This is a genomic window from Candidatus Dorea massiliensis AP6 (assembly GCF_964245105.1).
Classification (GTDB): domain Bacteria; phylum Bacillota; class Clostridia; order Lachnospirales; family Lachnospiraceae; genus Laedolimicola; species Laedolimicola intestinihominis.
The window spans coordinates 173,014-230,684 of the sequence record NZ_CAXTKW010000004.1; the positions used below are offsets into that span (position 1 = coordinate 173,014).

Below are 57,671 nucleotides of genomic sequence, written 5' to 3' on the forward strand. Positions count from 1 at the left end.
CCTGCTCTTTGCGGGAAATGGACAGGCTTCCGTGGAAAGCGGTTCCGGATATAGTTGGCGGCGGATGGGATGAAATCCGCTGCTGATCATAAGGAGAGATCTGTCATAAAATACAGATCTCTTTTTGTTTTGCAAGCGTATGAGGAGAAAATTATGTTAAATCAGTTTTCAAGAACAGAACTTTTACTGGGAAAAGAAGCCATGGAGATTCTGGAGCATTCCAGGGTGGCAGTCTTCGGTATCGGCGGCGTGGGCGGCTATGTGGTGGAGGCCCTGGCGAGAAGCGGCGTGGGAGCCTTTGATCTCATCGACGACGATAAGGTGTGCCTGACGAACCTGAACCGCCAGATTATTGCCACCCGGAAGACGGTGGGTAAGTACAAGGCCGAGGTCATGAAGGAGCGTATCCTGGAGATCAATCCGAAGGCGGAGGTCAATACACATCTCTGTTTCTTCCTGCCGGAAAATAAGGATGAATTTGATTTCAGCCGGTACACCTATGTGGTGGACGCCATCGATACAGTCACCGCGAAGATTTCTCTGGTGGAGGAATGTGAGAAGGCAGGCGTGCCCCTGATCAGCAGCATGGGAGCGGGCAATAAGCTGAATCCCTTCCTGTTCGAGGTGGCGGATATCTATAAGACCAGCGTATGTCCGCTGGCGAGAGTCATGCGGCGCGAATTGAAAAAACGCGGCATCAAAAAGCTGAAGGTGGTCTACTCCAAGGAGAAGGCGGTGCGTCCCATCGAGGACATGTCCATCAGCTGCAGAACCAACTGTATCTGCCCGCCGGGAGCCAAGCATAAATGTACTGAACGCCGTGACATTCCGGGTTCGACCGCATTTGTACCGTCCGTAGCGGGACTTCTGATCGCAAGTGAAATCGTAAAGGATCTGACCGAGGACGCCATGAACCGCGCCCGGGCAGCCCAGGAGCAGGAGGAGAATAAATAGATGAAGGGTAAATTATACGGCATCGGCGTGGGTCCGGGTGATCCGGAGCTGTTGACGCTGAAAGCAAAACGGATTCTCGATGAAGCGGATATCATCGCCGTTCCGGTAAAAGAAGCCGGAGAAGAGAGTACGGCGCTGGAAATCATCCGCCCGGTGGTGGAACTGGAGCATAAGCACCTCCTGGAAGTCATTTTCCGGATGGCAAAGGATAAGGAGGAGCGGAAGAAGTGCAGAGCAGCGGCCTGCGAGCAGCTGACCGCAGAGCTTTCCCGGGGAAAGAATATCGCTATGATTACCCTGGGCGACGTCTCGGTATACAGCACTTACATGTATGTGAACCAGTATGTGGCAGAGCATGGCTTTGAAACGGAGATTATCCCGGGTATCCCATCCTTCTGCAGCGGAGCGGCTGCGGCCCGGTTACCGCTGATGGAGGGAAATGAGTCCCTGGTGATCGTGCCCTCCGTCCGTGCGGAGCAGCAGGTGGAGGAGGCCATCGCCCACTATGACAACGTGGTCATCATGAAGGCAGGAGGCAGCATTGGCCGCATCCTGGAGCTGATGAAAAAGTATGACCGCGCGGAAGGCTGCGCTACGGTCATCAGCTGCGTGGGTATGAAGGACGAATATATCGGATCCCTGGATCCGGAGAGAACATACAGTTACTTTACAACCGTCATCATCAAGAGAGAGAAGAGGTAAAACAATGGTATCATTTATCGGAGCAGGCCCGGGAGATCCGGAGCTTCTGACAATTAAGGGAAAGAAACTGATCGACAGCGCGGATATTATCATTTACGCAGGTTCTCTGGTAAACCCCAAGGTGCTGGCGGACGCCAAGGAGGGCGCGCAGATCTATAACAGCGCCACCATGACCCTGGAAGAGGTTCTGGCTGTCATGAAGGACGGCGAAGCCAAGGGCCTGAAGGTGGTCCGTGTACATACCGGCGACCCGGCTATCTTCGGCGCGCACCGGGAGCAGATGGACGCTCTCGATCGCATGGGTATCGAGTATGAGGTCATTCCGGGGGTCAGCTCTTTCCTGGCGACTGCGGCAGCCCTGAAGAAGGAATACACGCTGCCGGGTGTGAGCCAGACGGTGATCCTGACCCGCATGGAGGGCAGAACGCCCATGCCGGAGGGGGAAAAGCTTCAGGATCTGGCCAGACATCACGCCACCATGATCATTTTCCTGAGCATCGGTATGATGGACGAGCTGTCCGCAACCCTTCGGAAGGAGTATCGTCCGGATACACCTGTGGCAGTTGTATACAAGGCAAGCTGGCCGGAGCAGAAGATTGTGCGGGGAACCCTGATGGACATTGCAGAGAAGGTAAAGGCAGCAGGCATCACCAAGACTGCGCTGACTGTAGTAGGAGATTTCCTGGGAGATGATTATGAGCTGTCCAGGCTTTATGACAAGACCTTTACCCATGAGTTCCGGAAGGGAGTCGAAGCGTAATGAGCATCCGGCTTATCAGCATCAGCCATAAGACGGCGCCGCTGGAGGTTCGGGAGCTTTTCGCCTTTACCAAAGAGAAGCAGGCGGAGCTTGAGAAAATCCTCATAGACGAGGGCGGCGCGGCAGAGAGCGTCATTATCGCTACCTGCAACCGGACAGAGATTTATACCTATTTTGATAAAAAACAGGATAAGAAGAAAAACGTATTTACCAGGCTGCAGGAGCTGATTCTCCGGGAATCCGGAGCGGCAGCCGTGAAAGAGGACGTATCCGATTATCTGCGCTTCTATCAGGACAGAAAAGCGGTCAATCACCTGTTTTCCGTGACAGCGGGACTGGATTCCATGGTGGTGGGCGAGGATCAGATTCTCGGCCAGGTAAAGCATGCGCATGCGCTGGCACAGGAGGCGGGCAACAGCGGCAAATACCTGAATACCCTGTTCCGCTATGCCGTGACCTGTTCCAAGAAGATTAAGACGGATACGGATTTGTCAAAGACCTCGGTATCTACGGCGACCCTGGCGGTCAAGGCAGCGGAAGAAGCCTTTGGCGGAAGCCTGGCGGGTAAAAATGTTATGGTTATCGGCGGTACCGGTCAGATCGGCGGTATCGTACTGAAGAATCTGTACAGCCTGAAGGGCTTAAATATCTACAGCACCATCCGCAATGTAACAATGACCCACGACGCCCATATCAAGAGCGAATCCAATACCCTGATTGATTATAAGGAGCGCTACGATTACATCAACGCCATGGATGTGATTATCAGCGCTACGGCCAGCCCCCATTATACGCTGACCGGCACGAAGGTGAAGGAGCACATGACGACGGATAAGCCCCGTGTTTTCGTGGATCTGGCGGTTCCGGTGGACATCGAGGAGACCATCGCCGAGTTCCCCCACACCTTCTTTTATAATATGGACGACCTTGAAGAGTTAGCAGAGACTAACAACCGGGCCAAGAAGGAAGCAGTCTGTCAGGCGGGTGAGATTCTGGAAGAGTTTGAAGAGGATTTCATGCGCTGGATGATTTTCCAGCAGGCGGTACCCCGGATGCAGGAGGTCAAGCACTGGATGGAAGAGGAAGCGGAGAAAAAGGGCTTCGGCAAGGCCATTGACAAGCTGTTTTACCGAATCCGGGAGAATGCGAGCCCGGAGGAGCTGGAGGCATTTGTGGAGAATCTGCGGGAGCCGGAGAAATAAGCAGATATCAGCGGGATTCCGGAAAAGGAGCCCGACAGAGTTTCAGATAGAAAATGGAGAATACAATGGGAAAATTATACGTGGTGGGCTTCGGCCCCGGCGGTTATGAGCATATGACCGCCAAATGTATCGACGTTATCAACAATGCGGATATTATTACCGGTTATACCACCTATGTGGAGATGTTAAAGGAGTTCTTCCCGGATAAGAATTATCTGGCGACTCCCATGATGCAGGAAGTGAAGCGCTGCCGGATGGCAGTGGAGGAAGCAATGAAGGATCAGACCGTGGCCATGGTCAGCTCCGGAGACAGCGGCATCTACGGCATGGCAGGTATCATTTACCAGGTGGCAGAGGAAATGAATGCGGATATCGAGATCGAGACCGTACCGGGTGTGACGGCAGCCAGCGCGGCGGCTTCTGTGCTGGGTGCGCCGCTGATGCATGATTTCGCAGTGATCAGCTTAAGCGATCTGATGACGCCGCTGGATCTGATTATGAAGCGGGTGGACTGCGCCGGTCAGGGCGACCTGATCGTCTGCCTGTATAATCCCAAGAGCAAAAAGCGTACCGGCTATGTGGAGCAGGCAGCGGAAATCCTGATGCGCTACCGGCAGCCGGAAACTCCTGTGGGTATCGTGCGTCACGCGGGACGCAAAGAGGAGAGCAAGCAGATTACAACCTTAGCGGAGCTTAAAAACGCGGAGATTGATATGTTCAGCGTAGTCATCATTGGAAACTCGCAGACCTATGTAAGCAGTGGTAGAATGATCACCCCCAGAGGCTACGCGTTAAAGTAAGGCCCGCAACCGAGATAGAACGAAGTGAAATCGAGGTCAGCGCTCATGGAAATACAGGAGTAAATTATGAAGATTCGAATCGGTACAAGAAAAAGCAAACTGGCTCTGGTACAGACCGATCTGGTGCGGCGGCGCATTGAAGCGGCTTTCCCGGAGGCGGAGATAGAAATCGTGGAAATGTCTACGAAGGGCGACGAGATTCTGGATAAATCGTTGACCTCTTTTGGAGGCAAGGGCGTTTTTACCCGGGAACTGGAGGAGGCTCTGCTAAAGGAAGAGGTAGATCTGGCCGTCCACAGCGCCAAGGATATGCCCATGGAATTCCCGGAAGGGCTTTACATTGGTGCGGTGCTGGAGCGTGCTGACGTCCATGACGTGCTGGTGACCACCACAGGCGTGAAAGCGCGGGAGCTGGCGCCGGGCAGTATCGTGGGAACCAGCTCTCTCCGGCGGGAATTGCAGATCAAAGAGCTGAATCCCACGGTACGGATCCGGATGCTGCGCGGCAATGTGCAGACCCGGATTCGGAAGCTGAAAGAGGGTCAGTATGACGCGATTCTTCTGGCGGCGGCAGGTCTGGAACGGCTGGGGCTGGACAAAGAAGAAGGGATCCGGTTGGAATATCTGGACACGGACAGCTTTCTTCCGGCGGCCGGGCAGGGCATTCTGGCCGTTGAGGCGAAAAAGGGACGCTTTACGGAAGTATTAAAGTCCATTCACTTTGAGGAGGCGGCGCTGGAGCTTGAGGCGGAGCGCAGCTTCCTGGCGGCTATCGGCGGAAGCTGTAATGCCCCGGCGGCGGGACTGTGCGTCCCGGCAGCGCAATCCCTGAAAATGAAGGTATTGTACGCACCGGAGGGAACAACCGAGCTTCGGAAAGCCGAGGCTATCGTGGATTTGACTGAAGCAGGCAGCCAGGAAGAGAAGCTTTCCAAAGCGCGCATGTTAGGCGAAAACCTGGCAGGCGAAGTGAAGCGGGGCAAGGTCTGGCTTTTGGGCGCAGGCCCCGGCGATATGGGACTGCTGACACAGAAAGCCCTCTGGTGCATTCGTCACGCGGACGTTCTGGTCTATGATAATCTGGCAAGCGGCGCCATTTTAAATGAGGCAAGAGAGGACGCGGAGCTTATCTACGCGGGCAAGCGCGCAGACAAGCATCATTTACGCCAGTGGGAGACCAATGCTCTTCTGGTGGAAAAGGCCCTGGAGGGCAAAAATGTGGCCCGGGTCAAGGGCGGCGATCCCTTTATCTTTGGCCGCGGTGGCGAGGAAGCTCAGGAGCTTTTAAAGGCTGGCGTGGAGTTTGAGATCATTCCGGGCGTGTCTTCTTCCTACGCGGCTCCGGCTTACGCGGGCATTCCGGTGACGCACCGGGACTTTGCGTCCTCCTTCCATGTGATTACGGGACATGAGAGCGCGGACAAGACCGGTCTGGCGCTGGATTACGCGACCCTGGCGAAAGAGGAAGGTACGCTGGTATTTTTGATGGGCCTGAAAAATCTGCCCCATATCACGGAAGAACTGATTACCCATGGAAAGGATCCGAAGACACCGGCGGCTGTAGTGCAGGCGGGAACGACGGCCAGACAGCAGGTGGTAACAGGCGTGTTGGAATCCATCGCGGAGACGGCGAAGACAGCGGGTATTCAGACCCCGGCCATTACGGTGGTGGGCGATGTGGTGACCTTGCAGAGACAGCTTTCCTGGCTGGGCGGCAAGCCCCTTTTTGGAAAACGGGTACTGCTGACCGGTACGAAGCCCATGTGTGAAAAGCAGCGGGAGGTTCTTGCGGCAGACGGCGCGGAGGCGATTCCATTCAGTCTGATTTACACGAAGAAGCTGAGCACTCCGGCGACGGAGCAGGCATTTACAGAGATAAAGAATTACAGCTGGGTGGTGCTGACCAGCAGCAACGGCGTGCAGTTCTTCCTGGATGAGCTGAAAGAGCGTCGGATGGATATTCGAAGTCTCGCAGGTCTTAAATTTGCGGTCATTGGTGCAGGCACGAAGGCAGCCCTGGAGGCGGCAGGTATTTATGCGGACTTTGTGCCCGGCCGGTATTCCAGCAGGGATCTGGCCGCGGAGTGGATTCCGGGGCTGACAGCGGCGGATAAAGTGCTGCTTTTACGCGCGGAGGAGGCTTCTTCAGAGCTTACAGAGACGTTGGAGGCGGCAGGCGTTCCTTATACGGACACAGCCCTCTATCACACTGCCCGGGACGGACGCAAGGCCGAAGAACTGAACCGTATCCTGCCGGAAATGGATTATATTACCTTCGCCAGCGCATCGGCGGTCAAGGCCTTTGCGGCTATGGCAGAGAACCCGGGGGACATGACGGCAAAGGCTGTCTGCATCGGTCCGGTGACAGAAAAAGCGGCAGTGCAGGCGGGCATTCCGGTGTATGCAAGCGCAGTGGTTTACACAGCGGAGGGGATACGGGATGTGCTCAGAAAAGATAATTTGAAAGGGAAAGCGAATTGATTCAGATACAGAGCGGTGTGGCTTCGATAGTGGAAGGAAAACTGCATAGGGGAAATGAGCCGAAGCAATTCGTTTATCTGCACGGCGGCGATATCCGCGGCGCAGCGGAAAAAAGTGGACGAAACGAAGCGGAATTTCTGGATTTTTCCGCCAATATCAATCCCTTAGGCATGCCGCCCGGCGTCCGTGAGGCTATCATCGAAAGCCTGGACAGATCCCTGAACTATCCGGATCCCTTTTGCCGGGGCCTTAAGGCAGCGCTGTCCGAAAAGCTCGGCCAGCCGGAAGACTACATTCTCTGCGGCAATGGTGGTGCAGACCTTATATACCGACTGGTATACGCCACCCGGCCAAAGCGGGCGCTGGTAACCGCCCCGGCCTTTGCGGAGTATGAGGAAGCCCTGAACCAGGCCGGGACGGGGATAGATTTCTTTCCGCTGGGGAAAACTCTGGAAATCACAGAAGCTTATGTGGATAGCTTATCCGCGGAGCATGATATGGTATTCCTCTGCAATCCGAACAATCCCACTGGTATCCTGACGCCGCGCAGTGTCGTAAAAAAGCTGCTGGATAAGGCGAAAGCCCTGGACGTGCGGGTGTGTCTGGATGAGTGTTTTCTGGACTTTATTAAAAATGAGGAGGGCTATTCAGCGGCGGGCTGGCTTGCGGAATATCCGAATCTGATCATTTTAAAATCCTTTACAAAAATGTACGCTATCCCTGGTCTGCGGCTGGGCTATGTGCTGTCGGCGGATGCGGATCTGCTGAATCGGATGCGTCTGGCGGGCCAGCCCTGGTCCGTATCGGAACCGGCCCAGGCCGCCGGAATCGCGGCTCTGAGGACGGAAGGCTTTCGGGAACAGACGATCGATCTGGTGGATCGGGAGCGGGCGTTTTTAAAGAAAAAACTGGAAGAACTGGGGCTGTGTGTGTGCGACGGTCATGCCAATTACCTGTGTTTTCAGGCGGCAGGCGATGAGAAGCTGGCGGATCGAATGCAGGCGGAAGGAATTCTGATCCGGCGCTGCGCCAACTATCACGGGCTGGGCGCGGATTTTTACCGGACGGCGGTGCGGGGACACAGAGAGAATGAAAGGCTGCTTGAAGCTCTGGAGAAAGTTTTGCAAAAAGGAACCTGATTCATAAAATTTACGATCAAGAAACGGAATAAGTTTGGTGATAACATGAGCGAAAAGAAAAAAGCAAAAGTAATCATGGTACAGGGAACCATGTCCAACGCGGGCAAAAGCTTCCTGGTGGCCGGACTCTGCCGGGTATTTAAGCAGGACGGCTATAAGGTGGCTCCCTTCAAATCCCAGAACATGGCCCTGAATTCCTACATCACAAAGGACGGCCTGGAGATTGGCCGGGCCCAGGCCATGCAGGCGGAGGCCGCGGATATTGAGCCGACCGTGGAAATGAACCCGATTCTCTTAAAGCCCACCAGCAACGTGGGCAGCCAGGTCATTGTGAACGGCGAGGTTCTGGGCAATATGAAGGCTATGGATTATTATGCCAACAAGCGGAAGCTGATTCCGGAGATTCAGAAGGCCTTTGATAAGCTGTCCGACGAGTACGATATTATCGTGATCGAGGGTGCGGGCAGTCCGGCGGAAATCAATCTGAAGGAGAATGACATTGTAAATATGGGTATGGCGAAGATCGCCAAGGCTCCCGTCCTGCTGGCAGGCGACATTGACCGGGGCGGCGTGTTTGCGTCTCTTTATGGTACGGTGAAGCTGCTGGACGAGGACGAGCAGCAGATGATCAAGGGGCTGATTATTAACAAATTCCGCGGCGACGTGGAAATTCTGCGTCCCGGTCTCTCTATGATTGAGGAACGCACCGGGATTCCGGTGGTGGGCGTGGTGCCCTTGAAGCCTCTGGATATCGACGACGAGGACAGCCTGTCCGAGCGTCTGAATCATAAGGAGAAAAAGGGCGGCATCGATCTGGCAGTCATAAAACTTCCACATATTTCCAATTTCACAGACTTCAATGTATTTGAGGGCATGGACGGCGTGTCGCTGCGCTACGTGCGGGATGTGAGCGAGCTTGGGAAACCGGATCTCATTTTCCTGCCGGGAACGAAGAACACCATGGACGATTTGGTTTGGATGCGGGAGTCCGGCATGGAGACGGCGGTGCTTCGCTGCTCCGGGGATGGTATTCCGGTTGTGGGCATCTGCGGCGGCTATCAGATGCTGGGCGACGCGCTGGAGGATCCGGACAATGTGGAGCACGGCGGAACTATGCGGGGCATGGGCCTCTTACACACAAAGACCGTATTTTCCCGGGCGAAGACCCGGACCCAGATTCAGGGCCGTATCAAAAACGAGGCGCAGCTTTTGGAATTTGCCGGAAAAGAAGTGCAGGGCTATGAGATTCACATGGGACGCACGGAAGCCCTGGGCGGCTGCCGGGAGACCATTTATCTGGCGGACGGTCGTGTGGACGGTCTGGCAAATCCGGAGGGAACCGTGTATGGCACGTACCTGCACGGGATCTTCGACTACGGCGATCTGGCGGCTATGCTGGTGAGCCGGCTGATGGTGAAGAAGGGTCTCGATCCGAAAAACTGGCATTTTGACGCCCGGGCCCATAAGAAGCAGGAGTACGACAAGCTGGCGGATCTGGTCCGCAGCTCTCTGGATATGAAGAAGATTTACGAGATATTGGAGGAAGGAATCTCATGTTAAATGAAATCGAAATTGTAAAGCCCATGGATATCGAGAAGCGCAGTATGGCGATTATCACGGAAGAACTGGGAGGCCGCACCTGGCCGGAGCCGGAGTTTTCCATTGTGAAGCGCTGTATCCATACCTCCGCGGATTTTGACTATGCGGACAATCTGTGCTTTTCCGAAAATGCGGCGCAGATTGGCGTGGGCGCTTTGAATAAGGGCGCGTCCATCGTCACCGATACCCAGATGGCGGCCTCCGGTATCAATAAAAAACGTATGAAGGAATGTGGCGGCGAAGTCTACTGCTTTATGAGCGATCCGGACGTGGCTGCGGCGGCCAAAGAACGGGAATGCACCCGCGCGTCCATTTGCATGGAGAAAGCGGCCGAGCTTGGCAAGCCCCTGATTATTGCGGTAGGAAACGCGCCCACAGCCCTGATTCGCCTCTATGAGCTGATTCAGGAGGGAAAAATCAGGCCGGAGCTTATCATCGGCGCGCCGGTGGGCTTTGTAAATGTGGTGGAAGCCAAAGAGCTGATTATGACTGCAGGCATTCCCTATATCGTGCCGAGAGGACGAAAAGGCGGCAGCAATATTGCGGCGACCATCTGCAATGCCATGTTATATCAGGGCGGCAGATAGAGTTTTTGGGTAGAGAATAAGAAACAGAGAATATAGAAGAAACGAAAGTGTGAAATTATGGAATTGGATCAGTACACGCAACAAATAAGACCGTTAAATGAGGATGCGGTGACCGCAGCCTGGACCCACTGGGATTCCCTCTGCAAGCCCTTACGGGGCATGGGACGCCTGGAAGAAATGGCAGTGCAGCTGGCGGGCATCTACGGAACCGCAAAGCTTGGTGAAATTGCGGATCTGAAGCCGGTGGTGGCCATCATGGGCGCGGACAACGGCGTGGTGGAAGAGGGCGTCAGCCAGACCGGAAGCGAGGTTACGGCCCAGGTGCTGGAAAATATGGGCGACCGCAAATCCTCTGTCTGCATTATGTCCAAGCAGATGGGCATTGAGGTGATCCCGGTAAATATCGGCATGTTCGTGGACGGAAAACATCCCCGGATCTGGAACCGGGTAGTCCGCTACGGCACCGCCAATATGGCAAAGGAACCGGCCATGACCCGGGAGGAAGCCGTGAAAGCCATTGAAACGGGAATTCAGGTGGTAAAAGACCTGTACGAGGCGGGGTGTCGCATGATTATCACAGGTGAAATGGGAATCGGCAACACGACCCCCAGTTCAGCCATGGCGGCGGTGCTGCTGGACAAGGATGTAGCAGAGGTAACCGGTCGGGGTGCGGGACTTTCCAGCGCCGGACTGGAGCATAAAATCGAAGTGATCCGTCGTGCTATCGAGGTCAATCAGCCGGATAAAAATGATATCCTGGATGTACTTTCCAAGGTGGGCAGTCTGGATATTGCAGGCATGATTGGCTGCTATCTGGGCGGAGCGATGCTGCGTGTGCCGGTGCTGATCGACGGCTTTATTTCCTCTGTTTCCGCATACTGTGCGGCGCAGCTTGCGCCGGAGAGTAAGGCCTATATGGTGCCGACCCATTGTTCCTCGGAGCCTGCGGGCCGGATGATGCTGGACGCCCTTGGCATGACGGCGCCCATTCAGGCGGGCATGCACCTGGGCGAGGGCACCGGAGCCGTGACGGCTTACAGCCTGTATCAGTACGCACTGGCGCTGTATAACGGACTTCCCAGCTTTGCAGAGGGAAACGTGGAAGAATATACGCATCAGAAATAAAAAGTGTGGAAAATTAAGAGTTTCTTAATGGGAAAACTGGCAGGATATTTGATAGAATAAAGCTGATACAATAAATACTTGAAAGTATTTACATGGAGGTGCGGGTATGAAAAATAAGTGTGCAAGGCTTCTGACAGCGGCTGTGGTGCTGCTGATGGTGGTTATGGTGCTTTCTCTGAGCGGCTGCGGGAAAAAGAACGATGTGGAAAATGGAACAGGGCAGACGGATACGACGACAGACACAGACGCGGCAGAAAATACGGCAGATACGCCGGACGATGCAGACAAAGCCGCATCTAAGAACTCTGACAGCAGTGCTTCGGCAGAGTTCAGCTTCGCGGATCTTCAGTATGTAGATTTCACCTTCTCCAGCGGCGCGGGAGCCTGGGCAACCCAGCTGAATATCCGGCCGGACGGCAGCTTTTCCGGGGAATACTGGGATATGGATATGGGCAGTACCGGAGACGGTTACCCGAACGGAACCCAGTACGGCAATACCTTCACCGGAACCTTTACGGATTTAAAGAAGGTCAATGATTATACCTGGTCCATGAAGCTGGATAAAATCAATTATACCTACGAAATCGGAAAGGAAGAGATCCTCGATCAGATTCTCTATTCTTATACGGAGGCTTACGGTCTGGACGGTGCGGACGAGGTGGATATCTATCTGCCCGGGGCTCCGGTTGACCAGCTGCCGGAGGAGTTTTTACAGTGGGCGTGCAGCAATTATGATCGTCTTGAGGCCGAAGAGAACGGTCTTCCCTGCTACGGCCTTTACAATGTGGAGGGCGCAGAGGGATTTTCCGGCTATGACTTTGTGGACTGGGCGAAAACCTATGTGGAAAATACAGAAAAAGCGGCGAAAGAGCTGGAGGATTCCCTTCAGAACGATTCCTCTTTAAGCCAGGGGGATATGAATGAGAAGAGTCAGGAGCTTTATGAGGACTGGGATGCAGCACTGAACCAGATCTGGTATCATTTGAAGGACAAGGGAGTTCTCGGTGAGGATGCCATGGCGAAGCTTCTGGAGGAACAGCGGGCCTGGATCAAGGATAAGGAAGCAGCGGTACAGGAGGCCGGAAAAGAGGCTGAGGGCGGAAGCCTGCAGCCCCTGCTGGAAAATACAGAGGCGGCCAAGTGGACCAGGGAGCGGACCTATGTTCTTCTGAATATCCTGCTGGAGGCAGCAGGCCGGGAAACTGTGACGATGGAGTAAAATATCGATGCTGGATCAATACGTCTATAAAAATAATAAAAAAATGCGGATGGGCTACACCACCGGCTCCTGCGCCGCGGCGGCCTCCAAGGCGGCGGCCTGGATGCTGCTGCACGGCCAGATCCTGCCGGAGGTAGAGCTGATGACGCCAAAGGGCATCGGTCTCCATCTGGAGGTGCTGGAACCGAAATTCTCAGCCACCAGCGCCTCCTGCGCCATCCGAAAGGACGCAGGCGACGACCCGGATGTGACCGACGGCCTGCTGATCTATGCCACAGTCAGTCGGACAGCGCAGCCGGGCGTCACGCTGGACGGCGGCGAGGGCGTGGGCCGGGTGACCCGGACAGGTCTCGAACAGGCCGTGGGCGACGCAGCCATCAATAAGGTACCCCGTCAGATGATTCGCGAGGGCGTGGAGGACGTGTGCAGGGCGGCCGGATATACCGGCGGCCTTTCGGTGATCATTTCCATTCCGGGCGGCGCGGAGCTGGCGCAGAAGACGTTTAACCCCCGCCTTGGTATAGTGGGCGGTATCTCCGTTCTGGGAACCAGCGGCATCGTGGAACCCATGAGCGAGGAGGCCCTGATTCAGACCATCCGGGTGGACATCAAAATGCAGCTGTCCGGAGGGCGGAGCTATCTGGTGCTGGTGCCGGGTAATTACGGCCTGGATTTTCTGGAGGATTATGAGCCGGAGGTGCTGAAGCGTTCCGTCAAATACAGTAATTTCCTGGGAGAAGCCATCGACGCGGCTGTGGAATTCGGCGCGAAGGGAATTCTGCTGGTGGGACATATCGGGAAGCTGGTGAAGCTGGCCGCAGGAATTATGAACACCCACTCCCGCAACGCCGACGCCCGGATGGATATCCTGACGGCCCACGCGGCGGTGCTGGGCGCGGATCAGGAGACGGCGGCCAGGCTGATGGACTGCATTACCACGGACGAGGCGCTGGAGATTCTAAAGGAAAAAGGGCTTCTGGAACCGGTGATGAAACGGCTCATGGAGCGGATGGAATTCTATGTGGATCACCGCAGCGGCAAGAGCCTGGAGCGGGGCATCCTGACCTTTTCCCTGGAGCAGGGCGTGCTGGGCGAGTCCACAGATGTGCGGCGGCTGATAGCCTGTGTGAAAGCGGAAATCGAGCAGACAGAGTCTGAAGGAACAGAAAAACTGGCAGAGTAAGATAGAATAGATTTGGACAGGAAAGGACATGACAGCATGAAGCTTGCAATCATTGCATTTACCAGAGCAGGGTGTATGTTTGCAAAACGGATACGAGACGCGTATGAACAAAAAGGTAACATCTGTGTATGCCTCTGCAAAGGCAGGGATGCAGCTGAATGGGGCATTCCGATGCTGGAGGGTTCCCTGAAGGAATGGACCGGGAACATGTTCCGGGAATGCGACAGCCTGCTGTTCATCGGGGCCGCCGGAATCGCGGTGCGTGCAATCGCTCCCTTCGTAGCCAGCAAGGCTTCCGATCCGGCGGTCCTGGTCATGGACGAGCAGGGGCATTTCGTCATTTCTCTGTTGTCCGGGCACCTGGGCGGAGCCAATGCGCTGACCAGGGAGATAGCGGCCCTGGTGGGAGCCGTGTCGGTCATCACAACCGCTACAGACGCGGGAGGGCGATTCTCTGTGGATGATTTCGCACGCCGGGAAAACATGCATCTGGACAGTCTGTCTCTGGCCAAGGAGGTGGCGGCGGATATTCTGGAGCAGCGGACCATCGGTCTCTACAGCGATTTTGAAGTGGTTGGGCAGATTCCACCGGAGCTGTCCATCCAGAAAAAGGATGGGCTTGGCATCAGTATCTCCGTGGATGAGACCTATGATCCGTTTCCCCGGACTCTGCATCTGGTTCCGCGCATTGCGGTGCTGGGCATCGGCTGTAAAAGGGGTACGCCTGTGGAGCGCATCGAAGCGCTGGTGGAACAGGTGCTCTTGCAGAATCAGCTTTCGAAACAGGCCATTGCCAGGGTGGCTTCCATCGATTTAAAAAAAGAAGAGCCGGGGCTTCTGGCTTTCTGTGCTGCCTGGAAGCTGCCGTTTCAGACCTATACGGCAAAGGAGCTTGAAGCTGTGGAATGTGAGGGTGGCTTTTCCGAATCCGCCTTCGTGCGGCAGATTACCGGCGTAGGAAATGTGTGCGAGCGCAGCGCCCTGCTGGCCGCAGGCAGAAAGAAGCTTTTTCAGCCAAAGACGGCCGGGGACGGCGTGACGGTGGCTATTGCGCTGGAGGAGTACACGGTAAACTTCGGATAATTCCGTCGGAGGAGTCGGTTTGAAAGGAATATTGGATGGAACTGTGAAGAAGAAACGGTTCCAGGTATGGATAAGGTAAGAGGAACAGGTACATGAGACAGGTAATTGTATTTGCAGGAACGACAGAGGGAAGGCAGATTAGTGAATGGCTGGCGGCAGCAGGGGTGGAGACTCTGTGCAGCGTGGCCACCGAATATGGAGAACTGCTGGTGGAAAAACAGCCTCATCTGAGCGTACGCCAGGGACGGCTGCTGCCGGAGGAGATGGAGCAGCTTTTGGAAGCGGAGGGAAAACCGCTGGTGCTGGATGTGACGCATCCTTACGCCGTGGCTGTGTCGGCGAACATTAAGACGGCCTGCGCACAGGCCGGGTGTGAGTATCTGCGTCTGATTCGTCCCTCGTTGATGAAAAAAAATAGGAAAAACGAAGTAAGTAAAGAGATGACAAATACAGTCACAGATAAAAATGCAGGTAAGACTGCGGAAGAAATTGTAGTAGTCGAGAGTGTGGAGGCCGCAGTAAACTTTTTGAAAACGACCGAAGGTTCCATCTTCGTCACCACAGGAAGCAAGGAATTAGCCAAATTTACTGCTCTGCCTGACTACCGGAACCGCGTCTACGCCCGCGTCCTGGCGACTCCGGAGGTCGTAATCCAGTGTACCGAGGCAGGCTTCACCGGCCCGCACCTGATCTGTATGCAGGGTCCCTTCTCCAAAGAGCTGAACCTGGCCATGCTCCGCAGCACCGGCGCAGCCTGGATGGTTACCAAAGAAGCAGGCCGCGCAGGCGGCTTTGAGGAGAAAATGACCGCCGCCAAAGAGGCTGGAGTCAAAGTTGTGCTGATAGGCCGCCCGCAGGAGCAGGAGGGGCTGTCCATTGAGGATGGAGTGAAGCTGCTGGCGGAACGATTCCATATTGTTCCTTTATCAGAAAGTAAAAATATATTAGAACAAAAAAACAATATAAAGAATATAGTTAGTCCTAACTGTGAAAAGAAAGAGGAAAATAATAAACTAAATTCCACTTATTTTTGTAACAAAGAACAAGAACGAATTGCATATTTAATCGGCATCGGCATGGGCACCCCCGACCACCTGACCGGCGAGGCCCGCGCGGCCTTCGAAAAGGCCGACTGTATCTTAGGCTCCGGCCGCATGCTGGATTCTTTCAAGGCCACCGGCAAGCCCCTGTTCGACGCCTACGATCCGGCCAAAATGCTGGCTTACGTTCAGGATCACCCGGAGCATCACACTATCGCAGTGGCCCTGTCCGGCGACGTGGGCTTCTACAGCGGCGCGAAGCGCCTGATCACCGCCTTTGAGGGCGGAGGTATCCACACAGAACTGATTACAGGAATCTCTTCCGTAACCTACTTCTGCAGCCGCCTGCAAATTCCCTGGGAGGACGTGAAGCTCATGAGCATCCATGGGCGCCGGGAGAATCTGATTGCGGCGGTACGCACCCATTTCCGCACCTTCACGCTGCTGGGCGGCAAGGACAATGTAGCATCCTTATGTGAAAAACTGGAAAAATATGGATTCGAAAACGTGAAGCTCTACATCGGCGAACGCCTCCACTACCCGGAGGAGCGTATCACCGAGGGCACTCCCGCGGAGCTGAAGGAGAAAGCCTTTGACAGCCTCTGCGTGGCTATCATCGAAAACCCGTCCTACACAAGTGGACTTCGAAGCTGCATCCCCGACGAAGAGTTTCAGCGGGGCGACGCGCCTATGACGAAGAGCGAGGTGCGCAGTCTCTCCGTGGCCAAGCTGAATCTGAACCGGGATTCTATTGCCTGGGACATCGGCGCGGGAACCGGCTCCGTCACCATCGAGATGGCGCTGGCAGCCGCGGACGGCGAAGTGTATGCCATCGAGAAAAAGTCCGCGGCGGCAGCCCTCATCGAGGAGAACGCGAAGAAGTTTGGCACCCCCAATGTGGAGGTGCATGTGGGAACGGCCCCAGAGGCCCTGACTGACCTGCCCGCCCCGACCCACGCCTTCATCGGCGGTTCCTCGGGCAACATGAAAGAGATTCTGAAGCTTTTGCTTGACCGGAATTCCCGCGTCCGCGTGGTAGTAAACGCCATTACCCTGGAGACCGTGGCGGAGGCCAACAGCTGCTTCAAGGAGCTTGGTTTTACGGACGTGGATATTACCCAGATTCAGGCGGCCAAGGCCAAAAAGGTGGGGCCCTACGAGATGATGATGGGGCAGAATCCGGTCTACATCTTCGCCGGAACCGGAAAGGGGGAAGCGTAAATGAGACTGCCGAGAATTATGCTGGCCGCTCCGTCCAGCGGCAGCGGCAAAACCCTGATTACCTGCGGCATCCTGCAGGCTCTGGTAAACCGCGGTTTCCGTGTGGCCTCCTTTAAATGTGGCCCTGACTATATCGACCCCATGTTTCATAGCAGGGTCATCGGCGTGAAATCCGGCAACCTGGACACTTTTTTCACGGATAAAGCGACCACCCGTTACCTGTTTGGCCGAAGCGCTGCGGAGGCGGAGATTTCCGTGGCCGAGGGCGTCATGGGTTATTATGATGGACTTGGCGGCATCTCTGAGGAGGCCAGCTCTTCGGACGTGGCGGCGGCTCTTAATATGCCCGTGGTGCTGGTGATAAACTGCAGGGGTATGAGCATTTCTGTGGTACCGCTGATCAAGGGCTTCCTGGAATATCAGACTCCCAGCCGCATCAAGGGCGTCATTTTAAATCAGATGCCGAAGTCCCTGTACGCCGACATGAAGGCGCAAATCGAGCGCTGGCTGCCGGTGAAGGTGCTGGGCTATGTGCCGAAGGTGGAGGATCTGGTGCTGGAAAGCCGTCATCTGGGCCTGGTGCTTCCGGGTGAAATCGAGAGCCTGAAAGAGAAGCTGAACCGCCTGGCTGCCGTATTGGAGGAAAGCATCGATCTGGACGCTTTTCTGGCTTTGGCCTATGAAGCGCCGGATTTCACCTACGAGACGCCGGAACTTCCGAAGCTTTCAGGCGGAAAAAAAGTCCGCATCGGCGTGGCGGAGGACGACGCTTTCTGCTTCACCTATCGGGATAATTTTCAGATGCTTAAGGATATGGGCGCGGAGCTGGTACCATTTTCCCCCATAAAGGACGAGGCGCTGCCGGAAGGGATCGACGGCCTCATCTTGAGCGGCGGTTATCCAGAGCTGCACGCGAAGGCACTGAGCGAAAATGAAGACATGCGGGGAGCCATTCACGACGCGGTGAAAGCAGGCCTCCCCTGTATCGCCGAGTGTGGCGGCTTTCTTTACCTGCACCGGACTCTGGAGGGATCCGATGGCGTGGATTACCCCATGGCAGGCGTCATTGGGGCCAAAGCCTACCGGACGGATAAACTGTCCCGCTTCGGGTATATCGAAATGGAAGCAAAACAGGATCAGTTGATTCTGGCAGAGGGCGAAAAGGCCCGGGGACATGAATTTCATTACTGGGAGAGCGAGGACTGCGGCAACGCCATCCACGCGAAGAAGCCCTTACGGAAGCGGAACTGGGACTGCGTACACGGCACACCGACCCTGTATGCGGGCTTCCCCCATCTCTTTTTCTATTCCAATCCGGCCATGGCCTGGAATTTTTTACAGAAATGTAGTAACGATTCCATACAGCCCGAAGCACCTGTTGCCGAGGGCGTATAAAAATGATTCAATGTGAGGAATATAGATGCTTGCAGTGATTACAGGAGGCAGCGGAAGCGGCAAATCCGAATACGCGGAGAGCGTAGCCACTTCCCTGGCAAAACGGGACGGACTTCCCTTATATTATATCGCCACTATGCGGCCCTTCGGCGCGGAGGGCATGTGGAGAGTGGAGCGCCACCGGAAGCTCCGGGCCGGAAAAGGCTTTGAAACGATAGAGTGTTATGTAAACCTGAAAAAACAGACCCTGCCGGAGAAGGGCGTGGTGCTGCTGGAGTGCATGTCGAACCTGACGGCCAACGAAATGTTTGAGCCGGAGGGCGCGGGTGATGACGCCGTGGAGGCGGTGCTGGCAGGCGTGGAGGCATTGAGAGGCCGCTGCATCCACCTGGTCATTGTGACCAACGATATCTTTTCCGACGGAATTACATATGATGAAGTAACAGCGCTGTATCAGGAACGGCTGGGCGAGATCAACCGGCGCATCGCGGCAGAGGCCGACCAGGCGGCGGAGGTGGTCTGCGGCATTCCTCTGCAGCTCAAAAATAAAGGACAGAGCCTATGAAAACGATGAAACGGATATGGAACAGTTTTAAAATCGCATTTGCCATGTATTCCAAGATTCCCATGCCCCGGGCGGACTGGGAGAAGGAAAATATGCGCTATATGATGTGCTTCTTTCCTTTTGTGGGCATCGTCATCGGCGCGCTGATGGTGGGCTGGAGCTTCTTAAGCGGAAAGCTCGGCGCGGGCGACAGCCTCCGGAGCGTCATTTACGTGCTGATTCCGGTGCTGGTGACCGGCGGCATCCACCTGGACGGCCTGCTGGATACGGCGGACGCCCTGTCCTCCTGGCAGCCGAAGGAAAAGAAGCTGGAGATCTTGAAGGATTCCAATGCGGGAGCCTTCGCGGTCATCGTGGCCTGCTGTTATTTCCTGGCCTGCTTCGGCTTCTGGACGGAGCTGTCGGGCCGTCAGGTGCTGGTGCTCTCCGGCGGCTATATGCTGTCCCGTTCCATGAGCGGCCTGTCCGTGGCGTCCTTTCCCTGCGCCCGCAAGACCGGAACGGTAGCAACCTTTTCCGACGCGGTGCAGGAGCGCACGGTCATGACCTGCCTCTACATTCTGCTTTTTCTGTCCGCGGGCTTCATGTGCCTGCTGGACGCGAAGCTTGGCACGGCGGCTGTGGTGGGAGCCTGGTGTACGTTTTTCTGGTATTATTGTATGTCCATGAAACAGTTCGGCGGTATCACCGGCGACCTGGCGGGCTGCTTCGTGCAGACCTGCGAGCTGGTCATGGCCATCTGCGTGTGGTCGGCGGGAAAATTCTGATTTCCGCTGTCTGGAAAAAACGATCTCTGCGCAAGCAGCAGGAGAATATAGGAGGAAATCAGACATGATACTGATTACAGGCGGAGCCTTTCAGGGAAAAAAGGCCTACGCGATGGAGCATTTTCACTTGAGAGAGCAGGATATGGTAAATGGGGCCGACTGCGGGGAAACGGATTTGCTTCAGGCAAAGGCAGTCACGGATTTTCAGGAATATGTACGCCGGGTACTGAAGGAGGGCGGCGACGCGTCCACGCTGGCAGAAACATTGTATACAGAGAATCCGGATATCCTTGTGATTACGAACGAGCTGGGAAGCGGCGTGATTCCCGCGGATCCCTTTGACCGCCAGTGGCGGGAGGCCTCCGGACGGGCAGCCTGCGATCTGGCGAAATACGCAGCAGAGGTTCATCGCGTGGTCTGCGGGATCGGGACGGTGATCAAGGAATGAAGGAGCTGTATCTGATCCGCCATGGAAAGACCTATGGCAACACCCTGGGGCGCTATATCGGAACCACCGACGAGCCCCTGTGCGAGGAGGGAAGAGAAGCCCTGCAGGCTATTTTCGAAGCGGGGCTCTACCCCATGCCGGACGTCCTGTACGGAAGTCCCCTGAAGCGTTGCCGGGAGACGGGGGCGATTTTATTTCCGGGCAAGAAAATGATTCCGGTTTCCCGGCTCCGGGAATGTGATTTCGGCGAATTCGAAAATAAGAATTATAAAGAGCTGTCCGGGAATGCGGCCTATCAGGCCTGGATTGACAGCAACGGCACGCTGCCCTTTCCGGGAGGCGAAAGCCGGGAGGCCTTTGAAGAGCGGTGCGTCACGGGCTTTCAGGAAGTCCTTGCGGATTTAAAAGGGAAGGCGGTTCACCGGGCGGCCCTTGTGGTTCACGGCGGCACGATTATGAGTATTCTGGCAGCTTACGCGGCGGAGAAAGAGGAGTTTTATCACTGGCAGGTTCAGAACGGAGAAGGCTTCCGTATGCTTTGGGATGAGACAGAAAAAGGAGGCATCATTTTACATGAAATATCACATCTATGCCCTGATACTGGGCTTTGTGCTGGATCTGATCTTCGGTGATCCGCGGATTCTCTATCATCCTATCTGCGCCATCGGCAATCTGATTGCCTGGGCTGAAAAGCCCTTCCGGGCGGCGTTCCCGAAGACGGAGAAGGGCGAGCTGGCAGCAGGCGTATTCTTCTGCATCTTCGTGGTGGCCGTATCTACGGCAGTGCCCTTCGGACTTTTATATCTGGCCCGGAAAATCCATTTCTGGCTTTATTTTGCGCTGATGACGCTCTGGAGCTTCCAGATTCTGGCAACGAAATCTCTGAAAACCGAGAGCATGAAGGTCTATGACGCTTTAAAAGAGGGCGATCTGGAAAAGGCCCGCTATGCGGTGTCCATGATTGTGGGACGCGATACCCAGGCCTTAAATGAGGAGGGCGTAGCCAAGGCGGCAGTGGAGACGGTGGCGGAAAATTCCTCCGACGGCGTGGTGGCTCCCCTGCTTTTTCTGGCCATCGGCGGCCCGGTTCTGGGCTTTTTCTATAAGGCGGTAAATACTCTGGATTCCATGGTGGGCTATAAGAACGATAAATATCTGTATTTCGGCCGCTTCTCCGCGAAGCTGGACGATGTGTTGAATTATATCCCCGCCCGGATAAGCGGCCTTCTGCTGGTTGCGGCGAGCCCGCTGGCGGGCTTAAGCATATCCGGCGCCTGGAGGATCTGGCTGCGGGATCGCCGCAACCATGCCAGCCCCAACTCCGCCCAGACTGAGGCGGCAGCGGCGGGCGCGCTTGAAGTTCAGCTGGCCGGAGACGCTTATTATTTCGGAAAGCTTTATAAAAAGCCGACCATCGGCGATCCCATCCGGCCGGTGGAGTATGAGGATATCCGCCGCATGAATCGGCTGATGTACGCGGGCGTGATTCTGGCGCTGGCGCTTGTGGCGGGAATTGCGGCGCTGGCCGGAGTGCTGGTGTAAGAGAAGGAAACAACGATGATTTACGCACAAATTCAGGAGGTGCTGTCCTATGAAACAATCATGTATTCACATCTACTGCGGCGACGGTAAGGGAAAATCCACCGCAGTTACAGGGCTTGCTGTCCGGGCGGCAGGAAGCGGCAGAAGGGTCATTTTCATCCAGTTTATGAAGGATGGAAAGTCCTCGGAGCTAAAGGTGTTGCGGGAGCTGCCCGGGGTTACAGTGCTGACCTGCGAAAGACAGTTCGGCTTCTTCTGGAATATGACAGACGAGCAGAAAAAGGAGGCAGCTGCCGCCTATCAGGCGCTTTTCGACCGGGCCACAGAGTTGGCAGTTCGGGAAGACGCGTTTCTGCTGGTTATGGACGAGTTCATGTCCTGCTACAATCACGGCATGTTGAACCGGGAAAAAGCCCTGGATTTTCTGAAGAACCGTCCGGAAGGTCTGGAGGTGGCCCTGACAGGCCGGGATCCGGCCCCGGAGCTTCTTAAACTGGCCGATTATGTCTCCGAGGTGCGGAAAATCAAGCATCCCTTTGATCAGGGTGTACATGCCCGGAAGGGAATCGAGCTGTAGGAGAAGAACAGGGGCTTGACAGGCCGGGGGAAAGAGTGGTAATGTGGAAATGCCCAGGGTCAAAAGAAGTCTGACCCGAATTTCCATTTAAAAACAGAATGATGAGGTGCAAGGATATGCAGGAAATGAAACCGATCAAAGAAGGTAAGGTACGTGAGATTTACGACAACGGCGACAGCCTGATTATGGTAGCGACAGACCGTATCAGCTGCTTCGATGTGATTCTTCATAATGAAGTGACAAAGAAGGGCGCAGTGCTGACCCAGATGTCCAAATTCTGGTTCGATATGACAGAGGATATTCTGCCGAACCACATGATTTCCGTTGACACAAAGGATATGCCGGAGTACTTCCAGCAGGAGAAGTTCCGGGGCAAATCCATGATGTGCAGAAAGCTTCAGATGCTTCCCATCGAGTGCATCGTCCGCGGCTATATCACAGGCAGCGGCTGGGCCAGCTACAAGGAGAACGGAACCGTCTGCGGTATTAAGCTGCCGGAAGGCCTGAAGGAATCTGACAAGCTGCCGGAGCCGATTTACACACCGTCTACCAAGGCAGAGATCGGCGATCATGACGAAAATATTTCCTACGAGCAGAGTATCGCTCATCTTGAAAAATATTTCCCGGGCAAGGGAGAAGAGTACGCAAAGGCTCTTCGTGACAATACCATTGCCCTCTATAAGAAATGCGCGGAGTACGCCCTGAGTAAGGGAATCATCATCGCGGACACCAAGTTCGAGTTTGGTCTGGATGAGAACGGCAATCTGGTCATCGGCGACGAGATGCTGACGCCGGACAGCTCCCGCTTCTGGCCCGCAGACGTGTACGAGCCAGGTCACGGACAGCCCTCCTTTGACAAGCAGTTTGCCCGCGACTGGCTGAAGGCCAACCCGGACAACAACTGGACCCTGCCCCAGGAGATCGTGGACAAGACCATCGAGAAATACCTGCAGGCATACGAAATGCTGACCGGCAAAGCGCTGGAGGTATAAGTTAAAGGTATAGAAATTGAGGCACAGATATTTTCTGTTTTATGGGAAAATGTCCGTGCCTTATTTTATAGAAAATCTGGTAATGTTCAAGAAAAAATTCGTACTATCCATTTTCTATAGTTCAAAATAAACATAGAAATCCGTCATTTTCCATCATTTAATATAAAAATCACCGATATGTTTTGAAAAACAGGTGAAACTTCCTCCCCGCTGTGATACACTGTATACAGAGTCATTTCCGCACGGGTAACAGCGGAAAGCGAGACAGATTTGGTTTTGGGAGGAATTTGGGGTATGAAATGTATCAACACAACGGACGCGGTGGGCCATGTGCTCTGCCACGACATTACGCGGATTGTCAAGGATGTGGTTAAGGACACCGCATTCCGCAAGGGACATATTGTGACCGAGGAGGATATTCCGGTGCTGCTGTCCCTGGGAAAGGATCACCTGTATGTCTGGGAGAAGGACGAGAACACCCTTCATGAAAATGAGGCGGCAGAGATTCTGTGCGCCGTCTGCAGGAACGAAAATATGCATCCCACCGATGTGAAGGAGGGGAAAATCGAGCTGGTGGCCGACTGCGACGGTCTGTTCCGGGTAGATGTTCCGCGGCTTGACGCCATCAACGAAATAGACGAGATCATGATCGCCACCCGCCATAACAACACGCCGGTGAAAAAGGGCGACCGTCTGCTGGGAACCCGGGTGATTCCGCTTGTCATTGCAAAGGAGAAGCTGGAGCGGGTAAAGGAGGCTGCGGGAAGCGAGCCTTTGGTATCCCTGACGCCCTATAAGCCTATGAAAGCGGGCATTGTTACCACCGGAAATGAAGTGTACTACGGACGCATTAAGGATACCTTTACCCCGGTCATCATTGACAAGCTGGCTTCTTACGGTATCAAAGTCAGCGGTCATATTCTCTGTGACGATAACATGGAAAAAATCACCAATGCAATTTTGCAATTAAAAGAAGAAGGAGCCGACCTGATTCTCTGTACCGGCGGTATGAGTGTGGATCCGGATGACCAGACGCCGGGCGCGATTAAGCAGACGGGAGCGCGTATTGTATCCTACGGCGCGCCGGTACTGCCGGGAGCCATGTTCCTGCTTGCCTATCTGGAAGACGGTACGCCTATCATGGGACTTCCGGGCTGCGTCATGTATGCCAAAGCCACAGTCTTTGACCTGGTGCTGCCCCGCATCGCGGCAGGCGTGGAGGTGACGAAAAAGGATTTGGCCCATATGGGAAATGGCGGCTTCTGTCTGGGCTGCAAGACCTGCCATTACCCCAACTGCGGCTTTGGAAAAGGCGTATAAGGGGGCGTGATGTATGGGAGGAATTACAACAGAGGAAGCGCTTTGTCTGGTTTTACAGCACACGCCGGTGATACAGGAGAAGGAACAGATTCAAATCGCGAATATTTCAGGCCGGGTATTGGCGGAAGACGTGAAAACCGTCTTTGATAATCCGCCCTTTCACCGTTCGCCTATCGACGGCTATGCCTGCCGGGCTGCGGATTTAACCGGCGCCTCAAAGGAACAGCCGGTCTGTCTGAAGGTTCTGCGGGAGATTGACGCGGGGGATTATTCCGAGGAAGAGGTGCAGCCGGGCCAGGCTGTACGTATTATGACCGGGGCGGCCATTCCGCCGGGCTGTGACTGCTGCGTCCGTCAGGAGGATACGGATTACGGCGAGGAGAGGGTGCAGATCTATAAAGCGGAGCGGCCGTGGGGCAATTATTGCTTCCGGGGCGAGGACTTCAAGGCCGGACAGGTACTGCTGAAAGCGGACCGGGAGCTTGGTTTTGTGGAAGCCGGCGTGCTGGCCGGAATGGGAATCCCGGAGGTGGCTGTCTACCGTCGTCCCCGGATCGCGGTGCTGACCACCGGAAATGAGGTAGTTCAGCCGGGAGAGCCTTTAGCTCCCGGTAAAATCTACGATATCAATCAGAAGCTTCTGGCGGCCCGCCTGCTGGAGTTGGGCGTGGAGCTTTGCGAGGCCCGCTCTGTCCCGGACGAACCGGAGCAGATGGCGGAGGCATTGAAGAAGGCCGCGAAGGAAGCGGATCTGATCGTCACCACAGGCGCTGTGTCTGTGGGAAAAAAGGATATTATGCACGAATCGCTGGCGCTCATTGGCGCAGAGCGTATCTTCTGGGGTATCCAGGTGAAGCCCGGTATGCCTACCTTATTTTCCGATTACCAGAGAATCCCGGTCATGAGCCTTTCAGGCAATCCCTTCAGTGCTCTGGTCATCACCGAGCTTTTGCTTCGCCCTATGCTGGCGAAAATGATGAGAAAGCCGTCTCTTGATCTGGTGCGGGTGCAGGGAATCCTGGCGGACGCTTTTGGAAAGCCCAGCCCAGGAAGGAGATTTGTGCGGGCTTACTGGGAAAACGGCGTATTCCATCTGCCGGAAGGCCTGAATTCCAACGGCGTGCTGGCCTCCATGGTGGGCTGCAACTGTCTGTTGGACGTGCCAGCAGGATCCGACGCGCTGAAGCCCGGGGATTCGGCGGAGGCGATTCTGTTATAAAGAGAGATTTGTATTACTTTTTGCAGCAGTTATTTTGAAAATATGGACTATGATTTATGAATAACATTTTAGAAAAAAAGCAGTTGTTTTATGCCGTCAGCGGTGTGAAAAATTCGGGAAAAACCACCTTGATTACGAAGCTCCTGCCGGTTCTGACCGGCCGGGGGCTGAAGGTGGCGACCATTAAGCATGACGGCCACGATTTCCGGACAGATGTGCCGGGTACGGATACCTTTGCCCATTTTCAGGCGGGAGCCTATGGCACTGTCGTCTTTTCCGACCACAAATACATGGTTGTAAAACAGCAGCCCGACGAGGTTGCAGCTGTAAAACTGACGCCGGAGCAGATGGCCGCTGCCTGGTTCCCGGAGGCGGATCTGATTCTGTTGGAGGGCTTTAAGGACAGCGACTATCCGAAGCTGGAAATTATTCGCAGAGGAAATTCATCGGACTGTGTCTGTAAAGAGCATAATTTACGTGCCGTCGCGACCGATCTGGATCGCGGAGAGATAACGGGGCTGCCGGAAGAAGTGCCTGTATTTGGGTTAGAAGATACAGAGCAGATTGCGCGATTTATTGTAAAAGAGTTGCAGTAATACTTTATGGAAAAATGACGGATTTAAAGTTGAATTTATTGGATTTTTAAGGACAAATATAATTGGAACAATTTTACATATGGTACAGGTGAAATACATTTTGATGAATAGATATTAAAAGAATATATTATTTATCAGGGAAATATAAAGGAGATCATATGAAAACAGGAGCATTGATCATAGCCTCCGGCGACTATGGAGAGGAGTATCGGGATAACGAGGGCATCCCTCTGTTCCTGCCCATGTACCCGCTGGACGGTACCACCGTCATCAAGGGAGAGATTGCCAAGCTTCGCAAAGCGGGAGTCTCTCCCATTGTAGTGCTGGCAGGCTGCCACAGCGAGACCCTGAAGCTGCATTTAAGCCACAATAATGTCATCTTCCTGGAGGATGAGGCCTACCGGGAACACAGCTTTGAGGAGACGCTTGCGATCGGCCTGACCGGGTGCGCGCCTCTGATGGAGCGCGTGCTGGTGCTGCCGGTGGAATACCCGGCCTGCGCGGACAGCACTATCAAAGCCCTGCTGGCTGCGGAGAAGCCGGCCGTTCCGACTTACGATGGGCAGGAGGGCTGGCCGAGGAGCATAATTTTATCGGGAACGGAAATGGATCCTACAGAGAAAATTAATTTTAATTTTGAGACCGGGAGCCGGTTCCTTCCCACGGAAGATCCCGGCGTCACCTACTCCCTGCAGGAAGAGGGCGGCGTCGAGCGCGTCACCCGTTATCTGAAGGCCCGGTGGAATGCCGCCACCCTCCATTTCAAAACCAAGCTGGTCATTTCCAAAGAAGAAGACTTCTTCGGTCCCGGCGTCTACCACCTGCTGCAGTACATCGATGAGACCGGTTCCATTCAGGCTGCGGCGGCCAAAATGAATATGTCCTATTCCAAGGGCTGGAAAATGATCAACAAGGTGGAGAAGGAGCTGGGCTTCCGCTTCCTGAACCGCTGCAACGGAGGAAAGAACGGAGGCAGCTCTACCATCACCCCCGAAGGCCGCCTCTTCATGGAGCGGTATCATGCCATGCTGGAGGATATGAAGCGGATCACGCGAGGATTCTTTGAGGTGTATTTTGGGGAGTTTCAGTAGAGTTAGTGAAAAATAATTCATAAATTGGTTCGATTCCCTTGCGCCTGCTTTCCGTTTCCTGTATAATATACCTATCGTTATTCTCCTGAAAAAATAACGCATAGGAGAACCGCACGAAATGAAAAGGAAAGAGGGATTATATTATGAAGAAGCTTATGGCAGGCCTGCTGGTAAGTGCTCTGGCAGTTTCTATACTGGGTTGCGGAAGCAAACAGGCGGAAGAGACTCCGGCAGCAGAGGAGACCACAGAGGCTGAAGAAACAGCAGCTGAGACAGAGGCGGAGCCGGAGCCGGTGACTCTGAACATCTTTGCGGCAGCATCCATGACAGAGACTCTGACAGAGATTCAGGAGATGTACAAAGAGACAGCTCCGAACGTAACCCTGGTATTCAACTTTGACTCCTCCGGAACATTGAAGACACAGATTCAGGAAGGCGCTGACTGCGATATTTTTATTTCCGCAGCCCAGAAGCAGATGAACCAGCTGGACAAGGATGCGAATCCGGAGGTGAATACCGAGGGCCTGGACTTCGTACTGGAGGGAACCCGCGTGAACCTGCTGGAGAACAAGGTTGTTCTGGCTGTTCCGGATGGAAATCCGAAGGATATCCAGAATTTCGAGGATCTGGGAACAGACAAGCTTTCCCTGCTGGCTCTGGGCAATGAGGATGTTCCGGTAGGACAGTACTCCACCGAGATTCTGACTAACCTTGGTATCCTGGATAAGCTTGAAGCAGACGGCAAGATTACATACGGCTCTAACGTGAAAGAGGTTACCACACAGGTATCTGAGGCGGCTGCAGACGCAGGTATCATCTACGCTACCGACGCGTACTCCGCCGGACTGACCGTTGTGGATCAGGCAGGAAGCGATCTGTGCAAGCAGGTTATCTACCCTGCGGCAGTTCTGAACATCTCCGAGAATCAGGAAGCAGCAAAGGAATTCCTTGCCTATCTGCAGACAGACGACTGCATGAAGGTATTCGAGGCAGTAGGCTTCACGGCAGCAGAATAAAAAAGGGGCGCTTATGGACTGGTTTCCATTGTATAATTCCTTGCGTATCGCGCTGATCGCCAGCGTGATCGTATTTTTTACAGGTATTTTCGCAGCCTATTATATTGCGAAGCTCCATCCGGTGGTAAAGGGCGTGCTGGACGTGGTTCTGACCCTGCCGCTGGTATTGCCGCCGACGGTCGTGGGATACTTTATCCTGCTGCTGATGGGTCCCAGACGACCCTTCGGAGCCTGGGTGTTGGAGAACTTCGGCACGAAGCTGGTGATGACCTGGTATTCGGGCATCTTCGCGGCGGCTGTGGTGGCCTTTCCGCTGATGTACCGGACAGCCCGGGGGGCTTTTGAGAGCTTCGACGAGACCCTGGCCTATTCCGGACAGACCCTGGGGCTGTCCAACAGCTTTATCTTCTGGCGGATCCGGATGCCGGCCTGCAGGCAGGGAATTCTGGCGGGAGCCGTCCTGGCCTTTGCCAGGGCCCTGGGCGAATACGGAGCCACCAGCATGGTGACAGGCTATACGCCGGGCCGGACCGCGACTATCTCTACCACCGTCTATCAGCTGTGGCGGACGGACAATGACGCCCTGGCCTTCAAATGGGTGCTGGTGAACGTGGTCATTTCCGCAGTGGTTCTGCTGGCGGTGAACCTGCTGGAAAAGGGCGAGCGGGCGTCCCGCACAGGCAAAAAACGAAAGGGCGGGAGGTAGAGAAGATGTCATTGTATGTGGATATCAGAAAAAAGCTGGGTGGCTTTACGCTGGAGACGCAGTTTGAGGCAGCGGACGGCGTGACGGGCATCCTGGGCGCCTCCGGCTGTGGCAAGAGTATGACCCTCCGTTGTATCGCGGGCATCGTGAAGCCCGACGAGGGACATATCGAGCTGGACGGTAAGGTGCTCTTTGATTCCCGGGAAAAAATCAATCTGCGTCCCCAGGAACGCCATGTGGGACTGTTGTTTCAGAATTACGCCCTGTTCCCGAATATGACGGTTCGCCAAAACCTGATGACAGGACTTAAGGCAGAAAAGACCGGAAAAAAAGAAGCGGAGATAAGAATTCAGGAAATGCTGGAAAAGTTCGAGCTGAAGGATCTGGAGAAGCATAAGCCTGCGGAGCTTTCCGGAGGCCAGCAGCAGAGGGTGGCTCTGGCGCGGATCTTCCTCTCCAGTCCTCGTGTGCTGATGCTGGACGAGCCTTTTTCTGCGCTGGACGGATATCTTCGCTGGAACCTGGAGCAGGAGCTTCTGGAGACACTGAAGGAGTTTGGCGGGCCCACCCTGTTTGTGTCCCACAGCCGGGACGAGGTGTACCGGATCTGCGACCGGGTATGTGTGATGGATCAGGGAGCTTCAAGCCCGGTGATTCCTGTGAAGCAGCTGTTTGAAGCGCCGGAGTCCAGGGCGGCCGCGCTGCTGTCGGGATGCAAGAATTTTGCCCGGGCAGAGGTGAAGGAAGCAGCTTCGGCGGATAAGCTGGGCCGCGTCTATGTGCAGGACTGGGGCGAAACCCTGACCTTCACTGGCGAACACGGACCGGATACAGAGGACGTCCGCTATGTGGGCGTGCGCAGCCATTATATCGGGCTGATGGGAGCAAAAGAGGCGGCGGCACAGCCGGAGAATACCTTCCGGTGCCGGATTAACCGGGTTATTGACGACGTGTTTTCCACGGTGATCATGGTAAGACCGGAGCGTGCGGATACATCCGAGGAGAGCCGGAAGAATCATTTCAACAGGATTCGTGTGGAGACTACCAAGGAAGTCTGGAGGGATTTCTGTAAGAAGGAATATGAAGGCAGAGAAAATCCGCAGGAGGATATCTGGGTGCATATCAATCCGGCGGATGTGATGGTATTGAGATAGGTCGGAAAACTGTTTATCCGCCGATCTTCGACATTTCTTTCAGTTCCGTTACCGTTTGTATATTTTCAAAGCAATGAGCCGCAGGCTTCTGTTCGATGGCCTGCCGGATCAGCTCTTTCACGTCCTCGGGACTTCCGGTCCGGAGGGCGTTTTTTATGGAAATACGGTCGCTGTAGCAGAGACAGGGCTTGAGATCGCCAGTGGCTGTCAGGCGGATGCGGTTACAATTCTGACAGAATTTTCCATGAATGGCGCTGATAAAGCCAATGCTGCCCTGAAAGCCGTCGATGTGGTAATAGCGGGCCGGGCCGTTGCCATGGGTGAGGAAATCTGGCGTTACGCGATCTGCTCCGTAATGGCTTCTCAGCTGCTCCATCACCTCCGGGTTGGAGACAGGCTTCATCTCCTTGCCGTGCCCGATGGGCATGAGCTCGATAAAACGGACGTCCACCGGGTGAGCCTCGGCTAACTCGGTCAGGGCGATGCATTCCATGTCGTTGACGCCCCGCTGCAGCACCGCGTTGATTTTCACCGGAACGCCATGAGTCTCCATGGCGCGAATGCCGTCCAGAACCTTCGGAAGCTGGTCAAAACCGGTGATAGCAGTGTATTTCACGGGATCCAGAGTATCCAGACTGATATTGACAGCGTGGAGTCCCTGGCGGCAGAGCTCGTCTGCGTATTCCGGGAGCAGTACGCCGTTGGTAGTCAGCGTCACCTGCTCGATACCGGGCAATGCGTTTAGCATCCCGATGAGCTCCATGCAGCCCTTCCGGACCAGCGGCTCGCCGCCGGTGACCTTGATTTTGCGGATGCCTAAGGCAGCAGCCTGCCGACAGGCCTCAGTGATCTCCTCCAGCGTCAGAATCTGCTCCATGGGAAGCCATTCGATGCCTTCCGGCATACAGTAGCGGCAGCGTAAGTTACAGCGGTCGGTGATGGAAACGCGCATATAGTTGATGTCCCGTCCGTATTGGTCCTTCATGGGTTAATCCGCCTTTCTCACAAAATCGCCGCTCTTTCCGCCGCTCTTCCGGCAGAGATGGATGTCGGTCATTTCCATGCTTTTATCCACGGCCTTGCACATGTCGTAGATGGTCAGAAGTGCCACCTGAACGCCGGTCAGGGCCTCCATCTCCACGCCGGTCCTGCCGGTGGTGCGGACGGTGCAGGCCGCCCGGACGGAGGAGGTCTCTTCCTCCAGTTCAAAGCTTATCTCCACCTTGGTCAGATGCAGCAGGTGGCAGAGAGGAATCAGCTCGGAGGTCTTCTTGGCCCCCATGATTCCGGCCACCCGGGCCACGCCCAGCACGTCGCCCTTTCCCATTTCCCCTTCCTTTACCTTTTCAAAGCATTCCCGGCTCATGGAGATACGGCCCTCAGCCACAGCCTCCCTTGCGGTCTCGGCCTTGGCGCTTACGTCCACCATGACGGCCTCGCCCTGGCGGTTAAAATGTGTAAATTCACTCATGCTCTATCACAATAAACCCAATCATCTAAGGTCAGATTTGCTTTTCCTTTCTTTCTTATTATTTGCCCGTGTTCCCAGGGCATTCGGGGATCCCCTCAGACAGCCCAGAACGAAACATTCACATGTTTCCCCGCTTTCCGCAGGTGCTCCATCAACTCTTCCACGGTCTTTGTTTTGGTCTCTGCCGTAATCTCCGAGCCTGCATAGGCCTCGTTATAAGCATTTCCAAAGAAAATGTTGATATCCGTGGCCCAGGTGAAAAGGAGTGTTCCAAGCTGTGCGGCTCCGTCCTTCTTCTGAAGCATCTCATGGAAGCTCACTCGATCCTCCCGGAAATCTTCGCAGTATTCCAACAGCCGCTCCAAAGTCAGTAACCCTTCGGTTACCAGATCTGCGCCGGGCAGACGCATCAGGGAAGGCACATCGTCCACGGCGGATCCATCGATGGTGGTCAGAGGCTGCCGAAGATATCGCGCTGCGATTTTTGCGGTGGTGCCGCCACAGATCACATGCTTCCCTTCCTTTTTCCAGAAATTGTCCATATAGGCTGTGTCTTCCTCGGTGGTATGGGGCGGACCAATCATCAGGTTGACCGTCTGCTTTTTGCAGAAGCGTAAGGCCAGAACCGTCAGGTCGTCGTCGGTCTCCTCCAGATTCAGGGCCAGTCCCGCATAGGCGATAGCCACAGCCATTTCCTGGGCGCTCATACCCGGGCGGTACTTCTTCTGACAGAAGCGTAGGACCTCATTGCGGCCCCAGCCGCCGTCGGTGGTCTTGCCCATACCGGCGTTGGTGACGCCGTCGGACATGAGAATCAGCATGTCGTCCTCCCGAAGGTCGAAGGTACTCTCATGGATGACCTTTTCCTTCAGGGTAAAGGTAGAATAAGGGTAGGCCGTTACCTTACCGTTCCGAATCAGAATGGCGTCCGGATTGTCAAACTGATAGAGCAGCGCCTGGCGTCCCCTGATATCCAGCACCGTAAAGGTGGAATAGGCCAGATGCCGGACACTGCACACGGGCAGCGTATCGGCTACGGCGGCCACCGCGTCATAGATGGGCAGCTTTTTGATGATCATATGGCTGAGCATCCGGGCAGTCAGCGTGGAGAGAATGTTGGCCTTGACGCCGCTTCCCAGTCCGTCTGACAGCACCAGCACATGATCGGAATCATTTTCCATAATATCAAAATAATCGCCGCAGATGGTTTCCCGTTTTTTATTGAGGCTTACCCAGCCGAAATCCGTCACCAGTCCGTCGAAGGACACGTTCAGCCTATAGTTTCCGTCTTTATTCATCGCGATCCTCGTCCTCTCTGAGAATGGTACGCTTCAGCTGCTCCACGGCCACCTTGGTGTCCGCGGCGGTCTCCCCCAGGAGGCTTGCGATCTGGTGCACCAGCTTCAGCTGCTCCGAGGCCAGCTTGTCAGCCATGGCGGCCGCGTTGTTCTGGGCCTTCCGGATACGCTGCTTTTCTTCTATCTCCCGGGTGATATCCTTCATGACGCAGAGAATCAGCTGATTCTTCCGGTCATTGGCCAGGGTGCGCTCCAGATAGATATCCCGATCCTCCAGATAAATCTGATCGTGGGACATATTTTTATCGAAGGAAATCATATTGATCAGGGTGTAATCATCCATCAGATCAGACACGGTCTCGCCGATCAGCGTACGCTTATGGAGCGGGTCGAACAGATCCTTCGCGGCCTGGTTCATATGAATGACCTTCAGCTGATAATCCACGGTCACCAGGATACCGGGCATCACGTTGATGATTTTGTTGGAGTAGCTCTCCTGGCGCTCCCGCATAAAGGGCACGCACATGGAGATCTCGGCCTTGCCGGCCAGTACGGCCCTGGCCTTTTCACGGCAGGTATTGTAGCCGCAGGCCCCGCAGTTCAGCTCGTCCTCCGGCGTAAATTTTCCCATCTGGGCCAGTACCTTTTTAATATCTTCTTCGGAGGCTTCCGCCTCCTGCTGCCGCAGTACGAAAGTATCATAGTGACGACTGACGTCGGTCAGGGACTGCGCCGAAAAATCGTCCCGTTTATAATTGGAAATGCCTTTGTACAGGGACGCGTTCTGCAGACGGATCAGGCCGTGGAGCAGTCCGGTCTTCGTCCGTCGGAAAGAAGGACCGCCGATGCAGCCGTTGGGACAGGCGTTCAGTTCCAGAAAACAGTTGGAATAACTGTCCGGATCCGCCATAAATTCATTCAGAATCTGCTTGCAGCTGTCGATCCCGCAGGCGGGAAGATAGCGCTGGTGAACGGATGGATGCATGGCCATGGTAAAGCCGCCGGACATGGCCATAATGCGGGAAAGCCGGATATCCCGGTCCGCGTCCGGGGGTGCGCTTGACGGGGCGGCCACCTGCACCTGAACAGCAGTCAGCCATTCCTGCAGCTCGCTGAAGGTGATGACATAATCCACATAGTTGTCCGCCTCCCGCATCTGGGCCAGGCCGGAGATACAGGGGGAGACAGAAAGAATCCGCGCGTCGGGATACTGTTCCTTCAGATAACGGGCGTGGGCCTGCATCACGGACAGAACCGGAGCCAGATAGGGAACCAGATCCGGATAACGCTTCTGGACCAGCTGTACGATGACCGGGCAGTTGGAGGAAATGGTGGGCGTCTCCTGGGCCCGTTCCTCCACCAGGTCCTCATAAGCGGTCTTGACCAGATACGCCCCGGCGGCTGCGTCGAAGGCGTCGGACAGACCGAGCTTTTTCAGGGCTTCGGTCAGGGCCGGCAGGCTGTCAGTTCCGAATTCCGCCACATAGGCCGGGTGGAGAGAGGCGATGACCTGTCCGCCGTTTCGGATGAAATCATACACCCTGGGTATCATATTTAATTCTTCCTTGGCGTTCTGGGGACAGACCAGAGTGCATTTCTCACAGAGGATGCACTGATCCTCCAGAATCTGTGCCTGATGGTTGATGACCCGGATGGCCTTGACCGGGCAGTTCCGGACGCATTTATAGCAGTTTCTGCAGTGTACTTTTTTAAATTGTAGAAATGAGGTGTCGGCGTATACCGAAGGCATAGAATAAAACCTGCCTTTCTTAAAATTTATATTTAAAATGGGAATAATTTACAAATTTATTTTTCCTAAAAGAAGATGGCCGGCTTCGTTCCGGCGAACAGCTTCATCCGATCCCGCCTTGCCGCGCAGACCAGCGTAAGCCCGTATTCTTTCGCCAGCGCGATGGCCTCCGCCGTGGGCGAAGCCTTGCTTGCGAGAATGGGAATTCCGGCCCGGATAGCTTTCATGGCCATATCGGTGGGAATCCGGCCGCTGGAATAGACGATACACTCTGTGAGCGGGATGTCATGGCGCAGGGCGTAACCGATGACCTTGTCCAGGGCGTTGTGCCGGCCGATATCCTCGCACTGGAACAGAAGCTGGCCGTCCTTTGCCAGAAAACAGCTGTGGGTGGCCCAGGTCTGTCCGTGGAGGGGCATACCCGCGTGGAAGCGGTCGGCCAGGTCAAAGACCTGCTCTGCCTTCCAGGAAATGGGAGTCACCGGCTTTACCGGCTTCCCGGTCAGAAAATAATCGTTTAAAATGTGATTCCCGGTGCAGCAGGAGGGCGTAAGCTCTGTGAAGGGCTCCCGAGAAGCGCCGCCATCCAAAGCAACACGTCCTGCCTGCGGATGGCTGTCGGCTACGGTGGCTTGCAGCGTCTCGTTTTCACCCTTATTTCCACGCAGTATCACCCGTGCCCGCAGCCCGTGTTCACAGATATAGATCTGTTCTACATCGGAAGCGTCCTCCAGGATTCCCTCGGTCAGAAGGCGGCCCAGCACCAGCTCAGTCAGATACTGGGGAATACAGACCAGCTTCATGGTCAGTCGATCGTTGAGATAGACGTCCAGAATATGCTCTGTGAGAACCGGTTCGGATTCGGTATGACAGTCGCCGTCCCGGCTGATATAGGTATAGGTTTCCGCGGAAAGAAGCGGAAGCTTGTCGTATAATTCATTGATATACATGGGATGTTGTACTCCTGAATGATGTGGGCTTTTTTTGCCCCGTTTCCATTATACATGGGGACTTAGGGCGTGTCAAACCTGTGATTGTGAAAAAGTACCAGAAAATTAAAAAAATAAATTGTCTAATTTGTAACAAGTGTTGATCTGCGGGCCAAGATCAGGTACCATAGAAGACAGAGAATTTGGTGGCTGTCCGCTTTGGAAAAAGCAGATGGCAGAATAAGGGAGGAACGATAGCATGGGCAGGATCATGGCAGTAAATATCAGCGAGAAGAAGGGAACGCAGAAGAAAAACGTGCATTCCGCGAAGCTTATCGAGGACTGGGGTATCGAAAACGACGCCCACGCAGGCAAATGGCACCGCCAGGTGAGCCTGTTATCCTATGAAAAGATCGAGGACTTCAAGGCAAAAGGAGCGCCGGTGGACGAGGGCGCCTTCGGGGAGAATCTGATCGTCAGGGGGATCGACTTAAAGCACCTGCCCGTGGGCACGAGACTGCAGTGCGGCGACGTGCTTCTGGAGGTAACCCAGATCGGGAAGCAGTGCCACAGCGGCTGCGAGATCTACAAGATTATGGGCGACTGTATTATGCCGAGAGAAGGCATTTTCACAAAAGTATTGAAGGGCGGCGTCATTTCCGAAGGGGACGAGATAAACGTGGTGAAGCGACCCATGCGTGCAGCGGTTCTGACCTCCAGTGATTCCGGCTACGCAGGAGAACGGGAGGATATAAGCGGCCCGGCTATCAAAGAGATGCTGGAAAAAAATGGATACGAGGTGGTTCATACGATTCTCCTGCCGGACGACCGGGAGATGCTGGCCAAAGAGATGGCGCGCATCGCAGATGAGTATGTGGCGGAATTGCTTCTGACCACCGGCGGCACGGGCTTTTCACCCCGGGACTGTATGCCGGAGGCTACCATGGATATCGCGGAGCGGATGGTGCCGGGTATTCCCGAAGCCATGCGGGCCTACAGCATGACTATCACCCCCAGAGCCATGCTGAGCCGGGCGGCGGCCTGTATCCGGAAGAACACGCTCATCATCAACCTGCCGGGCAGCCCCAAGGCAGTGAAGGAGTCTTTGGGCTACATTCTGCCCTCTCTTCAGCACGGTCTGGAGATCCTGACCGGAGAGGCTGCCAACTGTGCCAGAAAATAAGCGCCTGGGAGCGGGCGTTTCCATGGTGGTGCTGGCCGGGGGAAGGAGCAGCCGCATGGGAAGCGACAAATGCGATCTGAAGATAGAAAAAAGTACCTTTCTGGAGTGGCAGATTGAAAAGGGCAGGGCGCTTGGAATCACAGATATCCAGGTGTCCGGCTATCACGGGGCAGCCTGCAGCGTTCCGGTAACGCCGGACCGGTTTCCGGGAAAAGGGCCTCTGGGCGGTCTTGAAAGCTGCTTCCGGCGGGCCAGGGAGGAGCAGGTGCTGGTGCTGGGCGTAGACATACCGCTGGTTCCGGCAGAGGAGCTGGAAAGACTGGTGATCCAAAGCCGGGAAAAGCAGAAAAAGGCGGTGATTCTCAGGCACAGGGGAAAGGAAGAGCCCCTGGCAGGCGTCTACGACCGGGATCTGGCAGATGAAATGCTGGCAGAGATCCGGGAGCGCAAGGGCTCGGTTTTCGCGTTCCTGAACCGGATCGGCTACGATATCTGTGAAAGCACCGCGCCGGAGGAGAGCTTTGCCAATATCAACCGCCCGGAGGATTATCATCGGAGGATTGTGTAAAAAAGTTAGTGATAAGTAACCGATATGTTTTAGAAAACAGGACGATTGCACAAAAATGACAAAAAAGTAACGGAGATAATTGTTGATTTTATACAAAAATGGCTGTATACTGTTAGTGTATTATCAGAACGGTTACAGCTGTTTTGTAGTTGGGTGAAACTAATGTAAGGAGGGTAAATATAGTATGCTTGATCAGTCCTATTACGCAAAAGCGGATGAGATCATGGATCAGTACGGCAGAAAGCCGGCTTCACTGATTCCGATTATGCAGGAGATTCAGGGAGCTTACCGTTATCTGCCCGGAGAGCTGCTGAGTTATGTGGCAGACAAGATCGGGGTGACGGAGGCCAAGGCTTTCAGCGTGGCGACGTTCTATGAGAACTTTTCCTTCGACGCAAAGGGAAAGTATGTTATCAAGGTATGTGACGGAACAGCCTGTCATGTGCGGAAATCCATGCCGGTACTGGAGGCCCTGTATGAGAAGCTGGGCTTAAGCAAGACCAAGAAGACCACGGACGATATGATGTTCACCGTAGAGACCGTGTCCTGCCTGGGCGCCTGCGGACTTGCTCCCACCATGATGGTAAATGAAGAAGTGTATCCCTGTATGACGCCGGAAAAGGCGGCAGCAGTGATTGACCAGTTAAGAGGAGGTGCCGGAATTGATCCAGAATAAAGAACAGTTACAGCAGCTTCACGAGGAAGCGGTGAAAGAGCTTAATTCCTACGACTGCCGGATTCTTGTCTGTTCCGGTACAGGCTGTATCGCCACCGGTTCCAATAAAATTTATGAGAAATTCCTGGAGATTACCAAGGATGCGCCGGGCGTGACCCTGGAGTTCGCTCCCCACGATGAGAAGGAACATTTGGGCGTGAAGAAGACCGGCTGTCAGGGCGTCTGCGAGCTGGGCCCCCTGGTCCGGATCCAGAAGGGGCAGGATGTGGTTCAGTATGTGAAGGTACAGCTGGATGACTGTGCCGAGATTTTTGAAAAGAGCGTTCTGGGCAATGAAGTGGTGGAACGTCTGCTGTACCAGAAGGGCGGCAAGGTCTGCAAAGGGCCGGACGACATTCCGTTCATCGCGAAGCAGACCCGTATCGTACTGAAGAACTGCGGTAAGTTCGATGCGGAATCCTTAAGAGAATACATAGCCAGCGGCGGTTTTGCGGCACTTCAGAAGGCCATGTTCGAGATGACGCCGGATCAGGTCATTGAGGAAGTGGATCAGTCCGGACTGCGTGGCCGTGGTGGCGGTGGCTTCCCGGCAGGTAAGAAGTGGATTCAGGTGGCCCGTCAGGCCGACCCGGTTCACTATGTGGTATGTAACGGCGACGAGGGCGACCCGGGAGCATTCATGGACGGATCCGTTATGGAGGGTGATCCCTACCGTCTGATCGAGGGTATGATGCTGGCAGCTTACGCGGTGCGTGCTGAGAATGGTTACATCTACGTGCGTGCCGAGTATCCGAACTCCGTAGCGAGACTGAAGCATGCCATTGCCGTACTGGAGGAAAATGGACTCTTAGGCGAGAATATTCTCGGCACCGGCTTCAATTTCCATATGCACATTAATAAGGGAGCGGGCGCTTTCGTATGCGGCGAGGGTTCAGCCCTGACAGCTTCCATCGAGGGAAGCCGCGGCATGCCCCGTGTAAAACCGCCCCGTACAGTAGAACAGGGCCTGTGGGCGAAGCCTACCGTTCTGAATAACGTAGAGACCTATGCGAACGTTCCGGAGATCGTGCTGAAGGGCCATGAGTGGTATCGCAGCATCGGTACAGAAGGAAGCCCGGGAACCAAGACCTTCTCCCTGACCGGCAGCATCGAGAATACCGGTCTTATCGAGGTGCCGATGGGAACAACCCTTCGTGAGATTATCTTTGATATCGGCGGCGGGCTGAAATCCGGCGCAGCCTTCAAGGCAGTTCAGATCGGCGGGCCTTCCGGCGGCTGTCTGACCGAGAAGCATCTGGATGTGCCTCTGGATTTCGATTCGGTGAAGAAATACGGCGCTATCGTGGGATCCGGCGGACTGGTTGTTATGGATGAGAATACCTGTATGGTAGAGGTTGCCCGGTTCTTTATGGGCTTCACCCAGAGAGAGTCCTGCGGAAAATGCGGTCCCTGCCGTATCGGAACCAAGCGTATGCTGGAACTGCTGGAAAAGATTGTAGATGGTAAGGGTGAGATGGAAGATCTGGAGAAGCTGGAAGACCTGGGACACTTCGTAAAAGACCGGTCTCTGTGCGGTCTGGGAAAGAGTGCGCCGCTTCCGGTCTTAAGTACCATTCAGAACTTCCGGGACGAGTATATCGAGCACATCGTAGACAAGAAGTGCGCGGCCCACGTATGTAAATCCATGCGTGTATACGAGATTGATCCTGACAAGTGTAAGGGTTGTACCAAGTGTGCCCGCAACTGTCCGGTGAACGCCATTACCGGTGAGCGGAAAGCGCCTCATGTCATTGATAATTCCAAGTGTATCAAGTGCGGAACCTGTCTGGAGAACTGTGCCTTTGATGCGGTCATTTTGAAATAGTATTACTGTGAACGTAGTGAACAGTAATAAAAGGAGGATGGATATGATTCATTTGACGATAGATGGAATCCCTGTAGAAGTGGAAAAGGGTACCACGATTCTGCAGGCCGCCAAGCAGATAGGCGTAAAGATTCCGACCCTTTGTTATCTGGAAAATGTACTGCCCGACGGTTCCTGCCGACTCTGCGTCGTGGAAGTAACCAACAATGGCAGAACAAAGTTTGATACCGCCTGTACCTTACGCTGCTCCGAGGGCGATGAAGTACAGACCATGTCTGAGAAGGTTGTAAAATACAGAAAAGAGACCCTGGATCTCTTACTGTCCGATCATCGGGTACACTGCTTTTCCTGCGAAGCCAACGGCGACTGCAAGCTGCAGGATTACTGCTTCGAGTACGGCGTAGAGAAGACCAGCTTCCCGGGCGAGATGAACAACGCACCCATTGATGACACGAATAAGTTCTTTACCTACGATCCGAGCCTGTGTATCTTATGCCACAGATGTGTAAATACCTGTAAGGAGATCGTGGGACGCGGAGCCATCGACACTATGAACCGTGGTTTCCAGTCTGTTATCGGCGCTCACTATAAGAATACCTGGAATGAGGGCATCTGCGAGTCCTGCGGTAACTGCGTACAGGCATGTCCGACAGGCGCTCTGACCATGAAGCGGAGAAAGAAATACCGTCCGTATCAGGTGGAGAAGAAGGTTCTGACAACCTGTCCCCACTGCGCGACCGGCTGCCAGTATTACGTACTGGTGAAGGATGGCAAGGTCGTAGATACCGAGGCTTATGACGGACCGTCCAATAAGGGACTGCTCTGTGTCAAGGGACGCAGCGGCTCCTTCGACTTCGCCCAGTCGCCTGAGCGTATCAAGTACCCGTTGATCAAGAACCATGAGACCGGCGAGTTCGAGCGCGCCACCTGGGATGAGGCTCTGGACCTGGTAGCTTCCAAGTTCATGGAGATCAAGAAGCAGTACGGCCCGGATTCCCTGGCTGGTTTTGCCTGCTCCAGATCCCCCAACGAGGACATTTATATGGTACAGAAGATGGTTCGTACCTGCTTCGGTACCAACAATACCGATAACTGTGCCCGCGTCTGCCACTCAGCGTCCGTAGCAGGTCTGTATATGACCCTGGGATCCGGCGCCATGACAAACCCCATCGAGGATATCACCAAGAATGCGGACGTCATCATGCTGGTAGGCTCCAACCCGGAGGAAGCCCATCCGGTAGTCGGCATGCAGATCCGTCAGGCAGTGAAGAGAGGCTGTAAGCTTATCGTCGTAGATCCCAGAGATATCGGACTGGCGAAGAAAGCAGACATCCATCTGAAGTTAAAGCCGGGTACCAACGTAGCCTTTGCGAACGGCATCATGCATGTGATCATTGAGGAAGGCCTGCAGGATGACAAATTTATCGCAGAGCGTACCGAGGGCTATGAGAAGATCAAAGAGATCGTAAAGGAATATACACCGGAGAAGGTGGCAGAAATCTGTCACATCGATCCGGATGATTTGAGAAAAGCAGCCATCATGTACGCGAAGGCTGACCGCGCGCCGATTATCTATTGTCTGGGCGTTACCGAGCATTCCACCGGTACCGAGGGCGTTATGTCCATGTCCAACATGGCTATGTTAGTCGGCAAGCTGGGTCGTCCGGGCTGCGGCGTGAACCCGCTCCGTGGACAGAACAACGTACAGGGAGCCTGTGACATGGGTGCTTCCCCCACAGATTTCCCGGGCTACCAGAAGGTTGCCGCGACCGGCGTGGTAGAGAAGTTTGAGAAGGCCTGGGGCGTTCCGCTGAACCACAATGTGGGAACCCACGCAACCGACGTATTCCCCAAGGCGATCACCAAGGAGATCCGCGGCCTGTATATTTACGGCGAGGATCCTGTGGTGACCGACCCGGATACCTCCCATATCATCAAAGCCCTGAAGAGTCTGGATTTCTTCGTATTGCAGGAGCTCTTTATGACAGAGACCGCCCAGTATGCAGACGTCATTCTGCCGGGCGTCAGCTACCTGGAGAAGGAAGGAACCTTCACCAATACGGAGCGCCGTGTACAGAGAGTCCGTAAGGCCATCACCGTACCGGGCGAGATGCGTCTGGATACCGATATCATCATCGACCTGATGAACCGTATGGGGTATCCGCAGCCCCACCTGACTTCCGCAGAGATCATGGACGAAATCGCTTCCGTGACACCCAGCTTCGGCGGCATCAGCCATGCCCGCCTGGACAGCGAAGAGGTGGGCGGCAAAGGCTTACAGTGGCCCTGCCCGACCAAGGATCACCCGGGCACCCCGATTATGCATGTGGGCAAGTTTTCGAGAGGCCTTGGCTGGTTCTACCCGGCTGAATATGTGCCTTCCGCAGAGCTTCCGGACGAGGAGTATCCGATCATCCTGATGACCGGACGTATCCTGTATCATTACACCACCCGTGCCATGACCGGCAAGACTCCGGAGCTCATGGAGATTGAAGGACATTCCTTTATCGAAATGAATATCGTGGACGCGGAAAAACTGGGGATCAGGAACGGCGACAAGGTGCGCGTATCCTCCAGACGAGGCAGCATCGAATCCACCGCCCGTGTGGGAACCAAGACCTCTCCGGGCGAGAGCTGGATGCCTTTCCACTTCCCGGATGGCAACGCAAACTGGCTGACCAACGCGGCTCTCGATAAGTACGCGAGAATCCCCGAGTACAAGGTCTGCGCGATTAAGATTGAGAAAGCATAAAGTGTTATAGAAATGCATCAGAGACGGGCCGGGCGGCGGAAGCTGCCCGGCCCGTTTTTGGTCAGGAAAATTGCGGAAGAAATAGATTTCCTGCTTTCAAATACGCCGCATTTATGCTATAGTTATATACAGCGCCGCAGTGCGCGATAATTTGCGCAGGCAGAGGAGAGAAAAAGTTATGCCGATTAAAGTACAGAGTGATTTGCCGGTTAGGGCAATTTTGGAGCAGGAAAATATTTTCGTTATGGATGAGACGCGGGCGCTCAATCAGAATATCCGTCCGCTGAAGATAGGCATCCTGAATCTGATGCCGCTTAAAGAGGACACAGAGCTTCAGATCCTGCGTTCTCTGTCCAATACACCGCTGCAGCTGGATATTACCTTTATCACAGTCAGCAGCCATGAATCCAAGAATACAGCCCAGAGCCACATTAACAAGTTCTATGAGCCATTCTGCGAGGTGAAAAAGCGCCGTTTCGACGGCTTGATTATCACCGGCGCGCCGGTGGAGCAGATGGAATTTGAAGAAGTAGATTACTGGAATGAGCTGGTCGAGATTATGGACTGGGCCGACGCCCATGTTACATCCACCTTCTTTATCTGCTGGGGAGCACAGGCAGCCATGTATCATTTCTATGGCCTGAAGAAGCGTCTGTTGCCCCAGAAGCTGTTCGGACTCTACCGCCACAAGGTGGAGAACCGTAAAGAGCCGTTGATCAGAGGCTTTGACGATGAGTTTTACGCCCCCCATTCCCGTCATACCACCGTGGACGCGGAGGAAATCCGTGCCTGCAGTGATCTGACTATTCTGGCCGAATCTGATGAGGCCGGCGTTTTCATCGCCATGGCGGAGGAAGGCCGCAAGATTTTTGTATTCGGTCATCCCGAGTACGACCGTCTAACCCTGGAGAAGGAATATGTCAGAGATAAGAATAAAGGTCTGGACATCCAGGTGCCGAAGAACTATTTCCCTGACGACAATAGCGACAACCGTCCGCTGCTCATGTGGAGAGCCCATGCGAATACACTGTATACAAACTGGATCAATTACTACGTATATCAGAATACGCCTTACGTGTGGGATGATGAGGAGTAGAAGGCACGGAAAATAAAATAAGAGACTATGAAAAGCGACAGCCGCGCAATCATCACTGCCAGATGATTGCGCGGCTGCCCTTTTATTTACTGGAAATCAGTTATAGGAAAATCATTTACTGTATCGGCTCAAAGTCTACAGCTCCGTGCTTGCACAGCGGGCAGATGATATCCTCGGGGAGCTCGTCGCTCTCGTAGATGTAGCCGCAAATCTTGCAGACAAAGCCTTTCTTGCCTTCGGTCTGGGGCTTCGGCTTGACGTTCTGCTGATAGTAGTTGTAGGACATGGTCTCCCGGTCGCTGATGACGCGGGCTTCGGTCACGCTGCAGATGAACATGCCGTGGGTGCCCAGGTCCACATACTGCTCCACCTTCAGAGACATAAATGCGTTGATATACTGATCCAGAAATACGAGTCCATTTCCGGAACGGTTGATTTTCACGCCTGCAAATTTGTCCACGGTTCTTCCGGACTGGAAGCCAAACTGCTGGAAGATGGAGAAGGGCGCGTCCACGGACAGACAGTTGACGTTCAGGACGCCGGTCTGCCGGATGACATGGTGGGAATAGTTGGCTTTGTTGATATTCACAGCCACGCGGAAGGGGTTGTCAGTCAACTGGGTCACGGTATTGACGATGAGGCCGTTGTCCTTCTTGCCGTCGTTGGAGGTGACCACATAGAGGCCGTAGCCGATGCGGAAGAGGGCGGACATATCGTTCTTATTGGCGAGGGAATTATCCTTGGCAATGTATTCCTTGCAGAGCTCGTCGGTCATGGCCTCGATCTGTTTGTGGTTTTCAGACTTGACCGCGGACCAGATATGGACGGAGTTCTTGAGCCAGTTGATTTTCTTGCATTTGCCCAGCATTTCCTTCATGATTTTGGCAGCCAGCGGCGCCCAGGTACCATTTTCGATGAGACCTACGGTACGGTTCTGGAAATTGTGCTCCACCAGGCGTGTAATATAATCGTGCATGAACGGATAGATGCTGGCGTTATAGGTGGTGGTGGCCAGGATCAGCTTGGAGTAGCGGAAAGCGTCGCTGAGGGCCCGGGACATGTCGTCTCTGGCCAGGTCATAGACGACCACCTTCGGACAGCCTTTGCTTCGCAGCTCATCAGCCAGGGCGGAGACAGCCGCTTTGGTATGTCCGTATACGGAGGTGTAAGCGATGACGATACCGTCTTCCTCCGGCGTGTAGGAGGACCAGGTATCATAGAGGCCGATGTAATGTCCCAGATTTTCATTCAGAACCGGGCCATGTAAGGGGCAGATGATTTCGATATCCAGGGTGGCTGCCACCTTCAGAAGGTTCTGCACCTGTACGCCGTATTTGCCGACGATGCCGATGAAGTATCTTCTTGCCTCATCGTCCCAGGGCTCGGTTACGTCCAGAGCGCCGAATTTGCCGAAGCCGTCGGCGGAGAAGAGTACTTTTTCGGTGCTGTCATAGGTCACCATAACCTCCGGCCAGTGCACCATGGGCGCGAACACGAAGGTCAGCTGATGATAGCCGAGGGACAGGGTGCCGCCATTGCCCATCTCGATTTTCTGGCCCTCCAGGTCAAGCTCGAAAAAGTTGTCGATCATGTTGAAGGCCTTCGCGGTAGCGACTACAGTGGTATCGGGATATACCTTCAGAAAATTGGCGATATTGGCTGCGTGGTCCGGCTCCATGTGCTGGACGATCAGATAATCCGGCTTCCGGTTCTCCAGTACCTGCTGGATATTGTCGAGCCACTGATGGGTGAAATTGGCGTCCACGGTGTCCATCACCGCGATTTTCTCGTCCAGGATTACGTAAGAATTATAGGACATGCCGTTTGGCACCTTGTACTGGCCTTCGAAAAGATCCACCTGGTGGTCGTTTACGCCTACATATTTGATGGTATCGGTCACTTTCATAGTTCGTTCCTCCTGTTTTCCGGTAGATGTGTTTCTGTTCTTTGTTTGTTAAAATAATAACAGAACCTGGAAAATAAATCTGTTGCAAAAGTCACATAAAGTGAATTTGGTAAGAAAAAATATGATATAATGTGTGGAAAGAAATATATCTGTAGGAGTGATGAACGACCAAGGCAATCCTGAAGGCTACGAGACACTCCCAGATGTCATACAAAGTGAAACAAGTGTATCCAAAGGGCATAGATAGAAGGAGAGGACAGTATGTCACAAGTTACATTATTTACAGATATTTTACCCGAAGAGCAGGAAAGAATGCGCGTCTGTTTCCAGGCCAGGGAGGTAAGCTTCCATAACCACGAAATCATATTTGCATATTCCAACACCATGAATAAAATTGGCTTGATTCTTTCCGGCCGGGCCGTCCTGTATTACTGCGATGAAGAGGGAAATCAGTATATGATTGACGAACTGAAAAAGGACGCGGTGTTCGGAGAACCCTTTCTGCTTCCTGCAGATTCCCGGAATTATTACGTGCAGGCTGAGGAAGAGACGCGGGTCATGTTCATCGACTACGCCCATGTGATCAAGCGCTGCGAGAACGCCTGCTGGCACCACAGCCAGCTGGTCAGCAACCTGCTCCAGATGATTGCCCTGCAGTCCAGGCAGCAGGTGCAGCGGATCTACGTCCTCTCCAGAACCACTACCCGGAAGAAGCTTCTGGCCTATCTGGAAAGTCTTTCTGAGGAGCTGCACAGCCGGAAGATCCGGATTCCCATGTCCTATACGGAGCTGGCCCAGTATCTCAGCGTGGATCGAAGCGCCATGACGAGGGAAATGAAGAGCCTGGAGAATGAGGGAATGCTGGCAAAGGATGGGCGGACGGTCTGTCTGAAATGGTAAAAAGAATGGAAACCATACCCAAAATATAAAATTTGTGTTATAATATAACACTAAATGACATCTGGAGGGGGAAGGTAGAAAGTGTCCTTAAAAGTAAGGGAAATATTGGAGTTGGCTGAGACGAAGGGATGCTCACTGGCAGCCGGAAAGGGCGGGCTTGACCGTGTAGTCCGTTTTGTTGACTGTATGGAAATACCGGATATGAAAGCGTGGATGCGGCCGAATGTCTTCTATATTACAACCGGATATACCTATAGCAATTCAGAGGAAGAAATTATCCAGTTAATCCGAGATTTGTACGATGCCAAGGCGGCAGCCCTGGCGACAAAATATAAATACATCGGCTGTTCCCTGGATGCGGCTATAAAGGTGGCCGACGAATTGCAGTTTCCGCTGATTCTGTGGCCGGAGGATCTTCCTTTTATAGAGATGAATTATCTTGTAATGGAGGCGCTTATCAAGTCGCAGAATAATCTGATGGATTCCATGCAGTCCCAGATTAAACGATATAACCAGCGGGAAATGGATCAGAGGTTATTTGTGGATCTTCTGACCGGCAATATCGCCCACGACGAGGAAGAAAATTACAGGATCAAGGAACAGAGGTGGCCCCTGCCGCCTTATCAGATTATTTATATTGAGGTTGACCGGATCAAGCAGAAGCTGCATGAGCTTCGGGAGGAGGAAGCCCAGGAGCGGATTGAAAAGATAGAAAATCTGATAAGGGAGGCCTTTACCGGGGAGCAGGTGGTTGTCCTGTCCAACAACGGCACCTTTCAATGTATCCTGAAGCGGACCGGGGACAAGGAGATCGGGGCGGATTATTTTGAAGCCATACAGAGTGAGATCTGTGAAAAAACAGGATACAGGGCGACCATAGGCGTGTCGAGGGCGGAGGATACTTATAAAAGATTCGGACAGGCCTATCAGGACGCAAGGGACGCGGTGGAAATCGCCGTATGTCAGAACCTGGAGTCCAGGGTGCTCTGTATCGAAGACGCCGGTTTCTGGAAAATTTTGAAAAAAATCAGCAAGCAGGATATGTGCCGGGAATTTGTGGAAGAAAAGCTGAACGCGTTTATTGAATACGATCAGGAGAATGAGAGAGAGCTTCTGGAGACGCTGGAGGCTCTGGTCAACAATCTGGGAGCCAGGAATGTGACGGCAAACGCGCTGCATTTACATCGGAATACGCTGATGTACCGGATTAAGAAGATTGAAAATCAGACAGGCTATGACTTGTCTGATCCCAACAGCATCCTGGAGCTTGCGTTTGCGCTCCGGATTATGAAATTTATGAAATAAAGGGCAGATGAAAAAACTCCGTCGAAATGTATAGATTATCATTTGCAAGTGAGAACCGTTGTGCATGGTGCATAAAAAACAGGGGTTTTATGGTGCGCAGGGAGCGTCGACATGAAAAGGAGGCAGTGCTATACTAAAAATAGCGAGAGCTGAATGATCTTTTGGAAACCTGGATCCCATGGTACTGGAGGTTTCGGAAGATTATTTTACTGAAACGGAGGAAAAAGATGTGAAACAGAGAACGGGTACTGTAAATTGTATGATTGTAACGCTTATCCTTTGCATTATTGCGGAGCTGATTGGACCGTTGCAATTCAAGGTGATGGGAGTCGATGTAAAGATCCTGACCATGATTTGGGTTATCATTATGGGAATTTTATTATCCCCCTCACTTCTGGGAAAAGTAATCCCGCCGCTTAAGAAAGTTATCGGCCATGCTGAGATCAGCCGTGCACCCTACTTACTGTCCCTGACCTTATACCCCCTGGGCATCATGTTCGGTATCAGTGCAGGACCGAAGGTCGGAATCGTGCTTCAGGCAGGTCCGGCTCTGCTGCTGCAGGAGTTGGGTAACCTGGCAACTATGCTGATTGCGCTGCCCTTAGGTCTGCTGATTGGACTGGGAAGAAGTGCGGTTGGTGGAACCTTCTCCCTGTGTCGTGATACCGCGCTGGGAATTATCGGAGATAAGTACGGTCTGGAGTCCAGAGAAGGTATGGGAACTCTGGGAACCTACATCAGCGGAAGTGTATTCGGAACCTTATTCTACTCTTTCCTGGCACCCGTCGGCCTGCTTCTGGGATTCCACCCCTTCGCACTGGCTATGGCGTCCGGAATGGGAAGTGCGTCCATGATGAACGCAGCTACCGCTGCCCTTACCAGTGCTGCCCCGGCTATGTACTCTGAGCAGATTCTCGCATATTCAGCAACCAGTGGACTTCTGACTGCTGTAACAGGTGTGTATGTTGAGATGTTCGTGGCATTACCGCTGGCTAACTGGTATTATAAGCGCATAAATCCGGGTATCGAGCGCTTTAGACAGAGAGTATTTAAGAAAGCACCGGAGGGAGAGGTATAAAATGGAAGCTGCAAAGGAAAAATCACTGCTTGAAACTATTTTAGAGCAGATTAAAATTATTGTCGTTATTTATGGAATCGTCATTGTGGTTCATATGGTTTCTATGGGAACCCCGCTTCCGGGTCTGCTGAAGTCAACCGTAGTAAGCTTTATCATGGTTGCAATCGCAATCGTTCTGAAGAACGTGGTAAAGAAACCGAATCTTCCGGGATTTGCGTGGGCTACCCTGGTGGCATTTGTTTTAACACTGCCGATCTCCCCGCTTTCCGATACGATCGTTGAGTTGATGAGCGCATACAGCTTCGGTCTGGTGGGAATCCCGCTGCTGAGCTTCGCGGGAATCGCGGTAGGAGAGCAGCTGGAGGTATTCAGGAAGCTGAGCTGGAAGATTGTAATTATTTCTTTCGTAGTTATGGCGTCTACCTATTTTGGTTCCGCAGCAATTTCCAATATTATTCTGGCTGCAAAGGGACTGATTTAATATAACATTTTTTGAAATTTTGAACAGTAACAGGAAATCCTGCGAGGATTTCCTGTTATAATAAAATTCAAATGAAATGGAGAGAAGCATATGGAGACATTAGAGACATTAAAACAGGAAATCAGTACACTTGCAGATGCAAGACAGGAAGAGTTTGAGAAGGTATGCAGCTATATTTTTGAGAATCCGGAGCTGGCGTTCAAGGAATACAAGGCTCAGGAAGCACTCTGTAAGCTTCTGGAAAGCAATGGATTTGAAGTAAAACGTGGAATTTCTGAACTGCCCACCTCTTTTGAGGCAGTATATGATACCGGAAAACCGGGCAAGACCGTAGCTCTGATGGGAGAGTATGACTGTCTTCCGGAAATCGGACATGGCTGTGGCCATAACATCATCGGAACCTCTGCGGCAGGAGCCGGCATCGTATTAAAAGAGGTTATGGAAAAGCACGGAATTGGCGGCGTGTTAAAGGTATTAGGCACACCGGCTGAGGAAAAGGGAAGCGGAAAAGCTATCATGGTTCGTCACGGCGTATTTAAGGGAATCGACACAGCGCTTCTGATGCATCCGACCGAGGCGTCCATGCCGGATGATATTTCCTTCGCATGCGTTACCCTGGAGTTCACCTTCAAGGGAAGTCCTGCACATGCAGCAGCATTCCCGTGGAAGGGAGCAAATGCTCTGAGCGGCGTACAGCTGATGTTCCACGCAGTTGATATGATGAGACTGCATTTCAAGGATTTCAGCCGTGTACATGGAATCATCACCGAGGGTGGTACCGCGCACAATACCATAACTGCAGAGGCAAAGGCTGTATTTAACATCCGTGCTCTGGAGTATGAGTATATGATGGAGCTGGTTGACATCATTAAGGACTGCGCAAGGGGTGCTGCAATCGCTACCAGAACAGAGGTTGAAGTACAGCAGTTAGATGAGGTTGTCAAGGATATCCGCAACGATAAGAGAATGGTTGACTATGTACGTAAGAACATGGAGTTCATCGGCGAGGATTACATCGAGCGTGATCTGACCCAGGGTATCGGTTCTACAGACGTAGGAAACGTATCTCATGAGATTCCGACCATTCAGTTCTATGTAAGACTGAAAGAGAATGTGGGAACACATACCAAGGAATTTGCTGAGGCAGCAGGCGGAGAAGAAGGAAAGCGTACCTTACATCAGGCTGTAAAGCTGTTGGCGATGAGTGCGTTAGACGTATTTAACGAATATAACGAATAATCCAATCCAATAAAAAAGCAGCGCGTCCTGTGAAATGGGCGCGCTGCTTTTTTAAACCTTAAAATTTTAAAACCGATGGCTCAGGAAAAAATATCCTGCCGCCTGCAAAACCAGGATAGCCGGCATTCCGATTACAAAATACCAGTGCTTCGTTTTATGACGGAAGAACTGCATACCAGCGATGGCGCCGACGCTGCCACCCAAAAGAGCAGAGAGAAACAGGGTTTTTTCAGGAATCCGCCATTTGTGACGGCGGGCCCGTGATTTGTCGACGCCCATCAGGGCGAAGGCAAGGAGGTTGATAAGGAGCAGGTAAAGGATAACAGGTGTGGATAATTGCATAAGAGCCTCCTGAAAAGTACATTTTGATGATTTTAGAATACGGGATTTCCAGAGTTTCGTCAAGTCATGGACGGAAGACAACACAGCCTGAAGGAAGAGAAAGTAGATACAATTATAAAGAATCTGTAAAGAATCCTCCATTTCCGCTGGTTCCGGTTGACAAGAACAAAAGGGTTTCATATAATATTATCATTAAGCACTCGTGCGTATTTTAGAAGTGTATACAAAAAAGGAGAATTATATTTTATTATGGGTACATACCTTACCATTATGGTAGTCTGTCTGATACTGTCGAGCTTTTTTTCCGCTACGGAGACGGCCTTCTCGGCCATGAACACCACGAAGCTGAAGACGCTGGCAGAGAAGGGCAATAAGAACGCGGCGCTGGTCTGCAAGCTGGACGAGCAGTATAGCAGATTGATTTCCACAATTCTGATAGGCAATAACATCGTAAATATTGCCATGGCCTCTGTGGGAACCGTGCTGTTCACCCTGAAGTTCGGCGATATGGGCGCGACGCTTTCTACCATTGTGGTGACCATTGTAGTACTGATTTTCGGCGAGATATCCCCGAAGAGTATCGCCAATAACTGTCCGGAGCAGCTGGCCATGTTATCGGCACCTGTCGTGCAGTTCCTGATTTGGATTTTCCTGCCGCTGAACATTCTGTTTGTGGGCTGGCAGAAGCTGCTGACCAAGATCTTTCATCTGGAGTCCAGCTCCAAGATGTCCCAGGAGGAGCTTCTGACCCTGGTAAATGAGGTTCAGGAGGACGGCACCATTGACGAGGACGAGGGCGGTCTTCTCCGGAACGCCATCGAGTTCTCCGATCAGGAAGCCCGGGATATTCTGATTCACCGGACGGATCTGGCGGCTCTGCCGATCACGGCTACCAAGGAAGAGATCGCGGAAATGTTCACCGAGACCAAGTTCTCCCGTCTGCTGATTTACCGGGATACCATCGACGATATTCTGGGAACCATCCACCGGAAGGATTTCTATGTGGGGCGTGGAATTACGGAAAAGGAAGTGAAGGATATCATTTCCCCGGCTATCTATGTTCTGGAGAGCGAGCCTATCCGGATGATTCTGAAGAAGCAGCAGAAAGCCAAGACCCATGTGGCGGTCGTGGTGGACGAGTACGGCGGAACCTGTGGTATCGTGACCATGGAGGACATTCTGGAGGAGCTGGTAGGCGAGATCTGGGACGAGCATGAGGAAGCGGAAGTACTGTTGCGCCGGATAGCGCCGGACACTTATCTCATTGACGCATCTATGGATTTTGAGGAGTTTGCGGATTATTTTAAGCTGGACGAGGAGTCCGAGATGGTGTCGGTCAGCGGCTGGGTCATGGAGCAGTTTGGCCGGGTACCGGAGCAGGGCGACCAGCTCACCTATAAGGGCCTGGAAATCGAAGTAACGAAGGTCGGAAACCATCATGTGGATGAGATCCGGGTGAAACAGACAATAGTGGAAGACGGAGAGACTTCCGAGGAGAAATAAAATAAGTACGGGGAAGGAAAATGTTCACAGCCACGCTGCGAACAAAGTGAGTAAATATGTCTAACTGCACAATATGTCCCCGCGACTGCCGCGCCGATCGTGAAAACGGTCGGCGCGGTTTTTGCGGCGTGACCGGAAAAACCATCAAATGCGCCCGGGCGGCGCTGCATATGTGGGAGGAGCCCTGCATCTCCGGCGACGCCGGATCTGGCGCGGTCTTCTTCAGCGGCTGCCCTTTGCGCTGTGTCTACTGCCAGAACCGGGATATCGCCGGGGCAGAGCGGGGAATCGACATCACCGAAGAGCGGCTGGCCGAGATTTTTCTGGAGCTTGCGGGCAAGGGCGCGGCCAATATCAATCTGGTGACGCCCACCCATTACACGCCGCAGATCATCCGCGCGGTGGAAATGGCACGAAAGAGCGGCCTGACGATCCCACTTGTATACAATTGCAGCGGTTATGAGAAGGTTGATACCCTGAAGCTGTTGGAGGGCGTGGTAGATATCTATCTGACGGATTTCAAATATATGGATGTGGAGGCGGCGGAGCGCTACTCCCATGCGCCCGATTACCCGGAGGTGGCGAAAGCGGCTCTTCAGGAAATGGTGCGCCAGATCGGAGAACCGGTATTCGACGAAGCTGGCATGATGAAAAAGGGAGTCATCGTTCGTCACCTTCTTTTGCCGAATCATTTGAAAAACGCGAAAGGGGTAGTACAATATGTCTACGAGGCCTATGGGGATACAGTGTACTTAAGCCTGATGAACCAGTATACTCCCTTGCCCGGTCTGGAGCGATGGCCGGAAATCAACCGCCGCGTGACGAAGCGGGAATACGGGCGGCTGCTCGATTACACCCTGTCCCTGGGCGTGGAAAATGCCTTCATCCAGGAGGGGGAAACTGCGAAGGAAAGCTTCATTCCAGCTTTCGATTGCGAGGGCGTCCTGCCGGAGAAGCCCGTATAAAATGTAACAAAAGAATCCGGCAGAATGTGATTTTTAACAAAAGAAATAAACGAAAAGTGACAAAGATTCACTAAAAAGTGTTAATTTGGGCACATAAATGTAACAAAAAGGGAGCGGTTTGCAAATTTTGCTGGCCGTTCCCCTTTTTATGTTTTGAATCGACGATTCGAGTTGGCTTATACGCTCAATCTTTTGTACAATTCGACGGAGGAATTGTTTTTTTTTTTTTTCTTTTATAGAATGTGTATATTGTTATTGATAAAGGATTTTCCGGCATTGGTAACAACGATAAAACCGAGAAGGGAGGGCGAAAAAAGAGTGAGTGGAATGAAAAAAGTGCTGATACTGGGAAGCGTCATACTGGCCATGTGCGGCGTGACATCCTGCGGTTCTGCAAAGCAGGAGACCGGCGAAGAAACGGCTGCCGAAACAGCAGTTTCTGAGACGGAAACAGGGGAGGATAGTGAGAACGGTACCGAAAGGGAAGAGATCGGGACAGAGGAAAGCACGCAATCAGGACAGATTATCAGCATTTCTATGGCAGAAATGGAAGAGAAGCTGAACGCAGGGGAGACCTTTCTGGTATCCTTTGTGACAATCGAGTGCCCATACTGTCAGGAATTCCACAGCATGCTTGTGGACTACGTCGAAACCCATGCGGTAACCATGTATCAGGTTATCCTGGACTACGAGGAAACGTCTGAGGAAGAGAACAGAGCGCGGATTGCGGAGCTGTTCCCGGAATTCAATACGGTTCCCGGAGTCTTCTATGTGGTAGACGGCGAGGACGGAAGCTACCTGGACACCTATCATCTGGGCGTCGGCGAGACGGCTTTTGACGATTGGGTTCAGGAAAATGAAATCGAAGCAAAGTAAACAAAAAATTTATGAGGGAAATTATGATTAAGAAGAAAAAAATGAGCAGCAAGTTCTTATCTATCGTACTTGCAGCAGCAATGGTGGCAGGCATCGCGCCCCAGTTTCCCGCATCGACTGTAGAAGCAGCCTTTAACGGCCCGTTGTCTTCTGTAAAGTCAGCGAGAGCAAACGACAATGTGGTAGAAGTAAGCTTCAACAATGGTGATGTAAAGGGAAAAATCACGTTTCTCGAGGACGGGATCTTCCGTTACAATGTAGATCCGAGCGGAAAGTTCTCAGAATATGCGACCGTAAACAACGCAGCAGACACAGCGAAGATTCCACAGTATCCGGATTCTTCCGATAAGTACAGCCACCCGAAGGCGAAAGTATCCGATGAGAATGGAAATATTGTAATCGCAGCTGGTAAGACAAAGATTACATTTGATAAAGATACCGCAAAAATGACCGTAGCTTACAACGACAATGTTGTAATGCAGGAGAGCGCACCGCTTTCTCTCGGAACCAAGACCACACAGAGCCTGGTTAAGAACAGCGGCGAGAACTTCTACGGCGGCGGTACACAGAACGGTCGTTTCGTACATACAGGCGAGACCATCCATATCGCAAATGAGAGTAACTGGGTAGACGGCGGCGTCGCTTCTCCGAACCCGTTCTACTACTCCAGTAACGGTTACGGCGTACTGCGTAATACCTTTCTGGCTGGTTCCTACGACTTCGGAAATAACTCTGCAGATACCGTAGCAACCGCTCACAACGAGAATGAGTACGACGCATACATCTTCCTGTCCGACGGCGCAAACGCAGCTGAGAGAGTACAGGATCTCCTGGGCGAGTACTACCATGTAACCGGTGCTCCGGTTCTCCTTCCGGAGTACGCGTTCTATGAGGGACATTTAAACTGCTACAACCGTGACTCCTGGTCCGACAATAGCGGAAGCAAGAAATGGGAGATCAAGGGAAGCGCGTCCGCAACCACTGCAGACGATGTGCCGATTGCATCTTCCTATTATGAGTCCGGTATGAGCACAGGCTATGTGCTGAAGGACGGTATGAGCTCCGAGACGCTGAACGGAACCGAGCCGACCACTGCGCTGGACAAGTATCCGTCCGTGAATACCGATTCCAAGTATTCCGCAAGAGCTGTCATCGATCAGTACGACAAATATGACATGCCCATCGGCTACTTCCTTCCCAACGATGGATATGGCTGCGGCTATGGTCAGAACGGCTACTATCAGACCGGCGGCGTGAACGCGGACGGCAGCAGCAGTGCAGAGCGTACTGCAGCAGTAGACGCCAATGTAAACAATCTGAAAGAGTTCACCAAGTATGCACAGAGCAAGGGTCTGCAGACAGGTCTTTGGACACAGAGCAATCTGAGCCCGGATTCCAACAGTAACACCTCCTGGCACCTGCTTCGTGATTTCGAGAAAGAGGTAAAAGTTGGCGGAATCACCACCCTGAAGACTGATGTTGCATGGGTAGGCCACGGCTACAACTTCGCTCTGAACGGTACCAAGACTGCTTACGATATCGTAACCAAAGGCGTAAGCAAGCGTCCGAACATTATCACCCTGGACGGCTGGGCTTCCACACAGCGTTTCGGCGCTATCTGGACCGGCGACCAGTACGGCGGAAACTGGGAGTATATCCGCTTCCATGTACCGACCTATATCGGACAGTCCTTAAGTGGTAACCCGAATATCGGCAGTGATATGGACGGTATCTTCGGCGGAGACAAGATTGTATCCACCCGTGATACCCAGTGGAAGGTATTCACACCGCTGATGCTGAACATGGACGGCTGGGGAAGCTATGCGAAGACTCCGCAGACCTTCGGCGATCCGTACACCGGTATCAACAGAATGTACCTGAAGCTGAAAGCTCAGCTGATGCCGTACATCTACACCAGCGCGGCAGCTGCGGCAAACCTGGATACAGGCAACGGCGACACCGGACTTCCGATGATCCGTGCTATGTTCCTGGAGTATCCGGGTGACGCTTACGCAAGCACCAAGGATATGCAGTATCAGTACATGTTCGGCTCCAACGTGCTGGTAGCACCGATTTACCAGAATACATCCAGCGACTCCCAGGGAAATGATGTGAGAAACGGCATCTACCTTCCGGACGCAGATCAGATCTGGATCGACTACTTCACCGGCGAGCAGTACTACGGCGGACAGACCCTGAACAACTTCGACGCTCCCATCTGGAAGCTTCCGATCTTTGTAAAGAATGGTTCCATCATCCCCATGTGGGAGGAGAACAACAGCCCGTCCAAGATCAACAAGGCAAACCGCAGCGTAGAGTTCTGGCCGGCAGGATCCACCGAGTACACCATGTATGAGGATGACGGAATCACCGCAGAGAACAAGACCACCGAGGTGGATGGTTACGGAACTGTAGCTGACGTATCCTATGGCGAACATGTATCTCAGAAGTTTACTTCCAAGGTAGAAGGCGACGTGGCAACCCTGACTGCTGAGAAGGCAAGCGGAAGCTATGCAGGGTATGATAAAAATAAGAACACTACCTTCGTAGTCAATGTTTCCAAAGAGCCGACTGCTATCACAGCACAGAACGGTTCCACAGAGCTGACTAAGGTAGCGATGAACAGCAAGGATGAGGTTCTGAACGCGGATGTGGCAGCAGGCACCTTCGCTTATTACTATGACGAGTCCCCGGCTATCGAGTACTACGGCGTAGAGGCAGAGGATGAGTTCGCGGCAATGATGAAGGATCAGACGTCTTCTCCGAAGCTGTATGTGAAGTTCGCCAACACCGATTCTCAGGCAAATGCACAGACCCTGGTTCTGGAAGGCTTTGAGAACAACGGCGACATGAGCAAGAATCAGCTGAACCCGGATCTGGCTGCTCCGGCTAACCTGACCGATGACGTGACCAGAAAGACCCCGACCAGCAACACCCTGACCTGGGATGCTGTAGAGGACGCAACCAGCTACGAAATTCTGGTAGACGGCATCATCAACACTGCAG

General features: G+C 53.5%; 51 protein-coding genes and 1 riboswitch (2 of these 52 only partly in view). Of the genes, 44 read left to right on the forward strand and 7 right to left on the reverse strand.

Translation table 11 applies throughout. The features are described from left to right. Positions 1-23, forward strand: a riboswitch (cobalamin riboswitch); it begins 105 nt to the left of the window's first position. A 130-nt stretch (positions 24-153) separates the two neighbouring features. From ACESZP_RS05925 to ACESZP_RS06065, 29 genes are all read left to right on the forward strand, one after another. Continuing rightward, positions 154-954, forward strand: a complete 801-nt coding sequence (locus ACESZP_RS05925; RefSeq protein WP_440321560.1) for a tRNA threonylcarbamoyladenosine dehydratase — start codon at positions 154-156, stop codon at positions 952-954. Next, positions 955-1,656: a precorrin-2 C(20)-methyltransferase gene (gene cobI / locus ACESZP_RS05930; protein WP_499708332.1), complete on the forward strand. Its 702-nt coding sequence runs from the start codon at positions 955-957 to the stop codon at positions 1,654-1,656. Between the two features lie 4 nt (positions 1,657-1,660). Continuing rightward, the gene (gene cobM, locus ACESZP_RS05935) at positions 1,661-2,416 is read left to right on the forward strand and encodes a precorrin-4 C(11)-methyltransferase (protein WP_499708334.1); all 756 of its coding nucleotides are present in this window, start codon (positions 1,661-1,663) and stop codon (positions 2,414-2,416) included. Beyond that, on the forward strand, positions 2,416-3,618 hold the full coding sequence (hemA, locus tag ACESZP_RS05940; RefSeq protein ID WP_499708335.1) for a glutamyl-tRNA reductase: 1,203 nt from the start codon (positions 2,416-2,418) through the stop codon (positions 3,616-3,618). The genes cobM and hemA overlap by 1 nt, the downstream gene beginning before the upstream one ends. Positions 3,619-3,683: 65 nt before the next feature. Further along, positions 3,684-4,418, forward strand: a complete 735-nt coding sequence (gene cobJ, locus ACESZP_RS05945; protein WP_349163306.1) for a precorrin-3B C(17)-methyltransferase — start codon at positions 3,684-3,686, stop codon at positions 4,416-4,418. Positions 4,419-4,484: 66 nt separating this feature from the next. Beyond that, positions 4,485-6,899, forward strand: coding sequence for a hydroxymethylbilane synthase (gene hemC / locus ACESZP_RS05950; protein ID WP_499708336.1), 2,415 nt, complete (start codon positions 4,485-4,487; stop codon positions 6,897-6,899). Next, complete coding sequence (gene cobD / locus ACESZP_RS05955; RefSeq protein ID WP_499708337.1) at positions 6,896-8,038, forward strand: threonine-phosphate decarboxylase CobD; 1,143 nt, start codon at positions 6,896-6,898, stop codon at positions 8,036-8,038. The genes hemC and cobD overlap by 4 nt, the downstream gene beginning before the upstream one ends. Positions 8,039-8,083: 45 nt before the next feature. Then, on the forward strand, positions 8,084-9,598 hold the full coding sequence (locus ACESZP_RS05960) for a cobyric acid synthase (RefSeq protein WP_499708338.1): 1,515 nt from the start codon (positions 8,084-8,086) through the stop codon (positions 9,596-9,598). Then, entirely contained in the window at positions 9,592-10,224 is a 633-nt protein-coding gene (locus tag ACESZP_RS05965) for a precorrin-8X methylmutase (protein ID WP_178039935.1), read from the forward strand. Before ACESZP_RS05960 ends, ACESZP_RS05965 begins: the two co-directional genes overlap by 7 nt. Positions 10,225-10,281: 57 nt before the next feature. Next, positions 10,282-11,349: a nicotinate-nucleotide--dimethylbenzimidazole phosphoribosyltransferase gene (gene cobT / locus ACESZP_RS05970; RefSeq protein ID WP_178039936.1), complete on the forward strand. Its 1,068-nt coding sequence runs from the start codon at positions 10,282-10,284 to the stop codon at positions 11,347-11,349. A 106-nt stretch (positions 11,350-11,455) separates the two neighbouring features. Further along, positions 11,456-12,568, forward strand: a complete 1,113-nt coding sequence (locus ACESZP_RS05975) for a lysozyme inhibitor LprI family protein (protein ID WP_499708340.1) — start codon at positions 11,456-11,458, stop codon at positions 12,566-12,568. A 7-nt stretch (positions 12,569-12,575) separates the two neighbouring features. Continuing rightward, positions 12,576-13,751 (forward strand): cobalt-precorrin-5B (C(1))-methyltransferase CbiD, encoded by a 1,176-nt coding sequence (gene cbiD / locus ACESZP_RS05980; RefSeq protein WP_499708341.1) that lies wholly within the window; start codon positions 12,576-12,578, stop codon positions 13,749-13,751. Positions 13,752-13,763: 12 nt separating this feature from the next. Continuing rightward, a complete protein-coding gene (locus ACESZP_RS05985) occupies positions 13,764-14,834 on the forward strand; it encodes a cobalt-precorrin 5A hydrolase (RefSeq protein ID WP_499708342.1) in 1,071 nt (356 codons plus the stop codon). 92 nt (positions 14,835-14,926) lie between these two features. After that, positions 14,927-17,095, forward strand: a complete 2,169-nt coding sequence (gene cbiE / locus ACESZP_RS05990) for a precorrin-6y C5,15-methyltransferase (decarboxylating) subunit CbiE (protein ID WP_499708344.1) — start codon at positions 14,927-14,929, stop codon at positions 17,093-17,095. Further along, entirely contained in the window at positions 17,096-18,490 is a 1,395-nt protein-coding gene (locus tag ACESZP_RS05995; RefSeq protein ID WP_499708345.1) for a cobyrinic acid a,c-diamide synthase CobB, read from the forward strand. It abuts the gene before it with no gap. A gap of 25 nt (positions 18,491-18,515) precedes the next feature. Beyond that, positions 18,516-19,055 (forward strand): bifunctional adenosylcobinamide kinase/adenosylcobinamide-phosphate guanylyltransferase, encoded by a 540-nt coding sequence (locus ACESZP_RS06000; protein WP_499708346.1) that lies wholly within the window; start codon positions 18,516-18,518, stop codon positions 19,053-19,055. After that, positions 19,052-19,822: an adenosylcobinamide-GDP ribazoletransferase gene (gene cobS / locus ACESZP_RS06005; RefSeq protein WP_499708347.1), complete on the forward strand. Its 771-nt coding sequence runs from the start codon at positions 19,052-19,054 to the stop codon at positions 19,820-19,822. Before ACESZP_RS06000 ends, cobS begins: the two co-directional genes overlap by 4 nt. 64 nt (positions 19,823-19,886) lie before the next feature. Then, a complete protein-coding gene (locus ACESZP_RS06010) occupies positions 19,887-20,270 on the forward strand; it encodes a bifunctional adenosylcobinamide kinase/adenosylcobinamide-phosphate guanylyltransferase (protein ID WP_178039943.1) in 384 nt (127 codons plus the stop codon). Next, entirely contained in the window at positions 20,267-20,902 is a 636-nt protein-coding gene (locus tag ACESZP_RS06015) for a histidine phosphatase family protein (RefSeq protein ID WP_499708348.1), read from the forward strand. Before ACESZP_RS06010 ends, ACESZP_RS06015 begins: the two co-directional genes overlap by 4 nt. Continuing rightward, complete coding sequence (gene cbiB / locus ACESZP_RS06020; protein WP_499708349.1) at positions 20,844-21,812, forward strand: adenosylcobinamide-phosphate synthase CbiB; 969 nt, start codon at positions 20,844-20,846, stop codon at positions 21,810-21,812. The genes ACESZP_RS06015 and cbiB overlap by 59 nt, the downstream gene beginning before the upstream one ends. Before the next feature lie 49 nt (positions 21,813-21,861). Beyond that, entirely contained in the window at positions 21,862-22,389 is a 528-nt protein-coding gene (locus tag ACESZP_RS06025) for a cob(I)yrinic acid a,c-diamide adenosyltransferase (RefSeq protein ID WP_499708350.1), read from the forward strand. A 116-nt stretch (positions 22,390-22,505) separates the two neighbouring features. Further along, positions 22,506-23,381: a phosphoribosylaminoimidazolesuccinocarboxamide synthase gene (locus tag ACESZP_RS06030; RefSeq protein ID WP_440321597.1), complete on the forward strand. Its 876-nt coding sequence runs from the start codon at positions 22,506-22,508 to the stop codon at positions 23,379-23,381. Between the two features lie 294 nt (positions 23,382-23,675). After that, the gene (locus ACESZP_RS06035) at positions 23,676-24,701 is read left to right on the forward strand and encodes a molybdopterin-binding protein (protein WP_499708352.1); all 1,026 of its coding nucleotides are present in this window, start codon (positions 23,676-23,678) and stop codon (positions 24,699-24,701) included. 13 nt (positions 24,702-24,714) lie between these two features. Beyond that, positions 24,715-25,920, forward strand: a complete 1,206-nt coding sequence (locus ACESZP_RS06040; protein ID WP_499708353.1) for a molybdopterin molybdotransferase MoeA — start codon at positions 24,715-24,717, stop codon at positions 25,918-25,920. A 104-nt stretch (positions 25,921-26,024) separates the two neighbouring features. After that, positions 26,025-26,516, forward strand: coding sequence for a molybdopterin-guanine dinucleotide biosynthesis protein B (gene mobB / locus ACESZP_RS06045; RefSeq protein WP_499708354.1), 492 nt, complete (start codon positions 26,025-26,027; stop codon positions 26,514-26,516). A gap of 158 nt (positions 26,517-26,674) precedes the next feature. Next, a complete protein-coding gene (locus tag ACESZP_RS06050) occupies positions 26,675-27,607 on the forward strand; it encodes a LysR family transcriptional regulator (protein WP_499708355.1) in 933 nt (310 codons plus the stop codon). Positions 27,608-27,750: 143 nt separating this feature from the next. After that, complete coding sequence (modA, locus tag ACESZP_RS06055; RefSeq protein ID WP_499708357.1) at positions 27,751-28,623, forward strand: molybdate ABC transporter substrate-binding protein; 873 nt, start codon at positions 27,751-27,753, stop codon at positions 28,621-28,623. A gap of 13 nt (positions 28,624-28,636) precedes the next feature. After that, complete coding sequence (gene modB / locus ACESZP_RS06060) at positions 28,637-29,329, forward strand: molybdate ABC transporter permease subunit (protein WP_499708358.1); 693 nt, start codon at positions 28,637-28,639, stop codon at positions 29,327-29,329. A 5-nt stretch (positions 29,330-29,334) separates the two neighbouring features. After that, positions 29,335-30,483: a sulfate/molybdate ABC transporter ATP-binding protein gene (locus ACESZP_RS06065; RefSeq protein ID WP_499708359.1), complete on the forward strand. Its 1,149-nt coding sequence runs from the start codon at positions 29,335-29,337 to the stop codon at positions 30,481-30,483. A gap of 13 nt (positions 30,484-30,496) precedes the next feature. On the opposite strand, the gene moaA is transcribed toward ACESZP_RS06065, so the two are convergent. The 5 genes from moaA to fdhD form a co-directional block, all read right to left on the reverse strand. Further along, a complete protein-coding gene (gene moaA / locus ACESZP_RS06070) occupies positions 30,497-31,468 on the reverse strand; it encodes a GTP 3',8-cyclase MoaA (protein WP_499708361.1) in 972 nt (323 codons plus the stop codon). Between the two features lie 3 nt (positions 31,469-31,471). Then, positions 31,472-31,954 carry a cyclic pyranopterin monophosphate synthase MoaC gene (gene moaC, locus ACESZP_RS06075; protein ID WP_499708362.1) on the reverse strand — a complete coding sequence of 161 codons (483 nt, stop codon included), beginning with the start codon at positions 31,952-31,954 and terminating at the stop codon, positions 31,472-31,474. Positions 31,955-32,049: 95 nt separating this feature from the next. Continuing rightward, positions 32,050-33,252 (reverse strand): SpoIIE family protein phosphatase, encoded by a 1,203-nt coding sequence (locus ACESZP_RS06080; protein ID WP_440321615.1) that lies wholly within the window; start codon positions 33,250-33,252, stop codon positions 32,050-32,052. Next, positions 33,245-35,002, reverse strand: a complete 1,758-nt coding sequence (locus ACESZP_RS06085; protein WP_349163333.1) for a [Fe-Fe] hydrogenase large subunit C-terminal domain-containing protein — start codon at positions 35,000-35,002, stop codon at positions 33,245-33,247. The genes ACESZP_RS06080 and ACESZP_RS06085 overlap by 8 nt, the downstream gene beginning before the upstream one ends. Before the next feature lie 65 nt (positions 35,003-35,067). Then, entirely contained in the window at positions 35,068-35,952 is an 885-nt protein-coding gene (fdhD, locus tag ACESZP_RS06090) for a formate dehydrogenase accessory sulfurtransferase FdhD (protein ID WP_499708363.1), read from the reverse strand. A gap of 238 nt (positions 35,953-36,190) precedes the next feature. Here fdhD and ACESZP_RS06095 point away from each other — a divergent pair, with 238 nt between their 5' ends. From ACESZP_RS06095 to metA, 6 genes are all read left to right on the forward strand, one after another. Further along, entirely contained in the window at positions 36,191-37,114 is a 924-nt protein-coding gene (locus ACESZP_RS06095; protein ID WP_499708364.1) for a molybdenum cofactor synthesis domain-containing protein, read from the forward strand. Then, positions 37,101-37,682: an NTP transferase domain-containing protein gene (gene mobA, locus ACESZP_RS06100; protein ID WP_178039960.1), complete on the forward strand. Its 582-nt coding sequence runs from the start codon at positions 37,101-37,103 to the stop codon at positions 37,680-37,682. The genes ACESZP_RS06095 and mobA overlap by 14 nt, the downstream gene beginning before the upstream one ends. Before the next feature lie 184 nt (positions 37,683-37,866). Beyond that, complete coding sequence (locus ACESZP_RS06105) at positions 37,867-38,358, forward strand: NAD(P)H-dependent oxidoreductase subunit E (protein ID WP_178039961.1); 492 nt, start codon at positions 37,867-37,869, stop codon at positions 38,356-38,358. Further along, a complete protein-coding gene (locus ACESZP_RS06110) occupies positions 38,345-40,222 on the forward strand; it encodes an NADH-ubiquinone oxidoreductase-F iron-sulfur binding region domain-containing protein (protein ID WP_178039962.1) in 1,878 nt (625 codons plus the stop codon). The genes ACESZP_RS06105 and ACESZP_RS06110 overlap by 14 nt, the downstream gene beginning before the upstream one ends. Positions 40,223-40,265: 43 nt before the next feature. Beyond that, positions 40,266-42,974 carry a formate dehydrogenase subunit alpha gene (gene fdhF, locus ACESZP_RS06115; RefSeq protein WP_499708365.1) on the forward strand — a complete coding sequence of 903 codons (2,709 nt, stop codon included), beginning with the start codon at positions 40,266-40,268 and terminating at the stop codon, positions 42,972-42,974. 178 nt (positions 42,975-43,152) lie between these two features. After that, positions 43,153-44,070: a homoserine O-acetyltransferase MetA gene (gene metA, locus ACESZP_RS06120; protein WP_178039083.1), complete on the forward strand. Its 918-nt coding sequence runs from the start codon at positions 43,153-43,155 to the stop codon at positions 44,068-44,070. 115 nt (positions 44,071-44,185) lie between these two features. On the opposite strand, the gene ACESZP_RS06125 is transcribed toward metA, so the two are convergent. Next, complete coding sequence (locus tag ACESZP_RS06125) at positions 44,186-45,976, reverse strand: flavin reductase (RefSeq protein WP_499708366.1); 1,791 nt, start codon at positions 45,974-45,976, stop codon at positions 44,186-44,188. Positions 45,977-46,237: 261 nt separating this feature from the next. Here ACESZP_RS06125 and ACESZP_RS06130 point away from each other — a divergent pair, with 261 nt between their 5' ends. From ACESZP_RS06130 to ACESZP_RS06150, 5 genes are all read left to right on the forward strand, one after another. Further along, entirely contained in the window at positions 46,238-46,876 is a 639-nt protein-coding gene (locus ACESZP_RS06130) for a Crp/Fnr family transcriptional regulator (RefSeq protein WP_499708368.1), read from the forward strand. 111 nt (positions 46,877-46,987) lie between these two features. Beyond that, the gene (locus tag ACESZP_RS06135) at positions 46,988-48,181 is read left to right on the forward strand and encodes a PucR family transcriptional regulator (RefSeq protein ID WP_499708369.1); all 1,194 of its coding nucleotides are present in this window, start codon (positions 46,988-46,990) and stop codon (positions 48,179-48,181) included. A 229-nt stretch (positions 48,182-48,410) separates the two neighbouring features. Continuing rightward, positions 48,411-49,259, forward strand: coding sequence for a DUF3100 domain-containing protein (locus ACESZP_RS06140; protein WP_262670702.1), 849 nt, complete (start codon positions 48,411-48,413; stop codon positions 49,257-49,259). A gap of 1 nt (position 49,260) precedes the next feature. Continuing rightward, positions 49,261-49,740: a hypothetical protein gene (locus ACESZP_RS06145; RefSeq protein ID WP_499708371.1), complete on the forward strand. Its 480-nt coding sequence runs from the start codon at positions 49,261-49,263 to the stop codon at positions 49,738-49,740. A gap of 90 nt (positions 49,741-49,830) precedes the next feature. Beyond that, positions 49,831-50,979 (forward strand): M20 family metallopeptidase, encoded by a 1,149-nt coding sequence (locus tag ACESZP_RS06150; protein WP_158363220.1) that lies wholly within the window; start codon positions 49,831-49,833, stop codon positions 50,977-50,979. A 66-nt stretch (positions 50,980-51,045) separates the two neighbouring features. Here ACESZP_RS06150 and ACESZP_RS06155 read toward each other — a convergent pair whose 3' ends face one another. After that, positions 51,046-51,321 carry a DUF1294 domain-containing protein gene (locus ACESZP_RS06155; protein WP_499708372.1) on the reverse strand — a complete coding sequence of 92 codons (276 nt, stop codon included), beginning with the start codon at positions 51,319-51,321 and terminating at the stop codon, positions 51,046-51,048. Between the two features lie 249 nt (positions 51,322-51,570). Between ACESZP_RS06155 and ACESZP_RS06160 the strand changes: the two genes are divergently transcribed. The 4 genes from ACESZP_RS06160 to ACESZP_RS06175 all read left to right on the forward strand — a co-directional run. Continuing rightward, entirely contained in the window at positions 51,571-52,824 is a 1,254-nt protein-coding gene (locus tag ACESZP_RS06160) for an HlyC/CorC family transporter (protein WP_499708373.1), read from the forward strand. A gap of 56 nt (positions 52,825-52,880) precedes the next feature. After that, positions 52,881-53,789: a radical SAM protein gene (locus ACESZP_RS06165; RefSeq protein WP_349163346.1), complete on the forward strand. Its 909-nt coding sequence runs from the start codon at positions 52,881-52,883 to the stop codon at positions 53,787-53,789. A 318-nt stretch (positions 53,790-54,107) separates the two neighbouring features. Then, positions 54,108-54,665, forward strand: a complete 558-nt coding sequence (locus ACESZP_RS06170) for a thioredoxin domain-containing protein (protein WP_499708375.1) — start codon at positions 54,108-54,110, stop codon at positions 54,663-54,665. A 23-nt stretch (positions 54,666-54,688) separates the two neighbouring features. Continuing rightward, positions 54,689-57,671, forward strand: the start of a protein-coding gene (locus ACESZP_RS06175) for a discoidin domain-containing protein (RefSeq protein ID WP_499708377.1). Its footprint extends 4,154 nt past the window's final position; only the first 2,983 of its 7,137 coding nucleotides appear in the window; it begins with the start codon at positions 54,689-54,691; its stop codon lies off the right edge, out of view.

Excerpts from the sequence above, each read along its gene's own strand:
- ACESZP_RS05925 (WP_440321560.1), top strand. The coding sequence starts at position 154 with ATGTTAAATCAGTTTTCAAGAACAGAACTTTTACTGGGAAAAGAAGCC.
- cobI (WP_499708332.1), top strand. The coding sequence starts at position 955 with ATGAAGGGTAAATTATACGGCATCGGCGTGGGTCCGGGTGATCCGGAG.
- cobM (WP_499708334.1), top strand. The coding sequence starts at position 1,661 with ATGGTATCATTTATCGGAGCAGGCCCGGGAGATCCGGAGCTTCTGACA.
- hemA (WP_499708335.1), top strand. The coding sequence starts at position 2,416 with ATGAGCATCCGGCTTATCAGCATCAGCCATAAGACGGCGCCGCTGGAG.
- cobJ (WP_349163306.1), top strand. The coding sequence starts at position 3,684 with ATGGGAAAATTATACGTGGTGGGCTTCGGCCCCGGCGGTTATGAGCAT.
- hemC (WP_499708336.1), top strand. The coding sequence starts at position 4,485 with ATGAAGATTCGAATCGGTACAAGAAAAAGCAAACTGGCTCTGGTACAG.
- ACESZP_RS05960 (WP_499708338.1), top strand. The coding sequence starts at position 8,084 with ATGAGCGAAAAGAAAAAAGCAAAAGTAATCATGGTACAGGGAACCATG.
- ACESZP_RS05965 (WP_178039935.1), top strand. The coding sequence starts at position 9,592 with ATGTTAAATGAAATCGAAATTGTAAAGCCCATGGATATCGAGAAGCGC.
- cobT (WP_178039936.1), top strand. The coding sequence starts at position 10,282 with ATGGAATTGGATCAGTACACGCAACAAATAAGACCGTTAAATGAGGAT.
- ACESZP_RS05975 (WP_499708340.1), top strand. The coding sequence starts at position 11,456 with ATGAAAAATAAGTGTGCAAGGCTTCTGACAGCGGCTGTGGTGCTGCTG.
- cbiD (WP_499708341.1), top strand. The coding sequence starts at position 12,576 with ATGCTGGATCAATACGTCTATAAAAATAATAAAAAAATGCGGATGGGC.
- cbiE (WP_499708344.1), top strand. The coding sequence starts at position 14,927 with ATGAGACAGGTAATTGTATTTGCAGGAACGACAGAGGGAAGGCAGATT.
- ACESZP_RS05995 (WP_499708345.1), top strand. The coding sequence starts at position 17,096 with ATGAGACTGCCGAGAATTATGCTGGCCGCTCCGTCCAGCGGCAGCGGC.
- ACESZP_RS06000 (WP_499708346.1), top strand. The coding sequence starts at position 18,516 with ATGCTTGCAGTGATTACAGGAGGCAGCGGAAGCGGCAAATCCGAATAC.
- cobS (WP_499708347.1), top strand. The coding sequence starts at position 19,052 with ATGAAAACGATGAAACGGATATGGAACAGTTTTAAAATCGCATTTGCC.
- ACESZP_RS06010 (WP_178039943.1), top strand. The coding sequence starts at position 19,887 with ATGATACTGATTACAGGCGGAGCCTTTCAGGGAAAAAAGGCCTACGCG.
- ACESZP_RS06015 (WP_499708348.1), top strand. The coding sequence starts at position 20,267 with ATGAAGGAGCTGTATCTGATCCGCCATGGAAAGACCTATGGCAACACC.
- cbiB (WP_499708349.1), top strand. The coding sequence starts at position 20,844 with ATGAAATATCACATCTATGCCCTGATACTGGGCTTTGTGCTGGATCTG.
- ACESZP_RS06025 (WP_499708350.1), top strand. The coding sequence starts at position 21,862 with ATGAAACAATCATGTATTCACATCTACTGCGGCGACGGTAAGGGAAAA.
- ACESZP_RS06030 (WP_440321597.1), top strand. The coding sequence starts at position 22,506 with ATGCAGGAAATGAAACCGATCAAAGAAGGTAAGGTACGTGAGATTTAC.
- ACESZP_RS06035 (WP_499708352.1), top strand. The coding sequence starts at position 23,676 with ATGAAATGTATCAACACAACGGACGCGGTGGGCCATGTGCTCTGCCAC.
- ACESZP_RS06040 (WP_499708353.1), top strand. The coding sequence starts at position 24,715 with ATGGGAGGAATTACAACAGAGGAAGCGCTTTGTCTGGTTTTACAGCAC.
- ACESZP_RS06050 (WP_499708355.1), top strand. The coding sequence starts at position 26,675 with ATGAAAACAGGAGCATTGATCATAGCCTCCGGCGACTATGGAGAGGAG.
- modA (WP_499708357.1), top strand. The coding sequence starts at position 27,751 with ATGAAGAAGCTTATGGCAGGCCTGCTGGTAAGTGCTCTGGCAGTTTCT.
- modB (WP_499708358.1), top strand. The coding sequence starts at position 28,637 with ATGGACTGGTTTCCATTGTATAATTCCTTGCGTATCGCGCTGATCGCC.
- ACESZP_RS06065 (WP_499708359.1), top strand. The coding sequence starts at position 29,335 with ATGTCATTGTATGTGGATATCAGAAAAAAGCTGGGTGGCTTTACGCTG.
- moaA (WP_499708361.1), bottom strand. The coding sequence starts at position 31,468 with ATGAAGGACCAATACGGACGGGACATCAACTATATGCGCGTTTCCATC.
- moaC (WP_499708362.1), bottom strand. The coding sequence starts at position 31,954 with ATGAGTGAATTTACACATTTTAACCGCCAGGGCGAGGCCGTCATGGTG.
- ACESZP_RS06080 (WP_440321615.1), bottom strand. The coding sequence starts at position 33,252 with ATGAATAAAGACGGAAACTATAGGCTGAACGTGTCCTTCGACGGACTG.
- ACESZP_RS06085 (WP_349163333.1), bottom strand. The coding sequence starts at position 35,002 with ATGCCTTCGGTATACGCCGACACCTCATTTCTACAATTTAAAAAAGTA.
- fdhD (WP_499708363.1), bottom strand. The coding sequence starts at position 35,952 with ATGTATATCAATGAATTATACGACAAGCTTCCGCTTCTTTCCGCGGAA.
- ACESZP_RS06095 (WP_499708364.1), top strand. The coding sequence starts at position 36,191 with ATGGGCAGGATCATGGCAGTAAATATCAGCGAGAAGAAGGGAACGCAG.
- ACESZP_RS06105 (WP_178039961.1), top strand. The coding sequence starts at position 37,867 with ATGCTTGATCAGTCCTATTACGCAAAAGCGGATGAGATCATGGATCAG.
- fdhF (WP_499708365.1), top strand. The coding sequence starts at position 40,266 with ATGATTCATTTGACGATAGATGGAATCCCTGTAGAAGTGGAAAAGGGT.
- metA (WP_178039083.1), top strand. The coding sequence starts at position 43,153 with ATGCCGATTAAAGTACAGAGTGATTTGCCGGTTAGGGCAATTTTGGAG.
- ACESZP_RS06125 (WP_499708366.1), bottom strand. The coding sequence starts at position 45,976 with ATGAAAGTGACCGATACCATCAAATATGTAGGCGTAAACGACCACCAG.
- ACESZP_RS06130 (WP_499708368.1), top strand. The coding sequence starts at position 46,238 with ATGTCACAAGTTACATTATTTACAGATATTTTACCCGAAGAGCAGGAA.
- ACESZP_RS06145 (WP_499708371.1), top strand. The coding sequence starts at position 49,261 with ATGGAAGCTGCAAAGGAAAAATCACTGCTTGAAACTATTTTAGAGCAG.
- ACESZP_RS06150 (WP_158363220.1), top strand. The coding sequence starts at position 49,831 with ATGGAGACATTAGAGACATTAAAACAGGAAATCAGTACACTTGCAGAT.
- ACESZP_RS06155 (WP_499708372.1), bottom strand. The coding sequence starts at position 51,321 with ATGCAATTATCCACACCTGTTATCCTTTACCTGCTCCTTATCAACCTC.
- ACESZP_RS06160 (WP_499708373.1), top strand. The coding sequence starts at position 51,571 with ATGGGTACATACCTTACCATTATGGTAGTCTGTCTGATACTGTCGAGC.
- ACESZP_RS06165 (WP_349163346.1), top strand. The coding sequence starts at position 52,881 with ATGTCTAACTGCACAATATGTCCCCGCGACTGCCGCGCCGATCGTGAA.